Origin of the sequence: Synechococcus sp. UW140 (assembly GCF_900474295.1) — a bacterium.
Taxonomy (GTDB): domain Bacteria; phylum Cyanobacteriota; class Cyanobacteriia; order PCC-6307; family Cyanobiaceae; genus Synechococcus_C.
The window spans coordinates 56,923-111,734 of record NZ_UCOB01000034.1 but is presented as its reverse complement, the minus strand read 5'-3'; the positions used below and the strand labels follow the sequence as shown (position 1 = coordinate 111,734).

The window sequence follows — 54,812 nt, the reverse complement described above, 5'->3', positions numbered from 1 at the left end:
AGTTTGCTTCTCGAAGACAAGTTGCAACTCGATGACCAAGCGCATGTGAGGATTGACACCTGTTGCTGATTTACACAGCTTCGATAAGTTTTACCCCCATCGACCATTAGAACCTTTGCGTGACGGCCAAAGACACCCTTCTCGATGACAAGGAGGCTGAACTGCTGGAGGAGCTCAAGTTGCTGAAGAAACTCAGGAAGCTTCGTGAAGCTGGCTTGGACCTCTAAGGGTTCGTTCTACCAACGCACCTAAGGGCGAGCTGTGGGGGTCGTTTGTGGGGGTAGTTGTGAGGGTCTTCTTGGATTACGCCTCAGAAAGAACCCAGTCATAGGAAGCCTTTTGAGTCCATGCTTTTTGAGGCAGTCAACGGGCGCGATAGATCCGCTGCAAGAACCAGAGCGAGAACAGCAGACCAATCAGATGGGCAAACAACACCTGGGTGTTGCTAAGCACCGAGAGCATTTCTAGTGACGTAATCGACTCTTGCCGCCCCAGGACCTGGCCAGGAGTCTGCTGTGAAGCCTGAAAAAACAAGATGCCAGCCAGAGCCTGGTAGCCAAGAACAGCGAAAATCAGACCAATCAGATCGGCCAGCAAACCACGCTTGATTGTGCGACTCGCTTCCCCGCGACTAGGGCGAGCATTGCTTCCCAGAGCACGACCGAGACCCACCACCAACCAGCCTTGCCAGAGGCTGAACAGCAGCACAAGGAACGCCAGAGTGGTGAGAGATAGACCCGGGCTCAGGCCAAGGGCTCGATTGGTCTCACGACTAAGGCGGCCCCCGATGTTATTGAAGGTGAGCAGCCCCATGACCACGATGCCAAGGGCGGTTTGAATCCAGAAGCGAATCCAGGCCATCCGCCGCAATCCGAGGGCAAGCATCTGGAGATCAAGACGGTCAGCCATGCGAGCTGTTCGGCAGTCGTCCAAACTTGCCATCAACCCTTGCCGGATGCACGGCCGTCTTGATCCCCCTCTGCTCACCACAGCAGGCCCGCACCCCCACGGCCCTGGCTCTCGGAAGCTTTGACGGCCTCCATGCCGGTCACCGCCGTGTGATCGATGCCGTATGCAGTCAGCCCTGTGGTGGCGTGCCCACGGTGGTCAGCTTCTGGCCCCATCCCAGGGAAGTGCTCCATGGCGAAGCCCGCCTTCGCCTCGACCTGCCCGGAGAGAAATTAGAGCTGCTGGAACCTCTCGGGATCGACCAGCTGGTCCTGGTGCCATTTGATCGGGCCCTGGCCCAACTCAGCGCCGAAGACTTCGTTCGCACGATGCTGCTCGACACCCTTCAAGCCCGACACATCGCCGTGGGCGCCAATTTCCGCTTTGGACGCGGACGCCAGGGGAGCACGCAAACCCTGCAGCACATCTGCGCTAAGGCCGATGTGCGCGTCACTGTGCTGCCGATCCTGGAAGACTCCAGCGGAAGGATGAGCAGCAGCCGCATCCGCACCGCCCTGGGCGACGGTGAACTAGGCGTGGCGAGCGCACTACTCGGTCGCCCCTATCGCTTCAGCGGCAGCGTGGTGCGGGGCCGGGGACTGGGGCACAAGCTTGGCTGGCCCACCGCCAATCTGCAGGTGGATGGGCGCAAATTTCTACCTGGCCTTGGGGTGTATGCCGCCTGGGCCCGCGTGGGGGATCAGCCAGAGCGCTTGCCTGCGGTCATGAACCTCGGCCCCCAGCCCACCGTGGATCCAGACTCGCCCTCCGCGGTGGAGGTGCACCTACTCGACACCAGCCTTGAACTGGTCGGCACCACGCTCACCATTGAGCCCGTGCAACGCCTACGTGGCCAACAACGCTTTTCAGGCCTGGACGAACTCAGCAACCAGATCGGCCGTGATGCTGAGCAGGCCCGTCTCTGCCTCACTGTCCAACCTGTTCAAATGACGGAACCTGGATAGGCGTTGGTCAAGCCCCAGACAATGAAGACACCAATGCCCCCCAGCAAAAGGATCCCCCACACCAACACGTGCATCGGGCTGTCGGATCCACCGTTGTCCATGGAAACCATCGAACATGTGATCGTTCCAACCCTGCCATGAAATCGATGCCTGTGGCCCCCCGCAGCGAGCAGTGTGTGGCGAGGCTGATTGATGCCAACCTCGACCGTGCCCGCGAGGGCTTACGCGTGGTGGAGGACTGGTGCCGCTTCGGGCTGGATCGTGCCGATCTGGTGCAACCCCTCAAAGACTGGCGCCAGCAGCTGGGGCAACGCCACCGTGAGCACTACAAACAGGCCCGGTCCACCGCCGAAGACACCGCGGCGGGGATGGCTCACCCTGCCCAGCAGCAGCGACCCCAGCCAAAGCAGATTGTGGAGGCCAACTGCGCCCGGGTGCAGGAAGCGCTGAGAGTTCTTGAAGAATTTGGCCGCGACCAAGATGCGGAGCTGGCCCGCACAGCAGCCACCATTCGCTACGGCCTTTACGACCTCGAAGTCACGATCCTCCAAGCCGGCAAACGCGCCGAGCGCCGCCAACGCCTGGACCAATGCCACCTCTGCCTGATTACGGCCCCGGCAGAAGCAATGCTGGAGCGGGTGCAGGCCGCCCTCAGAGCCGGCGTCTCGCTGGTGCAGTACCGCGCAAAAGAGGGGCATGACCGCGACCGACTCGCCGAAGCCCAAGCCATTGCCGGCCTATGCCGTGAGCATGGAGCGTTGTTCATCGTCAATGACCGCATCGATCTGGCCCTGCTGGTCGATGCGGACGGTGTTCACCTTGGCCAAGACGATCTACCCACCGCAGCCGCCCGCAGCCTGATCGGCGACGGACGACTACTCGGGCGCAGCACCCACAACCTGGAGCAACTGCAGCAGGCCCAGCAGGAGGATTGCGATTACCTCGGAGTGGGGCCGATCTACGCCACCGACACCAAACCGGACAGCACCGCCCAGGGGCTCCATTGGGCAGTACAGGCCAGTGAGCAGGCAAGCCTGCCCTGGTTCGCCATTGGTGGCATCCATGCAGATCGCATCCCGGAGCTGCGGCAAGCGGGCGTTCGCAGGGTTGCGGTGGTGGGCGCGATCATGGCCGCTGACGACCCTCAGACCTCCAGCCAAGTGCTTCTGGCCGCGCTGGCCTGATCCACATCCTTCGCTCAGCACAGCTCCGATGGCAACACTCACAATTCAGGTGAACGGCGCGGAGCGCACGGTGGAGGCAAGCCCTTCCACACTGGCTTGCGTGGTGGAGCGCCTGGGGCATCACCCCAAACTGGTGGTGGTGGAATTCAACGGACTGATCCTGACCCCGGAGCGATGGGCCGAACAGATGGTTCAGAACGGCGACAAGCTCGAAATCGTCACCATCGTGGGCGGTGGTTCCTAGAGTCGTCTCATTCGCCTCGCTGTGTTGAAGCGTTCGTCGCTCTCCATCCGCTCCAGCCAGATCAGCCGGATCCTGCGGCGAGCACTGTCGGCATTGTTGGTGCCGGTGTTGGTAGCAGTCCTGCTTGTGCTCCAACCGCAGCCCAGTCACGCAGCCCGTGGAGGGCGAATCGGAGGCGGTAGCTTCCGTGCCCCATCCATGCCAAGGAGCGGCGGTTACGGCCGCAGTTATGGCGGCGGTGGCTACGGGCGCGGCTATGGCGGCGGTGGGATCGGCTTGCCCTTCTTGATCCCCATCGGCTTCGGTGGCATGGGCGGCCTGCTTGGCCTGTTCGCGATCATGGCGATTGCTGGCGTGGTGATGAACGCGTTCCGCGGCAACAGCGGCGGTGCAGCGATGGGTGGGTATGAGCGTCCGGAGTCCTTAAGCAGTGGGCCCGTCACCCTGGTGCAACTCCAGATCGGACTGCTAGCCAATGCCAAGGCACTGCAGCAAGATCTCCGCCAACTGGCCGCAAGCGCCGACACCAGCTCTTCCAGTGGGCTCCAGCGTGTTCTCCAAGAAACCACTCTGGCTCTACTGCGTCAGCCTGATCTATGGGTTTACGCCGCCGTTGATAACGGCAGCGTTCCTTTCAATGCTGCGGAATCGACCTTCAACCACCTGTCGATGACCGAGCGCAGCAAGTTGCGCGAAGAACTCACGTCCAATGTGGGTGGTCGAAGAAACAGTGATAGCGGCGATATTCAAGCCGTTGGTGATGCTGATGCCACGAATGAATACATCGCCGTCACCGTGCTGGTGGCCAGCCGCCGTCCGGTAAAGACCAAACGAATCGACACCAGTGAAGGGCTACGCGAGTCTCTACGCATCCTCGGCTCCACCTCCTCCACCGACCTGATGGCCCTTGAGGTGATCTGGCAACCGGATGGTGCTGGTGACGTGCTCAGCGCCGAAGAGCTGGTCACTGTGTATCCCAATCTCCAGCACCTCTAAACGGCCGCACTCCCCAAAATCCATTTGGAGGTCTGGTTCTGCGATCAGGCCACGCCTGGCAAGGCAAGCACCCGTGACTGACAAGCCTGAATTCTTCTGATCAAGTACAGATTTCAGCGCTTTCAATACGGTGCAAACTCTCTAAGGTCCAATGATTGTCAATTGCTCCTGACCTTGGCTCCCGCCTCCTGCCTCGACCCCCGCTCCATGCAATGGCAGGCGAATGGTGAGCTCGATCGAAACGAGTTGTTTGATCTCGTTCGTCTCCTTGGCGACATCGAAGGCCCTGAGCTCAGAAGTGAACTCCATCGGCTAAGCAGCCAAGTCGAATCAACGGATTGATTCAAGGCTTGCCCCATTGCGCCAGCTTCTGAGCTGCTTCATCCTTCGCCCAACCTGCATCGGGTCATGGCTCGGCGTTCCCCTCAGTGGATTAATTCGTCTGTGCTGATGGAAGCACTGATGCGATATCAGGAAGGCCGTTTGCCTCTCTCGATGAAACTTTGGGTCGAACAGTTGCTCGATCTCAACAGCGACGAGGCATCAACGGCGGCGCTTCTGCCAAGCCCCCATCCCATCTTCAACGACTGAGCCCTGTGCCGCCGTTGGACTGAAGAATGCGCAGGGCCGCCATCGCCGCTCCATAACCGTTGTCGATGTTGACCACAGTTAACCCCGGTGCACAGCTCGCGAGCATGCCCTCCAGGGCTGTGCGCCCGCCTGCACTAACTCCATAGCCAACGGACACCGGCACACCGATCACCGGCTGGGGCACCAAACCGGCCAGCACCGTGGGCAAGGCTCCTTCCATCCCCGCGCAGGCAATCAAAACCTGGCAAGGTTTCAGTCGTGGCAACTGCTCCAGCAGACGATGAAGCCCAGCCACCCCCACATCAAGCATCAAGCCGCATGCAACACCGTGGCACTGCAGAGCCAACTGCGCTTCTGACGCAACCGTGAGATCACTCGTGCCTGCACCAAGCACCATGACCTCTCCCAGCTCTGAACGCCGAACAGGCAACATCCCGAAGCTGAGACAGCGGGCAGACGCGTGCCAATGAAGCACTGCTGCTTCTGATTGGGCCGCAAGCAAGGTTCGCACCGTGCTTGCCTTTTCCTCACTCACACGGGTGACCAGAGCGAACTGATCCCGCTCTGCCACCTGGTTCAGGATCGCAGCAATCTGGTCAGCGCTTTTGTGTTCACCCCATATCGCCTCATGCAAGCCGATACGAGCGGGTCGTCCCCAGTCGAAGCGGACGTCATCGCGCTGCTGCTGATCGGAGGCTGGAGAGTCGCTCACTGTGGCAACAACTCACCTTCAAAGACGAGAGGGAAGGGATTACCACTGGCAAGACCAGTGCCCTCCCGGGCCAGTCGCTCAAACTGATCCTGAACCTTGTTCACATCGCCCTGGGGAATGGCCTTCCACTGCGCCCTGCTCTCCCAGCGAATCAGCAGGGTTCCTTCCTCAGTCGTGGCATCCCAGAGCAGATCACGGCCGAGAAAGCCATCCTGCTGTGCCAACCAAGGCTCCCAGCTGCCCTGCTCCGCCTCCAGCCAGATGGCTCGTGCTTCGACGGGCACTTTGATGCGCAGATGCTCCACAACTGCAGCATCAGAGGGGGCAGAAAGATGGGGAACCATAGCGGCAGAGGCGAACGAGGCAGGCACCCACCACATCAGAGCGGCCGCAAGCCAGCAGACGATACGCAGCAGCAAGGTCATGCGGTTTGCAGTAGGGCAACAGCCTGACAAGAAATGCCCTCCTCCCGCCCTTCGGGTCCAAGCTTTTCGTTGGTCGTTGCTTTCACACCCACCCGTTCGGGCTCAATGCCAATGCAGCTGGCGATCGCATGGCGCATCGCTTCGATATGAGGCTTCAACTTGGGGCGCTCAGCAATCAGCACCGAATCCACATTCACCACCTGCCAGCCCTGATCACGCACCAGCGCTACCACCTGGTTCAGTAACACCAGGCTGTCGGCTCCCTTCCACTGAGGGTCCTCGGGGGGGAAGTACTTACCGATGTCTCCAAGCGAGAGAGCACCGAGCAAGGCATCCATGATCGCGTGAACCAGAACATCGGCATCACTGTGGCCATCAAGCCCCAGGCCAGCCGGATGATCAAGCCGCTGACCCCCAAGGATCAGGGGTCGACCAGGCACAAGCCTGTGGATGTCATAACCATTGCCGATGCGCAGCTGCATGAATGCCTGGCCCAACCCTTGGCATTCTCAACGACCAGCCCAGCAGCTGCAGCCGACTACTGCTGTTTCTCCTGCCACCTTCGATGAAGATCCGGGCGTCGTTCCCTTGTGCGCTGCTCACGCTGAGCCTGGCGCCAGGCATCGATAGCGGCATGATCACCACTGCGCAAGACATCCGGAACCGTCATCCCACGGAACTCCGCCGGCCGGGTGTAGTGGGGATGCTCCAGCAACAGATCACTGTGACTCTCATCCACCAAGGACGCTGCGGTTCCCACCGTGCCGGGCAACAGGCGCACAACCCCATTAATGATGGTCATCGCCGGCAATTCGCCACCGGTGAGCACAAAATCCCCTAACGACACCTCCTCATCAGCCAATCGGCGAATGCGCTCATCAAAGCCTTCGTAGTGGCCGCAGAGAAGCACCAACTGATCAAGGTGTTCTGCCCAGCGCTGAAGATCAGCCTGCTTCAGGGGCTGACCCTGGGGGCTCATCATCAGCACACGCCGCCGCGGCAGAACGGGCAGTGCCTCAAAGGCCGCATAGACAGGCTCCGGTTTCAGCACCATGCCAGCCCCACCGCCATAGGGGATGTCATCGACCTTGTGATGGCGATCGGTGGTGTGATCGCGAGGATTGTGCAGATGCAGCTCAGCGATGCCGGCAGCGAAGGCGCGACCGATCACACCGAGCTCAAGCAGAGGAGCGAAGGCCTGGGGGGCCAGGCTGAGCACATCCAAACGAAAGGGCGCCATCAGGCCTTAGCGAGCGGGAGAGGAGACCCGACGGATCTCGGAGCAGAAGCTCGCCTGCTGAGGTGTCCCCGACCGATCCACCAGCGTGGTCGTACGCAGGCGCAGATTGGCCTTGATGAACCAAACGCGCTCAAGCACCTCGGCGTCATCATCTGCAGGAAAACGAAGCTCGAGGCAACCATCCTTCCGCAATTGCCAGCCCCCCGACTGGATGGCCTGGGCCGCACCACCCGCACGCTGAACTACACCATCAGCACTGAAAACGAGGCGACTGAGCGGCTTGCCCTCGCCGTCGCTCACCGTCAAGGCAGCGCAACCGGTCGGATCGTCGTCAGAGCGGATCTCGACCTCACCGCGCTCACTTTGATGCCACTCTTCCGACCCATCGAGGGCAAAGATGCTTCGCAGGCTCATCCAGCGACCGACACAGAGCTGCGAAAAAGCTTGCAGGGTTTCGGGCGGGAAGGGGAGGTCGGCCACCGGAGACACAGCCGTAGGGGCAGGGGCATCAGTCATCTGGCGATTCTCTCAGCCCTGCCTCACAACCTGGCGACACTGCACCGACCAAAGCAGCAATAACCACAACGAAATTCACCGCTGATCGGAACGAAAAGCGCGAGCAAACCGGCTTCCGCACTGGCCTCGTGACGGATCTCCACCGAACCTGACCAACCTCCATAGGACCTGGAAGCGGGTGTGCCGATGCCCTGAGAGGGGCGACAGCCTCAGTAACAGGAATCACCAGGCTTCAATTTGGCGGCTGCTTCCGGGAACGTTCGTTTCCAGATCCGACAGTTTTCTTCTTCGGTGAACTCGGATCGATCAGGGACCGGTGCAGGCTTGATCTCTGGCGCAGGGACAGGCGGCGTTGTCACCACAGGAGGATCATTGATGGGCTCAGCCGGAGCAGTCCCTGGCAGAACCGGATTCACTCCACCTTCAACCGGAGGCAGCGGCGTCTCGTCCAGGCTGATCGGCGGCGACGCAAAGCGCCCCAGCAGCGACACTCCGGCGATATAGCCCACAACGCCAAAGGCGACGGCCACCAAGACGTAGAAATTGCGGCTGGCCGGCAAGGTCTTCTCAAGCCAGGGGGGGAGCTGCTGAAGCCGATGACGGAGCCTTGCGCGTTTCATCACCCTTCCCCACTGATGGCAACGTAACGCCGGCAGGGCAGTGAAGAGACCACACGCTCAGCCGAAGCGATGGAACAGAGCAGTTCAACAGACTGGTAACGACTGATTTCCCTGCCTGTGTCACCAACCCCTCCCAACAGCTTGGATCAGGCCCTCACGGTGCTGCTGCGCGCCATGGTGAACCCCGCCATGGCGCAGGCCACCAAGTCCATGGAGGGCGACCCCAGGGCACGCATCGCCCATTGCATCGACCAGACGCGAATTGAAGCCTCCGAAGGCGCCTCGCTGGTGGCAGCCTGTGCACCCCATGGCCGCGCCATGCTCACCCAGGCACAACAAACGCTCGAACGACTGGAAAGCCTGCAACTGCTGGCCAATCAAACAACACGTGAGCAAGATCACAGCGATGACTGATGGTCGTCAATTCACGCGGCTACCGGCAGCGAGATGGTGAGGACATCGAACCAGTTCACCCCCATGAAACTCCTTGCTCTCACCCTGGCCGCAGTCCTTCCAGCAGCCATCGTCGCTCCAGCCCAGGCCCAGCACTACGGCATGCATCCTGACTACGGCATGCATCCGGATTACGGCATGCATCCTGACTACGGCATGGATCCTGGCTTCGCGCCGCACCCCGACTACGGAACCGACATGACCGTCGGCAACATCATCGACTCCGTGTTGGGCCCAATCGCCGGCTACCCCGAGATCAGGCCTGGTTATCCCAATGTGAGCCAGCGCCGCTGCCGCGCCTTACATGCCCGTGGTCAGTTCGCAGCCATCAATGGTGCCCGGTTCCAGATCAGCCATGCCTACTCACCGAAGGTCACCAAGACCTGGGTGGACGGCAGTCACTGTCGCTCTGCTGCGGTTGGTTATGTGGGGCAATGGCACACCATTCAGGCGGGCTGGTCTCCCGTGAGCACGCGCTTTGATCTTCGCCACGGCAACCTCGTCGAAACCCGCAACGGTCGCAAGTTGATCTATAGCCCCGTCTACCGGATGTGGTGAGTCGCAAATAGCCGATTCGCGAGCCTCCCATTTTCATGGGGGGCTTGGCTTGTCAGAGGTGCTCTTCGCTGTAGCCAAGTTCGTTTAAGCGGGCTGGGCTTGTTCGCCAATTCGGCACCACCTTCACGAACAATTCCAGGTACACGGAACCATCAATCAGGGTCTGCATCTGAAGACGTGCGCCCTGTCCAATGGTCTTGAGCATGGCGCCACCCTTGCCGATCAAGATCCCTTTCTGGCTTTTTCGCTCCACCAGCACCGTTGCCAGCACAGCGGTGCGGGGCTTGCTGCCCTTGCCTTTTGTCGGCATGTCTTCGACGCGTTCGATCTGCACCGCCACGCTGTGAGGCACTTCCTCCCTGGTGTGAGCCAGCACCTGTTCGCGAATCAGCTCCCCCATCAGGAGGCGCTCGGGTTGATCGCTCACCATGTCGGGGGGGTAGAGCTGCGGCCCTTCAGGCATCCGGGCACTGATCGCGGCGACGAGATCAGGACAGCCTTCGCCACTAAGAGCACTGCAATGCAGCAGAGGCCAGTCAGTTTCGGCCAACAGCTCGCGATACGCGGCATCGGCCTGCGGCCGTTGATCCACTGGGACCTTGTCCCATTTGTTGAGTACCACCTGCACAGGCAAGCGCTGCTGCTGCAGCAGATTGACGATAAAAGCATCGCCGCGGCCTGGCTTCTCACAGCCCTCCAGCAACAACAACACCTGGTCCACTTCGCCAATGGCTGCCCGGGCGCTCTGCACCAAACGCTCTCCCAGAAGGTGGTGGGGTTTATGGATGCCGGGGGTATCCACCAGGATCAATTGGGCCTCCGCAGTTGTGAGGATGGCCCGTAAGCGGTTGCGGGTGGTCTGGGCCACTGGCGAGGTGATCGCCACCTTGTCTCCCACCAGCTGATTCACCAGGGTGGACTTGCCCACATTGGGGCGGCCGATCAGGGCCACAAAGCCGGAACGGAACACTCCTTGCTCTTTGGGTCCCGTGTGATCCATCAAACGCCTAGTTCGCCTGTCCTCCAGCCTCTCAGCTCATCAGCCCATAGGCTGAGGCCATGGTTGGATCCCACAGATGAGCAGGCTTGAGCCCAGTTTCCAGCAGGCGATGGAGATCGCCGCCGGATGGCTGAAGCAATGGGATGACGAGGAAATCAGCGACGAGGTGATCGCCGACAGGGTGGGCGAACTGGTCGCCAGCCGTGACGGAGCGCGCGGTTTTTTCGTGGTGAGCCTGGCCGGTGACAGCGCCCTGATGGACCGCCTGCCGGAAGCCCTGCTGCTCAAACTGCGTGAAGCCGGTGACGGCGTGGTTGACCTCACGGCCCGAAACCTGGCCATGAGTGCGGCCATGGTCCATCACCATCAGGGCAATGGTGATGGCGAACAGGCTGCTGGATCGGACCGCGTGAACCGCCGCTGCATTGAACTTCTGCGCCAACTCGAATCCGCTCGCGTCAAAGTGCGTCTCGACACCCTGCTCGATGCCGCCGCCCACAACCGTGGTGAGGATGTCGGTTTTCTGGAGCGCTGGGGCTACGACGATGCCCAGAAGGCCGCCATCCATGCCGCGATTAACGCCGTTGCGGAGTAAGCCAAAAACCAGCGTCGAGGGGATCAGTTGCCAAAGCGCAGTAGGCCTGAATACAACAAAGCCCCGGCTTACGCCAGGGCCAGGGCTGCTCAAGCAACCAGCTCAGAGATCACACTCAGTCGCGACGTCCACCACCCTGCAGAGCAATGATCAGACGCAACACAAAGACGAACAGGTTGATGTAAGTCAGATACATCCCCAGGGCACCTGAGAGGTACTGATCATCGCGGTACATCCGAGGCATCGTGTAGAAGTCGACGAAAGCCATGCCCACGAACAGCACCGTGCCAAAGCCGGCGATCGCGAGATTGGTGATTTCATAGAGGCCAGGAATAAAGAAGCCGGCAATAAAGATGCCAACCATCGCGATCACAAGGCCAAACAAGCCGAGGCTGACCACCGAGGTGAGCGCCTGACCAACGCTGTCGCTCATGCGACGTCCAAACACGGATGCCACCACAAAGGTGAGGCCGGTGGCCAACGCTGCGATGCCAATCGATGCGGCGCCTGCCACATAGATCGCCTGAACGACAAGCCCAGTGAGCGTGAAGCCAGTGAGAAGACTAAAGGTGGCCATCAATGGCAACGCGGTGCCGTTGTTGGCCTTCTTCGCTGCGTTCTGGGCGACGAAAAAGAGGATGAACCACGGAATGATCGCGACCATCGAAAGGCCGTTGAAGGCCTGGTAACCAATCGAGGCCATGGTGGCCATGCCACCGAGCACACCTCCGGCGGTCAGCACCATGCCACCACCCACGTAGGGCAAGGCTTTATTGACAACGTTGGGGCCAACCAGAGCGCTCGATTGAGCCTCGCGAATGGCCTCCTGGAAATTACTGCTGGCTGGCATGGATCTCCTGATCACTGTCAATACTTTGCCAGTCCTGACAAGGTTTTGGGCAGAAAACAGGTTCGGATCTCCCCATCAATTCCTGTTGCAGTGCATTAGCGCCGCGGCCTCTGTCCGCCGGATCCAGCCGGCCCACCGTTGGCTTTGTCCCGCCGGGCATAGGCCTCCACAACCCGTTGCACCATGGGATGGCGAACCACATCGGCTGCGGTGAGCTTGCAAACGGCGACCCCCTCAACCCCCTCAAGCACCTGAGCCGCTTCGACCAAGCCACTGAGCTGCCCCTGAGGCAAATCAACCTGGGTGATGTCTCCAGTCACCACCATGCGAGAGCGCTCCCCAAGCCGGGTGAGCACCATGCGCATCTGCGCCGGCGTGGTGTTCTGAGCTTCATCGAGAATCACAAACGCTTCCGACAGAGTGCGGCCACGCATGTAGGCCAAGGGGGCCACTTCGATCACACCTTTTTCAAGCAAGGCGCTGGTTTTTTCGGGTCCCAACAGGGCATGCAAGGCGTCATAGAGCGGTCGCAGGTAAGGATCCACCTTCTGCTGCAGATCGCCCGGCAGAAAACCGAGCCGTTCTCCCGCCTCCACCGCCGGACGGGTGAGAATCAATCGCTCCACCTTGCGTTCGGTGAGCATGCGCACGGCCAGCACCGTGGCCAAAAAGGTTTTGCCGGTTCCAGCCGGACCAAGGGCCAACGTGAGGTCGTGGCGCTCCATCGCCTCGACGTAGTTTTTCTGCCGCAAGGTCCGCGGCCTGAGCAGATTGCCCCGCTGGCTACGGGCCAACACCTGCTGACCCATTGCCTCATGATCCTGATGCCGACCGGTGTCGAGCGACTGAAGCGCCGCTTGCAAATCAACCGATGACACGCTCTCCCCCTCCTGCCAGAAGGGGCGCAGCAGCTCGACAACACCAGCAGCCCTCTCCAATTGGCTGGGTCTGCCACGGATCTCAAGCTGAAGACCCCGCATCACCAGGGAAACACCGGTGAGTGCTTCGAGTTGACGCAGAGTCTGTTCGGATGCTCCGGAGAGGGCGAGAGCCGCTTCCGGAGTTGGGAGATCAAAGAGGAAACGGCCGGCAGTCGTGGCCTCGACCATGACCTCAATCAGGCTTCAGCGCCAGCCTCGGAGGCCCCTTCATCGGAAGACTCAGCAGCAGCTTCAGCGGCGGCGGCAGCCTTGGCCTCAGCAGCCTCTTTCGCGGCTTGCTTGGCAGCAGCCTCACGAGCCGCGTTCTGCTTGGCCTTTCCGACAATCTCAGCAGGGCGCACACTCTTCTCGAGCAAACCGCCCTTTTCGAGCAAGGAACGGACAGCGTCGGTTGGCTGAGCTCCCTGGCTCAACCTCGAGCGCAGACCTTCGGCATCAAGACGGGTCTCTTTGGTGCGCGGGTTGTAATAACCGAGTTCCTCAAGGGGGCGACCGTCACGACGAGACGTGCTGTTGCAGGCCACGAGGCGGAAGCTCGCTTCCCGCTTCTTACCGAACCGCTTCAGGCGGAGCTTGATCATCGTGGCGCTACTTGTTGGTGGAACTCGGCACGGATTGAAAACCGCGTGCCAAACAGTAACCATACCTTGCGGGGTGTCACAGGTCTCCAAACCCCTTTTTCTTCTTGACCGGGCGTTGTCGGCGGGGAGGACCGCCACCACGCGTGGGGCGACCACCACCGCCCATACCCGGCATTCCCATGCCTGGCATCCCTGGCATGCCACCACCCATCCCCGGCATTCCCATGCCTGGCATCCCTGGCATGCCACCACCCATCCCCGGCATGCCGCCACCGCGCGTCATCTGCTGCATAAACCCGCGCATCTTCTGGAAGTCAGCCAGCACCTTGTCCACATCCGCAGGCTGGTAACCACAACCAGAGGCAATCCGTCGTCGCCGCGACGGCTGAGCCGCCAAAAGCTCGGGCTGCGTGCGCTCGGCGGCCGTCATCGAACCGATCATCGCCTCGATCTTCTTCAACTGCTGCTCCCCCTGTTTGAGCATGCCGTCATCGAGCTTGTTCATGCCCGGGATCATCTTCATCAATCCCCCGAGCGATCCCATCCGCTTGATCAGACGCATCTGCTTCAAGAAGTCGGAGAAGTCAAACGACGCCTCCTGCAGCTTCTTCTGCATCTGCTCAACATCGGCGAGTTCGACCTCCTTCTGGGCCTTCTCCACCAAGGTGAGCACGTCCCCCATGCCGAGGATTCGGCTCGCCATCCGCTCCGGATGGAAGGGCTGAAGTGCCTCAACCTTTTCGCCGGTGCCGATGAACTTGATCGGCTGACCACTGACCTTCCGAATCGAAAGAGCAGCACCACCGCGTGAATCACCATCGAGCTTGGTGAGCACCGCCCCGGTGATTCCGACCTGTTCGTGGAATGCACGGGTGAGTTCGGCCGCCTCCTGGCCGATCATCGAATCCACCACCAGCAGCACCTCATCGGGCTGCACTGCGGTGCGGATCCGCACCATCTCCTCCATCATCGACGTGTCGATCTGAAGGCGACCAGCGGTATCGACCAGCAAGGTGTCGAAACCCTCTTCTTTGGCCTTGGCCAAACCGGCAGAAGCGATGTCCTCCGGTTTGGCCTCAGCACCAAGACTGAACACCTCAACACCGATCTGCTCGCCAAGAGTCCTGAGCTGCTCGATCGCGGCAGGGCGATACACGTCTGCACCCACCATCAGAGCCTTGCGACCCTGATCTTTGAGATGAAGGCCCAGCTTGGCTGTGGCCGTGGTTTTACCGGCACCCTGCAAACCAGCCATGAGCACGACTGTGGGTGCCTGAGCAGCCTTGGCCAGAGGGGCGTTGTCGCCACCCATCACCTCGACCAACTGTTCGTGCACCACCTGAATGAACTTCTGATCGGGGCTGACGCCACGAACCACATCGGCCCCGACCGCCTTGTCGCGCACCTCAGCCACAAAATCCTTCACCACCGGCAGACTGACGTCGGCCTCGAGCAGGGCCCGACGCACCTCCTTGAGGGCCCCCTCCACATTGGTGTCTGAGATCTTGTCCTGACCCCTCAGCCCCTTAACCGCATCTTCAAAGCGGGCTGACAGCTCATCGAACATGGAAGCGATCCGCAAACGGTGATGTGTTGATGGTAAAAGCCACCTTTCACACCGCTTGCTTCAGCCACTGCTCTGGTTGAAGATCAGCTGCCGAAATAGGCATGCAGGCGCCATTGCTGGCCATCACGGCCAAGGATGTAAGTAATCGGCAAGGATCTGGCTGGCGTGCGTTCCATCACCTGGCCGCTGGCATCGAGGCGCTCATCGCTGTAGGCCACCTTCGCCTTGATCTCAATGCGATTGGCATTGCTACTCACCACCTCCACGGAGGTGATCGTGGCTGCCACTTTCTGGTTCGCGCCGATCGCAGCATCCCGTTGGCGTTGCGACTGCACCTGAGCCAGAAGCCCATCCCGGGCCACATCCGCCAATCGAGCATCCGCCAAGGAGCCCCCGGCCAGCACCTGGGCCTTGCGATCCAACCAGGCTTGCAACAAACCCTCTAACTGGGCGGTGGTGGGCTGATCATCCCTAAGGGCATAACCCTGAGCAGGCTTCAACAGTGCTGGCGGAGCACTCGACGCGATTGGCGCGGTCTGGCTGGCCCTGTTTCGGCTGAGATCCGCCTGATTGAGATCCGTCTGAGAGGACTGGGTCTGAGGCTGAGTTTGGGAAAGGTCTTGGGAGCTGCCTGCTTGATCGGCACTGGGACTGGATTCCTGCCGGAGACCAACCACACTGAAAGCAGCCACAACAGCCACCACACCAGCAAACACCGCTGAACCGATCACCACTGGACGACTGGGAGGATTGAGAGGAGGCAGAGGGAGTGCTGGGCGAGGCAGCGTCAGCTTCGGTATCGACCACTGCGGACGGGACAGGCCGGCCAAGCGATCGCGCCAACCCGTCGAAGCCTCTTTCGTCGGGCTGCTGTGATCAGCCTCCTCAGCCAAAGCGGATGAGGCTTCACCGATAGGCAGAGGCATCAAGCCATCCGGATCGAGAGGGAAAGCAGGGAAGGGGTCTTGCTCCTGGCCCGATGAAGGGGAGGACTCCGTCACACGACTGAGCTGACGACCTTCAATCCGTTCCAGACGTTCAACAAACGCCTGTACATCACGATCCGCAAACCAGGCCTCCAGATCCACCGCTTCGGCGTCCACGTCTCGAAAACCCGGCAGCACATCCCGTCGCAACCAGGCCCTGCAGTAGTCGCAAAGAGCGGCGAGATCATCTCCAGGATGTTTCAGCAACCACTGCTGCAAATCGCTATCTGAAGACGCGAGCACTTGGGTCTGGGCACGATCCACATCACCGAGAAGGAGGTCAAGGCAACCCTGCAGCGGCCGCATGTCCAGACCGTCCAGTTTCAAGCACTGCAGACGCTGACGCGCTTCCTCCAGCCGCTCCGGCTTACGCCGTGAGAACCCAGCTGCGCTGAGGGCCATCACCTCCAGGAAGGCTGCATCGCTGGAGCCCCCCCGCTGCCAGCGCTGATAGAGATCCAACTGTTCCTGAACAGTGAGGAAGCGGCGGATCTGCTGAAAGAACAGCTCAAATTCACCTTGGCTAAGGCTGTGACTGTCGTTGGTGAGTGTTGAGCCTTCAAGCCCACCCCGCTCATTCACCAATTCATCCAGGAGTTGCAAACCCTGCTGACGCGACACCTCCTCAGCCAAATCGCGGCTGAGGAGATCAAGAATCCGATAAGGCGTGAGCTGGAGCAGATCCTGCTCGATCTCCTGACGCTGATCCGGGAGCTTGCCCACCCGTTGGAGCAGCTGCAGGCCATCGGTGAGCAGGCCCGCTGCCGATTCATAACGACGACTTTCCTGATCCTGTCGGGAAGCATCGCGACAAGCTAGAGCGGCCAGCAAGGCGAGATCAGCCTCACGGTTGCTGCCAAGGGCCGGAGCTTGAGGGGGCTGTAGAGCCTGGCGTGCGAGTTGAAAGGCTTCATGCGGTGAACTGGCTTCCCAAAGCAGCATCAGGCCAGCAACTTCTCGGGAGGAAGACAGCTCCAGACCGGCGATTTCGCCGGGATGCTCCCGACCCAGGTCAAGCAGTGCCGCTTCATACTCCGCTCGCCGTTCAGGGTCTGTGAGCAGATCCGACGAGAGGCGCAGCAGCTCCGACCGCTGCTGCAATGCCTCCTGGGTAAATCCCTGGGATGGGGGCCGATCGATACGCAACTGGAGAGTGCGCAACATCGTTTCGGCCTCGGCAGAGGGGCTGACGCCGAGAAGGCGGAAATGATCAATCGGCAGTTCCACCTTTTCTGAGCCCTTTCCATTGGCAGCAGACTGTAGGCAGAACAAGGGTTTTTGCCCATTGATCATCCGCTGACCCTTACAGTCAGACGTCAATGAGTGGCGTGTCATGGGCCAGGACATCGCGATGGAGACCGAGCGGACTGCAGTTGGCACAGGCCTAACTGGTGCCCATGCCGAGCGTCTCTCCGGTCTGGTCACGGCAAGCCGCGCCCAAGTCGACCGCGACACCGGTCTGGCCCTCTATCGCGATATGACCCTGGGTCGGCGCTTTGAAGACAAGTGCGCCGAGATGTACTACCGGGGCAAAATGTTTGGCTTCGTGCATCTCTATAACGGCCAGGAAGCGGTCAGCACCGGTGTCATTGGTGCGATGAAGCGACAGCACGACTGGTTCTGCAGCACCTATCGCGACCACGTGCATGCCCTCAGCGCCGGAGTCCCCGCCCGCGAGGTCATGAGCGAACTCTTTGGCAAGGAAACCGGCTGCAGCAAGGGCCGAGGCGGCTCCATGCACTTGTTCTCAAAAGAGCATCACTTGCTTGGTGGCTACGCCTTCATCGGCGAAGGCATCCCAGTCGCCCTCGGTGCTGCCTTCACCAGCCGATACAAGCGTGAGGCCCTGGGTGAAGCCGATAGCGACTCCGTAACCGCCGCTTTTTTTGGTGACGGAACCTGCAACATTGGTCAGTTTTATGAATGCCTGAACATGGCGCAGCTCTGGAAGCTGCCGATCATCTTCGTGGTGGAAAACAACAAGTGGGCGATCGGGATGGACCACAACCGTGCCACCAGTGATCCTGAGATTTGGCGCAAGGCAGCGTCCTTCGGCATGGCCGGAGAGGAAGTGGATGGCATGGACGTGCTGGCGGTTCGCGCCGCGGCTGAACGAGCTGTTGCCCGAGCCCGAGCAGGCGAAGGCCCCACCCTGCTCGAGTGCCTCACCTACCGCTTCCGTGGCCACTCCCTGGCCGATCCTGATGAGCTTCGGGCCGAAGAGGAGAAACAGTTCTGGGCCCAGCGAGACCCGCTCAAGGCCCTTGAGCGCGATCTCGTCTCAGCCGGCCTGGTCAGCAGCGAGGACCTGCGGGCCATCGAGAAAGAAATCGACGCAGAGGTGCAGGATTGCGTTGATTTTGCGCTCAGCGCTCCTGAACCGGATAGCTCCGAGCTCACTCGCTACATCTGGGCCGAAGACTGAAATCCTCTTGGGATCAAAACCACTACAGATCAGGGCTGAAGAAGCCCTGATCTGAACAAGGATCTAATCGGAAATTTCAGAACTGTGGAGGAACCCTGCGGGTGAGGTTGCGCAATTTGCGCAGAGCCTTCAGCTCAACCTGGCGCACCCTTTCGCGTGACACTTCCAGCAGGCGACCGATCTCAGCCAAAGTGTGCCGCTCATTGCCATTCAGACCAAAGCGAAGGTTGAGCACATGCTGCTCTTGGTCACTGAGATGGCTGAGCCAACGACCGAGCTGCTCGTGATGAATGCTCTGCTCCACTTTGGCCAGAGGCTCATCACAGGAGCTGTCTGCGATCAGATCACCAAGGAAGCTGCGCCCTTCCTCTCCGTTCACAGGAGCATCGAGGCTGCTGGTGGTCAACGCCTGACGAAGAAGGGAATCCAACTCGTCCAAAGGCATATCCATGGCCTCAGCAATTTCGATGCGCGAAGGCATGGCACCAAGCTTGTGTGCCAAATCGAGACTCACCTTGCGGATGGTGGTTAAACGCTCGCTCAGGTGAACAGGAAGACGGATCGTTCGCGACTGGCAGGCAATGGCACGGGTCATGCTCTGGCGAATCCACCAGAAGGCATACGTCGAAAACTTGTAACCACGGGTGGGGTCAAACTTCTCAACCGCTCGCTCCAAGCCAAGGGAACCCTCCTGAATCAGATCAAGAAGTTCCAAACCTTTGCCTTGATATTTCTTGGCAACACTCACCACAAGACGAAGGTTGGCCTTCATCATGCGCTGCTTGGCTCGGCGCCCAACCCGGATCATGCGCCGGTCATGGGAGCTGAACTGATCACTATCGACGGCGATGGAACCGTCTTCAGTGAGCGTCATCATCTGCTGAACTTGATTGCCAAGTTCAATCTCTTCAGCTGGTGTAAGCAGTGGGATACGACCGATCGTGGCGAGATACCAACTGATCGGATCACTACTTCGGCGGCGCTGGGTTTCAGCAAGACCGGCTGCCAGAGAGGCCATGTTGTTCTCCGACTTTGTATTCGATGCGAAGACTTTCCTATGGAAATCCAAAGAGGCGTTGTGTTTTCAGCAACCCTTCAGATTCATGAGGTGAAATCGACACAAAAGTCGCGACATGCTTGTTACAAAAACAAGTTCTGCAAGTGATTGCAGGGCTTCTCAGCCGGTCGCCGAATTGTGATGCAAAACCATTGCCGAGAGCTGGCTGGCCACAGCCCCGGCCGTGCTGGCCTGATCGCAGGAGCGTGCCGCTTCGCCATGGAGCAGCGCCGCTGCTGCAAGCATCTCGTCCAAGCTCTGGTGCGTGGTCTGATCAGAGATGGCCTGCGCACCCCAGCCAGCGGTGAATCCAGCCAGAACGTCGCCCAGGCCAGTCCTTGCGGCCCTGGGGTTCCCGCTGATCAGCTGGTGCACGCTCCCTTGCGGTGACGCCAGAAGGGTGTGCGCTCCTTTCAGCAGCACTGTGGCTCCGGAGCATGCAGCAGCAGCACGAGCGGCCTCCAGAGGCTGATCGAGACTGATCTTGGGGAACAGACGTGCGAACTCGCCGGCATGAGGCGTGATCAACGTTGGACCTAGGCGCCCTTTGAGCCACTGCCAACCACAGGGCGAGGCCGCCATCTGATTCAGACCATCAGCATCCAGCACCAACAAGCCTGGGAATGTCTTTAATGACCCTGCCTGCTGCGCCCAGTCACCACCATTCCCCCCCAGCCCAGGCCCAAGCAGCAGGGCATCGAGCCGCTGAAGATCGTGTCCGGCAAGCCAGCCTCCCCAGTCGAGACCGCATTGATCCGTAGCCGGCAATGCTGCGGCCAGCACAACCTCCGGTATCAGCTGCCAGATCTCTGCCGCAACCGATTGCGGCAGCGCGGCCTGCACGCTGCCGACTCCACTCGCCAGAACTCCCTGAAGCGCCAACAAAGCAGCGCCGCGATAGCACTCGCTACCCGCCACCACCAACACCCGACCACGCTCATATTTCATCGCTGACCGGGGCGGATGGGGCCGAGGCAACGTCTGCAGATCGTCCTCCCCAATCATCAAGACCGGACGATTGGCGAAACGGTTGGCGAAAGGCGGGAACAGTCGACGTGGCACCCCTGCCTCAATCCGATGCAGACGTCCGACATAGGCAAGCGCACAGTCCTGCACCAAACCCCGCTTGATCAGGCCCACCGTGAGCGTGGCGCTTGCCACCGCCGCTCCACCATCGAAAGGGCGACCGCTGTCACCATCCAGTCCCGCCGGCAGATCGAGGCTGACCAATCGTCCAGGTTGTTTTCTTTGACGTTGCTGCAGCAACGTGGCCAGACCCAAAGGCAGGGGGCGGGTCTGCCCCAGGCCGAACAACGCTTCGATCCAGAGGGAGGGGTCGTCTGGATCTGGCTCACCTTCAAGTTCAGGCACACCCAACCAGCGAACATGCTGAGCGTGCTGTTGTGTGAGTGGCTGACGCAGGGGTAAAGGGCAGACAATCCGCACAGCAATCCCCACCTGTGCGAGCTCCCGGGCCACCACCAAGCCATCGCCACCGTTATGGCCTGGACCGACCAGCACCAGCACACCCTGCTCCAGCAGGCCAGGCTGTTGCAGACACCAGGCCGCCATCGCCAGACCGACCTTCTCCATCAGAGCGGGAACCGGCAGACCACTGGCCAGCCACTCCTGTTCCAGCGCCACCATTTCAGCCGTACTCACCAGACAGTGATCGGCATCAATCGGGGGCCAGGACACAGAGGGACAGCCGGGATCTCACTATGGAGAGATCCAGCGGTGCCGCCAATGCCGCCCGAACCCGTCATGTCGATCCGCCAGGCCGAGTCACACACCACGGCCACTGAAGCAGGCGCAAAGGCTCTGGAGCGCCTGCGGCAATGGCCTGGAGAGCATCGCGTGGCCGTTGGACTCTCCGGCGGGGTCGACAGCTCTCTCACTGCCGCCTTGCTGGTGGAAGCCGGCTGGGAAGTCGAAGGACTGACCCTCTGGCTGATGAGTGGCAAAGGCGCCTGCTGCGCTGAAGGGCTCGTGGATGCCGCCGGCATTTGCGAACAGCTGGGTGTTCCCCACCACGTCGTTGATTTCAGAGAGCATTTCAAGGAACAGATTGTTCAGTTCCTGGTGGACGGCTATGCCGAAGGGCTGACGCCGCTGCCCTGTTCCCGCTGCAATCGAGAGGTCAAATTCGGCCCGATGATCTCCTGGGCCGAGGAGAACCGGTCAATCGGGCGAATCGCTACAGGCCATTACGCCCGCGTCCGTCCTGCAGACCAGAGTGACAACGGCCGTCATCAGCTGCTGCGAGGACTGGATCACCGCAAAGACCAGAGTTACTTCCTCTATGACCTGCCGCAGGAAGCCCTGGGCAAGTTGGTCTTTCCGCTTGGCGAACTGACCAAACCCGACACAAGACTGGAAGCGGAACGCTTCGGCTTGCGGACGGCACAGAAACCGGAAAGCCAGGACCTTTGCCTCGCTGACCATCACGGCTCGATGCGTGCCTTCCTCGACACCTATCTGCCTGCACGGGAGGGGGAGATCGTGCTCCTCAATGGCACGGTGGTCGGGAAGCACGACGGCATCGAACATTTCACCATCGGTCAACGCAAGGGGCTGGGGGTGGCCTGGAGCGAGCCGCTGCATGTCGTCCGACTGGAAGCAGCGATGAACCGCGTGGTTGTGGCCACGCGAGAGGAAGCCGGAACCGACAACTGTGTGGTCGGTGCCTTGAACTGGGTCTCCATCGCACAACCGGCCCTCGGCACACGTCAGCGGGTGGAGGTGCAAGTGCGCTATCGCAGTGAGCCTGTAAGCGCTTGGCTGGAGGTAATCAGTCCCACCAGCGACGATGCCGCCGCTGGACGCCCCCACCGCTGCCAGCTGAGCTTCGATCAGTCCCAGTTCTCAATCACACCTGGCCAGGCGGCGGTGTTTTACGACGGGGAGCGGGTCCTTGGCGGCGGCCTGATCCAACGAACCGCTCCCTGATACGGGCCAACGCCACCACCGCAACAACAAGCTGTAAGGGCCGTTCACCCCAGAACACATAGGGCGTCATGCCGATCAGGGGCTCAAGCTTGGTGATCGCAAGCCCAGGCTGCATCGGCTGGAGCAACTGCTCCACATTCGCCGTGGCCGACACCGCAGCCGTTGGGCCAGTGTTGGCGACACTCAGCAACGGACGGTTGGTTTCGATGCTGCGCAGCTGGGCCAGCGCCAGGAACTGCCGCTGCAGCAGCAAGGGGTAGGGGTCGAGATTGGCAATGGCCAACAACCACTCGGCTCCATGACCCACCGCTCTGGCTATCGCCGCCCCATCACTGAGCTCGTAGCAAATCGCCACTGCGGCCGGAGGGCCATCCCAGCGCCATAGGCGGTCTGGAACTCCCGGCGACACGCCGCCAACTGCAGACAGGCCTCCGGCGCTTCCGAGCCAGGTCGGGATCCACTCGCCGAGGGGTACAAGCCGGTGCTTGTCAAGCGCCGCCGATGGTTGCTGCGCCCCTCGTTCCACCAGCAGAAGGGCACTGCGCTGCTGGCCTTGCGTCCAGCGGAAGCCACCGCTGAGCAACGGCAATGGTGCGGGCTCCAGCAATCCTCGCTCCAGTGGCAGGGTTCCCTCCGGTGCCACGAGCCAGTCAGCTCCCTGCAGAGCTGCAGCCTGCAAAGCCCCCTGGAGACGGGCCGGCAAGAGCCGCTGTTGTTCAGAGCTGAATTTCTCGCGGGTGGGCAGCGATGGCTGCCAAAGCCCAACCCGAGCAAGGGAGGGTGAATCAGCAGGGATCGCACCGGAACCAACGCTGTGCAGAAGCCACCAACCGCAGCCATGGGCCAGCAGCAAGGCCATCAGACCAGCGACCAACCAGCGGCGCCAAAGAAGTGGACGCCTAGCCACCAGCTGCCACAACCACCAACCCGCCAGCAACTGACAAGCAGCCAGCCCACCACTGCCCAGCCAGCGAGCCAAACCCGCGAGGAGGGGATCACCAGGCAAAAGACTCGATCCGAGGCCGATCCAGAACAGCGGGCCCGATGCCAACAACACCTCGACCAGTCCCCAGAGAGAGGCCATCAGCAAAGCTGTGCTCCAGCGGCTACGCCGACACCATCGCGCCAGTAACGCCCAACTCGCGACCAAACCCGCTGCGGCTAAGCCACAGAAGCTCCAGATGGCTACAACCACCGGCAAGCTCAGAGCAGCCGGTACACCGATCCACGTGAGTGGATGCAAGGCCAGCAGCCAGCGATGGCTGACCAAGACCGCAACACAGCCCCAAAGCCCGGCAGCCGGTGGGAAGCGAGCAATCGACCAAAGCAGTGCCAAGGCCGGCAGCATCAGCAAAGGCCCTGAGGGGCACCACCCTGGGGCGCTCAGAGCAAGCCCAGCCAGAGCACCACCGGCTAAGCCCTGAAGCCAGGCCAGGGATCGGTCATTGTCCAAAAAACAGATTCACCACTCAGGGTTGGTCAACCTTGACGGGTGAAGACCCAAAACACCAGTTCACGCGCTCGTGATGGTTGGCGGTTTGATAAGCACCATCCCAGTCGTCAGGGGCATAAATGCAGAACAACTGACTGGTGGTCAGGAGAGCGGAGGGGATTTGACAAACGGCGATCACCGCAGCAGCAACAGCAACGGTGAGGCCCATTCCTCTGGTCATGAAACGCAAGTGTCATTGCCACCCCATGGTTGGGGGAGTGACCAAGCTGGTCATCCATGCAGCCAATTTCGTCACAAACGCCTGGCTCGGCGCGCAAACGAACACCCGGCCATGGCCAGGCGCCGCCCACCAGGCCATCCTGAAACCAAAAGTGTTTTGCCTGCCGCCATGGAGAGCGCTAACCCACTGCAGCAGTTGCTTCTGCGGGGCCTTGGCACCACCACCCTTGTGGCCGACCGCTTGCGCTACGTCACCCAGGAATGGGTGAGCAGCGGTCGCCTCGATTCCAGCCATGCCTCGGCCCTAGTGGACGACGTGCTCAAGGCCCTGCGAGGCGACACGCCCGAGCTGGAGCAACAGATGGGGAGGAACCTGGAACGCAACCGCGACAATCTGCTTCAGGATCTTGGACTGGCCAGTCAGCGAGAACTGGATGAATTGCGCGGCCGCATCGACCGACTGGAGCAACAGTTGCGCCAACGAGAACGGCAGGACTGAACCTGCCAGAATTGCTCCGTTTCCAACTGCTGTACGCCGTGCGCGACATCCTGATCAGTTCTGCGGTCTGTGTGGTCTGCCTTGTGGTGGCCCTGGTAAGCCAGATCGTGGCTCCCTCCACAGTTGGGGCAGCGCCACCAATCGGTGAACCCTCCGCAATGGAGGCCGTGGTCAGCAGCAGCTCCGCCCAATCGATCCAGGCCACACCTCTGGAACTCGATCCTGAGGATTCAAACCCCACTCTCTTTGCCATGGCAGCTGATTCCAACCAAGCTGACGCCTCCGCCCTCGGTGGTGCACTGCAAGCGGAAACGTCCCAACTCACAGCAAGCGGCTTGCGCATCACCGACATCGAAGTCGGCAGCGGCCCTGAAGCCAGCTCTGGTCAGACCGTGGTGGTTCACTACCGCGGCACTCTTGAAGACGGCACCCAATTCGACGCCAGCTACGACCGCGGCACGCCTTTCACCTTCCCCCTCGGAGCCGGCCGGGTCATCAAGGGCTGGGACGAAGGCGTGCAGGGCATGAAGGTGGGTGGCAAGAGGAAATTGGTGATCCCCTCAGATCTCGGCTATGGCGCCCGCGGGGCTGGTGGTGTAATTCCACCCAACGCCACTCTGATTTTCGAGGTCGAGCTCCTCGACATCAAGAAGTGAGGCGCGGTTAGTCTTGAACAACAGCAATTACGTTTTTACGCAGATGCTCCGCTCGGCCCTTTCAGCCATCGTTCGCTCGCTACCCGCAGAGGTGGTTGAAGCTCACTGTGATGGCCCCTGTGGTGTCTATGACCCCGCATCCGCTCGTGTTGCAGCTGAAGCGGTGCTGTCCATGACCAAAAAGCTAAAAGCCATGGAAGCCCCTGCTGCTGGAGACACCTCAGCACTGGCCGCTTACAACAACACCTTCTCCCGCTATGTGGCCATCAAGGAGGAAGAGGCTCAGAAGACCAAGGAAGAACTTCTGATCCTTTGGATGGACTATTTCAAGCCCGACCACCTCGCAACCTTCCCTGATCTGCACGATGTCTTCTGGAAAGCCTCCAAGCTTTGCAGCGCCTGCAAAGTGAACATCGACCAAGCCAAGGCTGAGGAGCTGATGGCGGCCGTGGAAAAAATTCACGGCATGTTCTGGACGTCCAAAGGCCGCAATGACGCCTGGGTGACCGCATCCTGAGCCGCCTTCATTAGCGCGATCACATCAGTGCAATCCGATGTTGCAGCAGCAGGTCTCCATGATCTGTTGCTGCTTTTTTGTGGCAAGCGACGCCTGATGCGAGTCGAAGGCTTGTCGATGTGGCCGACTTTGCGACCCAGTGACCGCCTGCTGGTCAAGCCCTTTCAGAGGGGAGGGCCTCTGCCATCACCGGGTCAGATCCTCGTCTGCCATCACCCTCAAAAAACAGGGGTGATCATCACCAAACGCCTGATCAGCATCGATCAAGACAGGATGATCCTTCAAGGAGACAATCCGAAGATGAGCAGCGATAGCCGACAGTTTGGTTCCGTTCCAATCCAGCTTCTCATCGGTGAAGTGATGGCCAAAGTGCCCATGCCTGGCAAGGCTGAAACCTAAAACTCAGAACACGTTCGGCGTTGTCTTTTGCAACCAAAGAGCCCCAGTGAAGATCGATAAGCCACCGGTCAAACCCACGAGCACCGGCAGTGCTCGAACACTGCTGGCTCGCGTCAGTAGAGCAATCACTGTCACCACAGCCACCATGGCAGCAATCGACCCCAACAAATAGGCCATCAGATAGAGAATCGCTCCATGCAGTGGCAAGGCAAGAGCGGGAATCACAGCCAGCAGGTGTCCAGCCCCTGCCAACCCATGCAGCAAGCCAAGACCTGAAACAGCGTGCGCATGGCGCCAGTGATTGCCTTGGCCTCGCACATGCAAATGCAGGTGCCGATGGGACGAGACCCCATCGTGATGATGCTCATGGGTATGCAGCTCGAGACCGAAGGCGGTGCGAATCGCCAGACCACCCACGATCAACAGACTCAGACCAACCAGAAATTCGGCCCAGGCCGACATGGTTTCGGCATGAATCAGATCCTTCAGGAACACACCTGAAAGACCAAGAAGGACAACACCAATCGAATGTCCTGCCCCCCAGACCAAGCCCGCACGCAACGCCTCGACGGGCTTACGCAGCGAAAAGGGAGCCATGGCGACCAAATGGTCGGCTCCACTGACAACATGCATCGCCCCAGCAGCCAGTCCAGTCAGAACACTGATCAGCAAGAGACAGATTCCGAATCATTGATTCTGCAACAGAGGCTGCCTCTGACGCGTGCAAGAGAACGCGCGAAAAGCCAACCCACAGGAACGCTGCGCGAGAGGATCGATTCCGATTTCGGCAGCGATCACGCCTTCAAGCACCAGTGCGGCAGCGGCTGGGTTTGGCTTGTCGATGACAACGGAAGCTTGAACGTCAAGAAGACCCTCCAACGCGGATCTGCCCCTGACCCACGGACAAACGGCATTGCGCACCATGGATGCCTGGGAGCACGCTGACGACCTCGACGATCAGAACCGTCGCCCCGCCCCCATCACCACCAACCTGGACAAGCTAGTGAACTGGGATTGCGTGGCAGCCAACCTGACCGCCTTCGGTTTGAGAGTGCCTAGATCGCTTGAAAAGCCTCTGCACACGCAGCCAGAAGGGGCCTTCCAGTCAGCCTGAAATCAGGTTTTTCAGTGCCGCTTCGACATCCTGCTGGCGCATCAGAGCCTCACCGACCAACACCGCCCCAGCACCTGCAGTCTGAACACGGTCGAGATCAGCGCGCGAGAATAGGCCTGATTCACTCACCAACAGCGCATCCTGCTGCTTCAGTCGGTCACCGAACTGAGCTGAGAGGGTTTCAGTGGTGCTCAGATCGGTCTCGAACGTTGTGAGATCGCGGTTGTTAATGCCAATCAAAGGGAAGCCTCCCAGGCTGAGCACACGGTCCAATTCCTCTGAATTGTGCACCTCAACCAACACCGTGAGGCCAAGTGCAGCTGCCACTTTGGAGAGGTAATGAAGATCCTGGTCCGAAAGGATCGCGGCAATCAAAAGGGCTGCATCAGCGCCGGCGGCTCGAGCCTGATAGAGCTGATAGGGGCTGAGGATGAAGTCCTTGCAGAGCAGTGGCAAGTCAACGGCATCCCTGACATCCACCAACACCTCAAAACCACCCTGGAAGAAGGTCTTGTCGGTCAGCACTGAGAGGCAGCTTGCACCCCCAGCGGCATAGGCCTTAGCGATGGCCAAGGGATCGAAATCTTCCCGGATCACCCCCTTGCTCGGGCTCGCTTTCTTCACCTCAGCGATCACCGCCGGCTTTACGCTGGGCTGTCGCAGTGCAGCCAGGAAATCTCTCGCCGGCGGCAGCTTCACAACCTTGGCCTTGAGCTGGTCGAGCGGCATCCGCTCACGGGCCACTGCCACTTCACGGTCCTTTTCCCAAACGATCTTCTCAAGGATGTGACGAGGCTCAGCGTCCTTGTGGGGAATGCCGTATTCGAGATGCGCCACCTGCACCGAAGGGTTAGGTGGTCTGCGGCGGATGTCCATGAAAGCGTCCTCAGGCTGCGAGAGCGTGAGCAGCCTGCTTGTAGGCCACTTCCACCACTTCGCTCAGTGTTGGGTGTGTGTGCACTTCGGTCGCCAGCTCACGCACGCTCTGACGACGGGCAACAGCGTTCGCCACCTCCTGAATGAGGTCGGCAGCATGCAAACCATAAATATGGGCCCCCAGAACTTCACCGCTGGTTTTATTGAACAGCAGCTTCATCAGGCCATCACTCTCAAGCTCAGCCAGGGCCTTGGAATTGGCTTTGAAGTAGCTGCGCACAGCACCCAACTCAAAGCCCTGATCGGTGGCGAGCTGCTTGGCGTCAGCCTCGCTCAAGCCCACGGAACTGATCTCCGGATGGGTGAAGGTGGCCGCAGGGATGCTGCGGTAATCGATCTGGCGGTGATGCCCAAGGATGTTGTCCACGGCCACCGTGCCCTGGGCGGCAGCGGTATGGGCCAGCATCAACTTGCCGGTGACATCACCGACGGCCCACAAATGGGGGATGGGCTGACCATCCACCAACACGTGCATGCTGTCGTCAATCGGCAGGAAACCACGGTTGGTTTCAATGCCCAGGGCCTCCAGATTGAGATTCTTGCTGCTGGGTACACGCCCCGTGGCCACGAGCACAGCATCCACTTCCAGGGTTTCCACGGGCTCGCGGGTTTGCATATCAACCAGCTCGATTTGAACTGGCGCACCAGGCTTGATCGACTGGGCCAACACACCGGAGCGGGCATCGATATCACGGCCGTCGATCAGTTTGCGGGCGGCCAGCTTGGCGATATCGGGGTCAAAGGTGGGCATCACCCGATCCAAGGCCTCGATCATCGTCACTTCACAGCCCAACGCCGTATAGACATCAGCAAATTCCAGGCCGATGTAACCACTGCCGATGATGGCAATCCAACGGGGCAACCACTCCAAGTTCACCGCCTCATCGCTGGTGAACACGCTGCGGCCATCGATCTCGATACCAGGAGGCACGAAGGGATCGGAACCGGTGGCAATAATCACGTCGCGTGCACTGAGCACGCGATCGACGCCATTGATTTCCCGCACACCGACTTTCTGGGTCCCTTCCAGGCGCCCCGTTCCACGAATGATGGTCACCCCAGCCCGCTGCAAGCTCTTGGTGAGATTGGTGCGGATCGAAGCCACCAGTTGATTGGCATGGTCAGCGATCTTTTGGCGTTCGAAACGCACCGGGGCTGAATGAATGCCGAAACCCTTCAGATGGTCAGCATCGGCGAGCTCCCGCACCCTGCCACTGGCCGCCAGCAAAGCCTTCGAGGGCACGCAGCCGCGATTCACACAGGTGCCGCCCATGTCGCGGGATTCAATGATCGCCACTTTGAGGCCATGCTCTGCCGCATGCTTGGCTGCATCGAAGCCGCCATAGCCGGCACCGATCACGATCACATCGAAGTCGAAACTGGCGTCGCTCACCCGGACTGCTGCGAGGGAGCGGTCATTGTCGCCCTTCGCCGTTCCAGAAGCAGCGGAACAGCCGCAGATGCCACATTCAGCGACTCCACAGCCGTGCTGTGGGGGAGGGTGACGGCGTGGGTGCAGCATCCCTGCAGATCGGGATGGAGACCACTGCCTTCATTGCCGAGCACAAGCGCTGTGGGTCGGGTCCAGTCAAGCTCCCAGTACGGGCAAAGGGGCAGCGCCGGACCTATCCCTGGCACCAAAGTCGCCACCACCTGAAGGCCACGGTCCTGCCCATCCATCAGGGCCTGCTGCAAGCCCTCCACACCCATCGCTTCAGAGGGACCAAAACGCTGATGCGGCAGCCGCAGGATCGCCCCAGCCGAACTACGCACCACCTTGGGGCTGAGCGGATCTGCACCGGACCCCTGCCAGACCATTTGCACATCCGCAGCTAGGGCAGTGCGCAACAGAGTGCCGAGATTGCCTGGATCCTGAACGCGATCCAACGCGAGCACGAACGTGGGTGGCACCGGGCACTGGGGCAAGAGGGCCAAAGGCATTAGGGCAGCCACGCCATCGGGATGCACGGTTGACAAGGCCGCCTGTAGCACCTCTTCGCTCACCAACTGCAGCCGGGGCATTGGTTTGAACAGAGCCAGCAGCGGCTGATGTCCCTCGATCCAGGCGGGCGTGGCCACCAGCTCAAGCTGGAGATCCTTGTGCTCGAGCAAGGGTGCCAGCTCTTGGAGAAGATGGGTCCCTTCCAACAAGACCAATCCTTCCTGCTCCCGGCCTTTGCGCCCTGCCAGGGCGCGGAGACGGCGCACCAAAGGATTACGACGACTGGTGATCAACGGCTGCATCACCCTTCACCCTGCACAGACGTCGGAGACGATCAGAACGACTCGTGCTTTCGCACCTTCATCCCATCGCGAAGACTGAGTTCCTGACCGTCCAGGTCAATCCCCTTGACGGCTGCGATCTCGCCCTTGATCCCTTCGGCCGCAAGATTCTCCACAAGCTTCTTGATCACCTGGTCTTCAACGGTGGTGTGATCAATCGAGTCTGGAGTCAAAAACTCAAGGAACTTGCCAACCTTCGCAGCGACAACCTCCGAGGAATTGGAGATCTTCAACACGATCATGGTGGAGCTCAGGGCTTGATTGACCCCTTCAAAATAGTGCGGACGGGGAGATTTGAACGCTCAGCGATCATCGATTCTCTAATCCAGATCCAGATGCAGATCTAGATGTAAATGCAGATGCGACATTGGGCCCCTTGCTGCAGTCGGTGGCGTGGTGCTGTTGCCTGGGTGCAGGGCGCTGGCCCCACGGGTCCTAGTGCAGCAGAAGGTTCTGGACTTGGTTTGCGCCAACAGCCCAGACAGGAATCGAATGTGTCCTGGGATTGGCAACAGGGCCAAGCGCGGTTCCTCCCACGACGTCGAAGACGGGAACGTCAAGGGAGGATGGGTGGCTGAATGCACTGACGCAGAGTGCAAGTGCACCGACGTAGGACGCAAAGCCTCTACCCCTGAGATGCAGAGCTTTGCTGATCGCAGCTGCGAAGCGGGCTCCCTGAAGGCAATCAATAACAACGCCTGGCACCAAATCTTTGATTCCTGGGCCAGTGGTGGCGAGAACGGCGACGTCAAATCACAGGCGGATTGAGACCTCCATCACCCTCTATCCAGGCAACGAGTGACCAGCCTCCCAACGGAGGCAGATCACCTAGTTCACACGGCCTCAGAGCTGGCCGACCCACTGGCAAAACTTCAGGTAGGCAGGGGTTCCGATAACAACGACTGCGGCGAGTGTGAGAAGGGGCATTTCGTCATCACCTGAACTTCTTTCACCATCGCTCCAGCACCCCGCCTTTTGCATCCCCCAAATGGGTGAGATTCAGCTTAGAGAATACTGAGTCAGCCGAACTTCAGGGGAACACCCCAGGCCTTACCATCGTTTCAAAGCACTCGAAGAAAGCTTTCATCAGCGCCCTCTAATGTGAGATTTCTGAGAATTCCCTAGGATTAAGGTGAAACACCTGGACGCATCAAGAATGCGGTCCGTAGTTTGCATTTAGCCACCAAATCATCAATGCGACTTCTGGCAGTCCTTACCGCAGCCTGCCTGTCGGCTGCGCCAGCAATGGCTCATACCTCTTACTTTCGCTGCCCGAAAGATGGAAAGCTCTACCCCAAGCAGCACACACATCGAGTTGACAGACAGAGTCGGCAGGCCGTTAATCGCAGCAAGCCTGCAGGCCGTTCGTCCTTCCCGCGAAGCACTGCAGATCGTCGATGAATAGGTTGCACAGCCCGATGGCATCCAGTTCAACGTCATCAAACTCTTCATCGACGTCAATGGTTTTAATCAGCTCCGAGACTTCAGCTTGATAGAGCTCAAGCTTTGTCTCCATCGGCATGGCGTCTGAAAGCTGCTTAAACCGTTCCAGCTTGTCCATCAGGCGTTCCTCCCGAACAACCACTTACGCATCGGCCGCATGCCAGGGCAACGGCCCCAAGGTTCGTCATGAGCCTCCTCTTGGCAGCCGCAACCGCGACTACCAGCCCTATAACCACCAGCAATGGCAGTCAGGGCGATGGCATCAAGCTCGATGTCGTCAAATTCTTCCTCTTCATCCATTTGCGCCAGGAACCCTTTGACTTCCTCAACGCTGGTGGTCATGCCCTTCTCTGCCGCAAGCTCCACAATCCGCTCAAACATCAACTGAGGGTTTTGGCTCATGAGCGTGATCAGCTCACTTTGAGTTTCAAGAGGCACACCAGCCCGCAACTGACGGAAGTCCTCAAGCGTTGGCATGGTGTCCTCTTCCCTTCGCTCTAGCTGCAGCGTACCCAGAGAAAAATGACGAAAATGCCTAAAAGGGCATTCGGTATGCCGACAGCGCCTCACCCCCCATGGGCACCCCTCTACCTCATGAAGAGCAAGACCTCTTTTTGCGGGAGTTGCACAGATCCTTTACGAATTCGCGCCTTCTTTGCATGCTCTGCCTGTCTCTCTTTTTCTAGTTGCTAGTGGCTATTTGCACACTTTCACGAGCGATCCCACACTACCAATTCTCAACAACACATCACAAACTCATAGCGCTTAGCGAACACCAAACCCCCTGCATCGATCAGGGTTCTTAATGAATATCGATGCGGATGGGGAGACTTGAACTCCCACGACATTGCTGCCACTAGTACCTGAAACTAGCGCGTCTACCAATTCCGCCACATCCGCTGGCGTGCCGCAAAAGCGACGAGATAGACCATACGCCATCGCCAACCCTGGATCGACGGGGCTGAAACAAGGCTCGATCCAGTTTGAGCGCCGGCCGTCTAGACGGTCTCAACAACCCTTGCCAGGATGGTGCGGAAATTCAATCTTCAATTGCCATGCCGGCTGCGGCGCCAGCGTCTCAAGAGATTCTCAAGCCGCATCTGGACATCACAGGCGGGCATGGGCTGAGTGGAGAGCTGCGCGTCAGTGGTGCCAAGAATTCTGCTCTCGTCTTGATGACAGCGGCTCTGCTCAGCGACGAGCCAGTAACCCTGACCAACGTGCCAGAGCTCACCGACATCCAAGGCATGGCTGAGATCCTCACCGCCCTCGGCGTTGCGGTGACGCGCAGTCATGAGACGGTTCATATCAACGCCAAGGAACTCAGCCATGGCGAGCCCCCCTATGAATTGGTCAATGGGCTCAGGGCCAGCTTTTTCGCCATTGGCCCCCTTCTTGGTCGTCTTGGTCAGGCCAAGGTGCCTCTGCCAGGCGGTTGCAGGATTGGCGCCCGCCCCGTAGTGGAACACATCCGCGGCCTTAAGGCCCTGGGCGCGATCGTCAGCGTTGAGCACGGTGTGGTGAGCGCGTCCTTACCGGGTCGTCGTCGTCGCCTCACCGGTGCGTCGATCGTGCTCGACTGCCCGAGCGTTGGTGCCACCGAAACGATCCTGATGGCAGCAGTGCTGGCCGAAGGGACGAGCGTGATTGAGAACGCTGCCCAGGAGCCAGAAGTGCAGGATCTGGCCAATCTGCTTAACACCATGGGGGCCCAGATCAGAGGCGCTGGGGGGCCAACAATCACGATTGAAGGCGTCGACAAACTGCGCAGTTGTGATTATTCGGTCATTCCAGACCGGATCGAAGCCGGAACATTTCTGCTCGCAGCCGCCATCACCCGGTCACGCATGCGCGTGGCACCAGTCATACCGGAGCACCTCAGCGCTGTTCTGCAGAAACTGCGCGACTGCGGTTGCACTCTCGAGATCGAAGATGGAGGAATCACGATCACCCCTGGCGAGATCAAAGGGGTCGATATCACCACCCAGCCATTTCCAGGCTTTCCCACCGACCTTCAAGCCCCATTCATGGCCCTGCTCGCTACTGCGAGTGGCACGAGTGTGATCACCGAGAAGATTTACGAAAACCGCATGCAGCACGTGGCAGAGCTGCAACGCATGGGGGCATCCATCCGGCTTCAAGGCAATACTGCCGTGGTCGAAGGCGTCTCTCAGCTCAGTGCCGCGCCCGTCACCGGAAGCGACCTACGAGCTGCTGCAGCCATGGTGCTGGCGTCTCTGACTGCCAAGGGCACCAGCAAGGTGGCGGGGCTCAACCACCTCGACCGGGGCTACGACGCCATCGAAGCCAAGCTCACAGCCAGCGGCGCCCAACTGCATCGACGTCAGTCATAAGCGTTTCAAGCCTGCAGGGCAGGGTGTCGCATAACATTTGAGTCCGCGGGAGCCTGGCGGAATTGGTAGACGCAGCTGACTCAAAATCAGCCGGCCACTGGTCTTGGGGGTTCAAGTCCCCCGGCTCCCATCTCTCCGCTGTTATGGGGACCTATGGACGGTTCCCACTCACCCTGACGCGAGGCAACGGCTGTTGGGTGAAAGACGACTGCGGCAACCGCTATCTGGATGCCGTCGCCGGAATTGCAACCTGCACCCTCGGCCATAGCGACCGGGCGATGCGCCATGCCCTCACAAGGCAGCTGCGTCGCCTTCAGCACGTGTCGAACCTCTATGTGATCCCTGAGCAGATCGAACTCGCCAGCTGGCTTGTCCACCACAGCTGCGCCGACAGCGTGTTCTTCTGCAATTCAGGCGCAGAAGCGAATGAGGCCGCCATCAAGCTGGCCCGCAAGCACGGCCACACGGTGCGCAAGATCGAGCGGCCGGTGATCCTCACCGCCAGGGCAAGCTTTCATGGACGGACCCTCGCTGCCGTCAGTGCAACTGGCCAGCCCAATTACCACAAGGGATTCGAGCCAATGGTGGAGGGTTTTGAGACCTTCGCCTACAACGATCTCGCCTCTTTTGAGAGCCTGCTCAACCGCATGGAGGCTTACGGCCCAAGGGTCGCGGCTGTCTTGATCGAACCGCTGCAAGGCGAAGGAGGAGTGCATCCTGGCGACCCAGCGGTCTTTAAGGCCATCCGTGAGCACTGCACCGCCCGCAACATCCTGCTGATCTTCGATGAAGTCCAGGTGGGGATGGGGCGCTGCGGCACCCTCTGGGGCTACGAACGTCTTGGCGTGGAGCCCGACGCCTTCACCCTTGCGAAGGGATTGGGAGGCGGCCATGCCATCGGGGCCTTGCTGGTCAAAAAGGATGCCGACCATTTCGTTCCGGGTGATCACGCCAGCACTTTTGGAGGCAACCCATTCGCTTGCCGCGCCGGACTCACCGTGGCCCGAGAACTCCAACGACGCAATTTGATTCACAACGTTCAACAACGCAGTGAACAACTTGATCGCGGCCTCAACAGCTTGGTGCAGCGCTACCCCAAGCTGTTGCAAGGCGTCCGTGGCTGGGGACTACTGCAGGGCTTAGTGCTTCGTGATGACGTTGATCTCGCCGCAATTGATGTGGTGAAACGCGCGATTGAGCAGCGCCTTTTACTGGTACCGGCGGGGCCCAAGGTGGTCCGGATGGTTCCTGCCCTTGTGATCTCCAAACGCGAGGTCAACACCTTGCTGGCGCGACTTGGAGCAACACTGGCGACGCTGAGCGCGTGACCTTCAGCGATCTGCTGCCCCCGTTTGATCAGCGAGGCATGGATCTTTGCCTGGATCGCATGGTCCGGGCTCTCAAAATTCTGAACCAGCCCTGTGGCTCCATCCCAGCGGTGCAGGTGATCGGAACCAACGGCAAGGGTTCCATTGCCACCTTCGTGCACAGCGGTCTTGTGACCGCAGGGATCCGAACCGGTCTAACCACATCCCCCCATCTGGTGGATTGGACGGAGCGGATCCGAGTCGATCACCAGCAGATCAGCCACAGCCGCCTCAGGGAGGTGTTGGTGGCTCTGCAGCCGCTAGCGAAGGCAGAGGCACTTACCCCTTTTGAACTGCTGATCACCGCAGCACTCATGCACTTCGCGGCCGAGAAAGTGAACTGGCTGGTGCTGGAGGCGGGCTTGGGGGGACGTCTCGATGCCACCACCGCCCATCCGCATCGCCCATTGCTGGCGGTGGCCTCCATCGGCCTCGACCACTGTGAACATCTCGGAGGCACCCTTACGGCGGTCGCGGAGGAGAAAGCCGCTGCAATCCAAACGGGCGCCATCGTGATCAGTGCAGACCAACCTCCAGAGGTCGCCGCCGTCCTCCAACAACGATGCACCCAGATCGGAGCGGAACTGTCCTGGGTAGCCCCCCTCAGCAGTGACTGGCGCCTTGGCCTCAATGGCCACGTACAGCGCAGTAATGCGGCCGTCGCCAAAGCTGTGCTGGAGCAGATCCAGGCCATGGGCTGGAAACTGGATCACGCCAGTATTCGCAGGGGATTCGCCACGGCCCACTGGCCAGGACGACTGCAAGCCATGACCTGGCGCCACCACGCAGTTCTGATCGATGGAGCCCATAACCCCGCTGCGGCGGAAGCGCTCAGCCAAGAACGCCACCACTGGCCCCATGCTCAGGAAGGCATCATTTGGATCCTGGCCATCCAAGCGCATAAGCAGGCGCCGGCCATGCTGAAAGCGTTACTGCATTCCAAGGACGAGGCATGGATTCTGCCGGTACCAGGGCATCGCAGCTGGACCCGGGCAATGCTGATCAAGGCTGCTCCAGCCTGGTCCGGTCAACTACAGGAGCTTCCGGAACAACCAAACAACCCCGACTCGACTGAGGCAGTTGTCAAAGTGCTTGAACGACTGGACCAGAAAGGATGGCCGAAGGCTGATCCCGTCATCGCAGGATCGCTTTATTTGCTGGGTGCGCTGATGAGCGAAGGCCGCCTGGCTCCAGGCTCGACATCAATCAATTGATAACCCGATGTAAAAGCCACACCAAACTTTGGCAAAACGAGCTAGCACTGTGGTGGATCAACTCTCCTCACACGAAGTTGGTCTCCTCACACCACCCAGGGGGCCGTCAGGCCCCTTTTTTGTGGCTTGATCGAACAAAGGATCAAAAGGCAACAAAAAAGCCCCGCCGAAGGCAGGGCTTTTTGTGAACTCAAGTGGGCGTGTTGCCTTGTTTCCACTCCACGGAAGAGCTCAACTCCTCACCTTTTAAGAGTAATCAGCGATGTTGAATCTGCAAGCCACCCCATAGGCCAGTTATCGAGGCGATCCATCCCAGAGACGCCTCGGCACACGCCGCAGAGCAAAGAAGCGATGCAAAGTGATCTCACCAGCACATCCGATGTCATGGCAGCTAATCGCCTGGAAAGCCCTTCCGCGAAGCGCAGATTCACCAGTTTGTTCTGCAGCCTCTTAGTTCTGATCGGAAGCTGGCTTGGTGCCAACCCTGCAGCCGCCTTGGACACCTCAGCAGGCGTTGGCATGCAGGACAAAGCTCTGTTCCAAGAACGAGTTGACTACACACTCACCAATCAGAGCGAGGTGGATTTCCACGGACAGGCATTGACCAACACCTCGTTCGCTGGTGCGACGGCTCGGGGAGCCAACTTCTCCGGCGCAGATCTACACGGGGCGATTTTCACGCAAGGTTCATTCTCAGATGCCGATTTCAGCGATGCTGACCTCTCCGATGTGCTGATGGATCGTGCCGACTTCACCGGCACAAACCTCACCAATGCCCTGCTCAATGGTGTGATCGCCTCCGGCAGCAGTTTTGCAGGAGCAAGCATTGAAGGCGCTGATTTCAGCGATGCTCTGCTCGATCGCGATGATCTGGTGCGCCTTTGCCGAGACGCCGATGGGGTGAACCCCACCACTGGGATGGCCACACGCGACAGCCTGGGATGCTGATGCCCAGGCTCAGCCAATCCATCCCTTGAGCTTGCCAGGGTTGAGCAGGCCGCTGGGATCATGACGACCTTTGGCCGCCACCTGATCACCATCGACAATCCCCAAGCCGCCCTCTTCAACCGTGATCACATGGGGATTGAAGACCACAGCCCCAAGATCCCGGCAGGCGTTGATCAAACGCTCCAAGGCCTCCTCTCCACGCCAACGGACCAGGGGTAGGCCCGCCAACCGAGCCGTACCGGCATGACGAACCCCCTCCAGATGCCAGAGCAGGTCATCGCCCCAACGGGCCGACAAGGCATCCATCGCCACTGATTCTGGCTGGGGCAGCAACATCTGCAGATAGGTCCAATTCGGGTCCTGCTGACGCATGTGCAGGGTGGTGTGGTTCCAACTCAGCTCCCGTAGGCCATTGCCGCGATGGGCGTCCTCCTGACCAAGGCAACAAAAGCGAGCCCCGGAGGCCTGCGCCAGACACTGCAACGTGCTCACCCCATCAGGGCTCACCAGCATCAGCAGACGATGCGCCCCCTGGGGCGCACCACTCCAAGGGGGCAGACCAGCCACAATCGCCTGATCCAGCACCGTGCACAGGTGCAAATCAACAGCCGCCTGCTGACAGCGCTGAGCCAACGCCACAGCGTCACCCCAGTCGTCAACATCAATGCACACCTCCTGCCAAGCCACCCGCGGCGCTGTCGTCAGGGTTAGTGCCGTGATGATGCCATTGGTGCCATAGGCATGGTTGAGCGCCTCAGCATCGGCGGCATTGAGATGGAGGATGCGAGGCTCTGCCTCCATCGTCACCACTTCAAGGCCCAGCAGGTGGCCTGGATCGCGCAGAAATCCCCAGCGCACAGAGCCGATCCCCCCAGAACCGCCGGCGATGAAACCGCCGATGCTGGCACTGCGCCAAGTACTGGGCATCAGCCTCAGTTCACGACCATGGGCTGCTAGTTCACGGTCGAGATCTTTGAGCAAACAACCGCTCTCCACCTCCACCACACCCGAGTGGTCGTCGATCTTGCGCAGCTGCCGCAGCTCAGCCATCAGCATCACAACGCCTCCATCGAGTGGCACGCACTGTCCGTAATTGCCTGTTCCCGATCCGCGCAGAGTCAGCGGCACTTTGGCCTGGAAACAGGCTCCGGCCACAGCCGCGACAGCGGCGACCGTATGGGGGCGAACCACCAGCTGGGCACGGCAACCGCGGAAACGCTTCACCAGCACAGGCGAATAGTCGTGAGCATCACGGGAATAACGCTCTAGATCCGACGGCAAGGTGAGCAGCTCCAGCTCTTCCACCACCGTCAATGCCTCCCGGACCGCCAGCAGCGCCTGAGAGGAGCAATCCATGATCCAAACGTTTAGGGACGTTCAGTGTGGAGGATTTGATCACTGCCGGAGGAAGGCAGCTGCACACCAGCCACGACCAGTTCACGCGCGGGCGGCTGCGCCAGAGCCTCAACCCAGGAAGCCGCCTTGAGCATAAGCAGATCCGCAGGGGCTCCCACACGCAAAGTGCCATCCCAGGGCAACGCAAGCACCCGAGCCGCTTCCGTGGTGAGGGGCATCAACCCCAACCTCTCCCACGGCGCCAGCTGAGCGAGCGGCAACGCCTGCGCCATCAAAGCCAACGGGTCGAAATTGCCGCCTGGAAACCAAGGATCTTGCACATTGTCTGCGCCCACAGCCACCCTCACACCGCCGCGCTGCAGCTGGCGAATCGGCGCTTGTGGACGCACAAGCGGCGACCGCCCCGCATGACGCCCCAACAGCCAGGCATTGGTGATAGGCAGCGCGATCACCTGCAGTCGGTGATCCGCCATCCGTGCGATCAGGCGCTGCAGCCGGCGCTCAGGCAGTAAAGACAGGCTGCTGGCATGGCTGCAGGTGATCGGCACCTGGACGGGGGTCTGATCAAGCGCCCGCAACAACTGAATCAGACCTTCTGCAGGGCCCGTCTGGGATTCGTCGATGTGCAGATCGATTCCACAGCCCAATTGATCGGCCAGCCGCAGCAACTGAACCAACGCCTCACGCATGGCACCACCGGAACAGGGAGGGACGAGCACACCACCCAGCAGCCCCCCGGCAGCAGACACCCGCCGCGCCAGGGCCTGTCCATCCGCTGTGGACCAATGCTCAATCGACCCCAAAGCCACCAGCTGCAAGCTGATCCGCTCTCGCCAACAGCACTGGGCATCCAGCAAGGCCTCCCAGCTGCAAACAGCACCCGGGCCGATACTGTCCACATGGCTACGGATCGCCCGCAGGCCCTGTCGAAAGGCCATGGAGAGGGCACGCTCCGCCCGCTCCCGCACCTGCAACTGAGTGCGTGCGTGATGCTCGTGCAAATTCGCTTCTAGGGCACCGGTGTAGGTACCGCCTGGGTTGGGCGCCTGATTCCAGCTAAAAGCCTTGTCGAGATGGGTGTGGGGCTCAACCAACCTGGGCAGAAGGAGGCGGTGCGGAACAGGGTGGTTCCTCTCCACCGGGCTGATGCGGTGGAGTGCACCATTGCGCCAGCTGAGCGCAACTGCCACGAGACCATCTACACCGGCAGGGGGAAGCGGAGCCTGTCCCTGTGGGAGTTCAATCAACCCACGAGGGGCCCAGCCCAGCACCTGGCCCGCAGCAATAGTGCTCACTTCAAATCAGCCTGGTCCGATCGTGAGTTCACTGTGAGGAAATGGCCCGCCACCCCCACTGTGGTGACCTGGTAACGCGGAAGCCGCAAGGCAGGCAGCAAGCTCTGCCCGCCCACCTCAGTGGTGAACACGCTCAACAAACCGAGGTTAAGGCGCGTGGTGAATTGGCCTGCAAGGGCCGCCAGCGTTGACTGCTGGCCAGCAATCAACCCCGGACAATCCTTCACCCACAACTGCATCAGCATGGGCATGCCGTTCTGGCCGCAGATCTCTTCTGTGGCCAACTCCACCAGCTCCTCGCCGGCATGGACCTGATAGTCGTCCATGGTCGGGTTCGTCACCAACAGAGCAACGCCCGATCCAAGCAAGGCCAAGCCCAGGGTCAAACGACCGGCCAACCATTGGCCTGAGCTGGAGAAGGCCGGACGCAGGGGACTGGAGGCGAGTTGGTAGATTCTGGTCGACGCGGCGGGCGTCGCCAAGTGGTTAAGGCAGCGGCTTGTGGCGCCGCTATTCGGGGGTTCGAATCCCCTCGCTCGCCCTTTTCATTCGAGATCCTTCTTCAAACCTGGATTCTCAATGCGTTCAGCAGTCGTTCTGCACCATCACGAAGCGGATCCACGCAGGGAAGATTCAATTCATTTTCCGTTGCGGTTAACCACCTGTGGGCCTCGTCATCGTCGAGATGCGCGGTGTTCAGAGCCACGGCCCGCACCTTGACGGCAGGGCTCGCTCCAAGGGGCCGTCCGATCGCAGCCAAAGCTTCGTAGAGCTGAACCAGCTCCGAGAGCGGCGGCAACGGCACCTGCGGCAGTCGAGAAATCGTGGCCTGTGCAGCTCGATGCACCAACAGCAATCCGGTGGGCTGACTGCCCCGCAGCAGCGGCAGGGTGGCGGTCGATCCGGGATGACAGAGAGATCCCTGCCCTTCCACCAGCAACATGTCGTTGGAGGTCAGCCCCTCAGCTTCTGCCATCACAGCCGACTCAACCGCACCGGCGGCGTAATCCACCCGCACAGCATCGAGGGCCACACCCCGACCACTGATCAGGATGCCGGCTTGACCGGTGCCGACAAACCGACAACTGACGCCCTGATGCTGGGCCGCATCACGAACGGCGAGGCAAGCGCTCATCTTGCCCACTGCCATGTCGGTGCCTACAGCCAAGATCCTCTGACAGGGCAGAGCCGCAGCCCGAGCCTGGGCCACCGTCAGATCGACAGGTTCCTGACGCAGATCCCAGATCCATCGTCCGCCCTGACAAGCAGCGGTAAAAACAGGATCATCGCCAAGGCGCGTGTGCAGACCACTGGCCAACGAAAGACCAGACTGCAGCGCCGCCAAAGCATCCCGACGTAATGGCTCTGGCAGTTGCCCGCCCGAGGGAGCAAGCCCCACCACGGCAACCTCGGGGCCATAGGCCATAGCCGCGGCAAGATCGGCCACCACAGGCACAACCCTCGCAATGCCCGTGATCGCTTCAAGATCTGCGCCGGCGTGGTCGGGATCGATCACTGCAACGATCGGGCCATGCCGATGGCGCAGCATCGCCAAACCAGTTTTGCCAGTGAGAGAGCCCAGCCCTCCATGCTGAAGCAGCACGACACGATCATCAGGACGCAGCATCAGCCCTCCCCCTGGAGACCGATCCCGAGTCCAGCACCCTCAGGCGCCCATTGCTCGTCACCGTCCATTGGCAATCCCCAGAAGGGGTCATCAACAAGATTGAGGTGACTATCGAGATCAGGCCAGCGGATCAGCGGCAGCAACTGGGCGGCAGCACCATTCAGCAGACAGCTATCGGAATAGCAGCCCACCATCAGATCAAGATCGAGCCGACGAGCCAACTGCGCCATCAACAGTGCTTCACTCAGACCACCGGTCTTCAGCAATTTCAGATTGACCCCATCGACATGGGGGGCCAAACGCAGCAGATCGATCAGAGTCCAGCAGCTCTCATCCGCCACCAGGGGCAAGGGGCAATCGGGCTTGAGGGCCGCGAAAGAAGCTGTATCCAGGTCTGGATCACTCGCCGCGGCCAACGGCTGCTCCAGCAAGACCACCCCCAGCCGCGTCAGCTCTGGGAGCATCTGTCTGGCCTGATCCAGGGTCCAACCTCCATTGGCGTCCACCTGCAGCTCAAGCGAAAGCTGTTGTTGTTGCTCTTGGCTATTGAGAGCCTGGGCCACGGCCTCAAGCAGCTGACGGTCATGGTCGAGCCCATCCGGACTGCCCAGCTTGAGCTTGATACGCCTTGCCGGAAGCTGTCCCCACCAGCGATCAAGGCGGGCAAGCACCTGGTCGACGCTGCCCAGCCCAAGGGTGACGCTGGTGGCCACGCGCCGAGAGCCATCCAAACCCCATAACCGCCACAGCGGTTCGCCCAAGCGCTGACCCCGCCAATCCCAAAGGGCCAGATCAACAGCGCAACGTGCCGGGGGGGACAGACCTGCGAGCAGGCCATCGAACCTCAGCCGATTCAAAGGATCAAGCCCATCAAGAGATGGCAAGAGCTGCTGCAGCTCAGCCTCAATCGCATCCGTTCCGTAGCTGCGATGCCCCGTGTCCAGCCCACCGGCCTCACCCCTGCCGGTGACACCTTCAGCGCTGAGGGACACCTCGAGATGATTCACCACAGAGGTGGTGCCTCGACTGATGGCCAGGGGCACCGCCTTGGTTAAAGGAAACCGCCGCAGGCTCCAGCCCATACCGCTACCGCACCGATTCTCAAACTGACACAGACCCGTCGTGACCGACACTGATCTGAGCTCTCCATCACCGGTCTCCCGCACCGCTGACAGCCTTGGTCGTTTCCGCTTCACCCACCACCGCAACGCCTGCATCTCGCCACGAACGCGGCAGCTACTGGATCACCACCTTTGGCTGCCAGATGAACAAGGCGGATTCCGAGCGGATGGCGGGGATCCTGCAAACCATGGGCTACAGCGAGGCCCAAGCCGAGCTCGATGCCGACCTCGTGCTCTACAACACCTGCACGATCCGCGACAACGCTGAACAAAAGGTCTACAGCTATCTCGGCCGCCAGGCCCAGCGCAAACGAGAGAATCCCAACCTCACATTGATTGTGGCCGGTTGCGTCGCCCAGCAGGAAGGCGAATCCTTGCTGCGCCGAGTACCCGAACTCGACCTGGTAATGGGTCCGCAACATGCCAACCGCTTGGAAACGTTGCTCACCCAGGTGGAAACGGGCCAACAGGTGGTCGCCACCGAAGCGCATCACATCCTCGAAGATCTCACCACCGCCCGTCGCGACAGTGACATCTGTGCCTGGGTGAATGTGATCTACGGCTGCAACGAACGCTGTACGTATTGCGTGGTGCCCTCTGTACGAGGCAAAGAGCAATCCCGGCATCCAGAGGCCATCAAGCTAGAGATGGAAGGTCTTGCAGCGCAGGGCTTTAAAGAGATCACCCTGCTAGGCCAGAACATCGATGCCTATGGGCGGGATCTACCTGGCATCACCGCGGAGGGCCGGCGCCAGCACACGCTCACCGATCTGCTCCATCACGTCCATGACGTCAGGGGGATCGAACGCATCCGCTTCGCCACCAGCCACCCGCGCTACTTCACCGAACGACTGATTGATGCTTGCGCCGATCTTCCCAAGCTTTGCGAGCACTTCCATATCCCCTTCCAGAGCGGCGATAACGATGTCTTGAGAGCCATGGCCCGGGGCTACACGATTGAGCGCTACCGGCGGATCATCGATCGGATCAAGGCGCGCATGCCCGATGCAGCACTGAGCGCCGACGTCATCGTGGCGTTCCCTGGTGAAACCGAGGTTCAGTTTCGCCGCACCCTCCACTTGATTGAAGAGATCGGATTCGACCAGGTGAACACCGCGGCGTATTCCCCGCGGCCAAACACCCCAGCAGCCAACTGGGACAACCAGCTGCCGGAGGAGGTGAAAGTGGAACGACTCAGAGAAATCAATGCCCTGGTCGAGCGATGCGCACGCGAGCGCAACGCTCGGTATGCAGGTCGCTGCGAAGAAGTACTTGCCGAAGGGATCAACCCAAAGGACCCGTCCCAACTGATGGGCCGCACGCGGACCAACCGACTCACCTTCTTCAGCGCCGAAGCCACCAATGGTCACCGCTTCAAGCCCGGTGATCTCGTGACGGTGCGGATCGATGCAGTGCGCTCGTTCTCCCTGAGTGGCATCCCGGTGAACGACTGATACCTTTGGCGCTCATGCCTGGCCGCCGGCCTGCCCTTGATGACCACTCCCCCCGTTCACATCGGCCTTGTGTTCGGCGGTGCGTCCGGAGAGCATGCCGTTTCGATCCGTTCTGCCGCCACGGTGATCGCCGCACTCGAACAGGGGCAGAACAAAGAGCGATTCAGCGTCACAGCCTTCTACATCGACAGGAATGGCCGCTGGTGGCCTGAAGACATTGCCCGTACCGTGCTGGCCAAAGGTCTGCCAGCTGAAGCAGACCAACTGCCCACGCCCCTGCCCGCCCCTGGACTGAACAAGCTTCCGGGAGGAGCCGATGCTGTGGATGTCTGGTACCCGGTGCTGCATGGACCCAATGGTGAAGACGGCACCGTGCAGGGATTGTTCACGCTGATGGGGAAACCATTTGTGGGAGCAGGGGTCCTCGGCTCTGCCGTCGCGATGGACAAACTGGCCATGAAGGCCGCCTTTGCCGCCGCCGGACTCAAGCAAGTGCCCTACGTGGGGCTCAATGCCTCCGATCTTCACCAGAGCGATCGACGCGAGGCCTTGGTGCAACGAATCGAACAGGAGCTCGGCTACCCCTGCTTCGTCAAACCGGCGAATCTTGGCTCCTCCGTTGGCATCAGCAAGGCAAGAGACCGTGACCAACTCCTCAAGGGTCTTGAACAGGCGGCAAAGCTTGATCCCCGCATCGTTGTGGAGCAAGGGGTGAACGCCAGGGAACTGGAATGTGCGGTTTTAGGAAAACGCCAGCTCAAAGCCTCTGTTGTGGGCGAGATCCGTTTCGAAGCCGATTGGTATGACTACACAACCAAATACAGCGATGGGCTCAGCCACACCCTGATCCCGGCTCCGATTGAGCCAACTCTTCAAGAGCAAGTGCAGACGATGGCCCTTGATGCCTGTCGGGCGTTATGCGTTGAGGGGATGGCACGGGTTGATTTCTTCTACGACGACAGCAACGACTGCCTCTGGCTCAACGAGATCAATACTCTGCCTGGATTCACCTCCCTGAGCATGTATCCAATGCTCTGGGAAGCCAGTGGCATCAAGCTGGAGCAACTCGTGGCACAGTTAGTCGACAGCGCGCGACAATGAGGAGCCCAACAGCAGGCTTGCTCCGACACGATTCATGCTTCACGGTCTGCTCTGGTTCCCACTCCTGCTGGTGTTTGTTCTGCTGGCATCTCTGGGATGGCTTGAACGTCGGCGTCAGAACCTCTTCCTGGCCTGGTCAGAAGGATCCGAATTAGCAAAACTGGATGGGTGCTGTGCGGCCTGCGTGAAGGATGGCCAACTCACCTGGAGCCGCTTTTCCGCAGGCAAATTCGAACAGCAGGGGCGGTTCGAGATCAAAAGCCTTGAAGTCGTCGAACTGATGGCGCTTGCATCCGGAGAAGCGCCGCTAGCCAATGAATCCCAAGGACGCTGTCGGCTGCGACTGATCGGCGGAGGAGCCCAGATGGATGTTCCCTTCTCCGATGCCGATCGAGCCCGTCGTTGGATTGACCAGTTGATGAGCACTGCTCGCTGCGATCTGTGAGCGGCGATAGCCCCACAAACTCCCCCCTGCCACCTGGCGTTGAGAGGCGCCGCAGGCTGCGTCAGGAGCGAAGGCGGGAACGATGGATTCAATGCTGGCGTCTCTCGATCCTGGCCTCAACGGCCACCGGTTTGGGCTGGGTCCTGCTCACCCATGGCTGGACCCTCCGTCATCAAGAGCAAGTGCAGGTGAGCGGCAGCCACCGCCTAGGCCGTGAGGCCGTGATCGAAGCGGCCGCCCTGACCTTTCCCTTGCCTCTGCTGAGCCTGCGTCCTGATCAGGTGGAGGCTCAGCTGCTCAAGAAACTGCCGGTCCAGGCCGCTGCGGTGGAACGACGCCTGCTACCACCTGGGTTGACGGTTCAACTCGAGGATCGTCGTCCGCTGGCAGCAGCCACCCGTCAAGGCGAGAAAGGCTTGCTCCGCGGCATGGTCGATCGCCGAGGACAGTGGATGGCGCGCACCACGTCAGACCACGGCGAAGAGCCCGCAACCACCATTGAAGTGAGGGGCTGGACGCCAGCGCAACGAGGCTCGGTGGCCCGATTACTGGAGCAGAGAGATCAGCTCGGCAGCCCCCTGGAAAGCATCGAGATCGGAGCAGACGGCTCCCTCAGCCTGCGCACAGCAGCTCTTGGCCTGGTGCAACTGGGCAACGATCCGCACCTGCTTGAGCAGCAGTTGATCACGCTGAGCCAGCTGAGCCGCAGCCTGCCGCCGGAGCTCCGTCGTCAGGTCGGGAGCACGATCGACTTGAGTGACCCGCGCAAACCAGAACTGCAGCTAGCTGAGCCCGCAAAGCCCGCCCAGGTAAAAACAAGCGAACCCTGACGCTCTGTTGCGGATTGAGCTCGAATCCACAAGGCTGACCAGATTTAAAGGCGGATGTCGTCCGCAACGACATAATGCATCCACAGCTCAACGGCCAAGCCTCAACGATGGAGATGATGCCCCACCACCAATCAGAGGGTCCTGAGACCAGTGGCATCCTTCCCAGTCAATCAGCGCGTATCGAGGTGATCGGCGTCGGAGGGGGTGGTAGCAATGCTGTCAACCGAATGATCCAAAGCGATCTCGAAGGAGTCGGATACAGCGTTCTCAACACCGACGCCCAAGCGTTGCTTCAATCGGCCTCGCAAAACCGCGTCCAACTCGGTCAAACCCTCACCCGCGGCCTTGGCGCCGGTGGCAATCCCAGCATCGGCCAGAAAGCCGCTGAGGAATCACGTGCTGACCTTCAGCAAGCGCTACAGGGAACCGATTTGGTGTTCATCGCCGCCGGCATGGGCGGCGGCACCGGAACCGGTGCCGCACCAGTTGTGGCAGAAGTGGCCAAGGAGAGTGGAGCGCTCACCGTGGGCATCGTCACCAAACCCTTCAGCTTTGAGGGTCGCCGCCGCATGCGTCAGGCCGATGAGGGCATTGCCAGGCTGGCTGAGCATGTCGACACCCTGATTGTGATCCCCAACGATCGACTGCGCGACGCCATCGGCAGTGCCCCGCTTCAGGAAGCCTTCCGCAGCGCCGATGATGTGTTGCGCATGGGCGTGAAGGGCATCAGCGACATCATTACCTGCCCCGGCCTTGTGAATGTGGACTTCGCCGATGTGCGCTCCGTGATGACAGAAGCCGGCACGGCTCTGCTCGGCATCGGTGTGGGATCCGGCCGTTCCCGCGCCATCGAAGCGGCCCAAAGCGCGATCAACAGCCCCCTGCTCGAGGCGGCCCAAATCGATGGAGCCAAGGGCTGTGTGATCAATATCAGCGGCGGCAGGGACATGACCCTCGAGGACATGACCTCTGCGTCCGAAGTCATTTACGACGTTGTGGACCCCGAAGCCAACATCATTGTCGGAGCGGTGGTGGATGAACGTCTCGAGGGCGAAATCCACGTCACAGTGATCGCCACAGGCTTCGAAAACGGCCAGCCCTATCGCAATGAGCGCGCCACAAGTCGGCCAAGCCCCATGTCGTTCGCCGCACCAGACACAACCGAATCCGGTGCCCGCATTCCCGAATTTCTGCGTCAGCGTCAGATGCGTTCCGATTCAGGCGAAGGCTGATCCTTCTACTGAGCAAGCATCAAAAAAGCCCTGTGATTCACAGGGCTTTTTTGATGCCCTGATGAGACAACCGGGTCCAGACAAGATGGTGACCCGGAGTCCACGCCTGCCCAGAGCATCCCGTGTGGCTGCTCCCTTCCGGTCCTGACCAGGTTTGGGCGTCTGGACCGCATGGGTCCGAGTCCTCGTAATGCTAGCAATGGACCTCCGCAGGCCTGGAGAGGCGGATGCGCCCTGGTGATCTCAGCCGCTTCAAGCAGTCCGGTCGTGCCATCACCGTGCTCACCGCCTGGGACAGCCTCTCCGCGTCTCTAGTGCAAGAAGCTGGAGCTGATGTGGTGCTGGTGGGAGATTCGCTTGCCATGGTCGTTCTAGGCCATGCCACCACCCTTCCAGTGACCCTGGAGCAGATGTTGCTGCATAGCCAAGCGGTGTGCCGCGGCTTGATGGGCCCAATCAGTGAACAGCCTCTGGTGGTCGTCGATCTACCGTTCCTCAGCTACCAGTGCGGCGCCGATCGAGCCGTGGCGGCCGCTGGCACGTTGCTGAAACAGTCAGGAGCCGCAGCCGTGAAGCTGGAAGGTGCCGAGCCAGAGGTCCTCACCGTGATCGACCGGCTCGTGCGAATGGGCATTCCCGTGATGGGGCATCTAGGCCTCACTCCACAGGCCGTGCATCGTCTCGGCTATCGCCGCCAGGCCCAGGACCCCAGCAGCCAGGACAAACTCAAACGACAGGCCCTTGCCCTGGAAGCGGCTGGCTGCTGCTCCTTGGTCTTGGAGCACATCCCCACAGACCTTGCCGCTGAACTGCAACAGCTGCTCTCCATTGCCGTGATCGGCATCGGCGCCGGCGACGGCTGTGATGGCCAGGTTCGGGTCACAGCTGATCTTCTGGGTCTCACCGCCAAGCAGCCCCCGTTCAGCCCGGCCCTAATCCCAGGCCGACAGCTGTGCTTAGAGGCTCTCAGGGGCTGGGTGTGCGAACAACGTCAGCAGGCAGCGACTCCCACCAGCACATCAGCTCCACAAGCACCTGGTTGCTGAGGGCCATCCCCTCCGGGTCGCTCAGACGCCAGCGCCCCCCCTCCTGCAACAGCAAGCGCTGCTGCAGGGCCTTGGTCCAGCGACGCTCGAGAGCCGGGAGATGTCGATTGCAACTGCGCTCATCCCAGCCACAGGCTCGGGCCTGATCGAACAGGTGAACCCCCTCATGACGACGGAGACCCACCAGCAGACGGTCATCCAGGGGCAGTGCTGCGGCTGACTGCCGCTGCAGGGAGCGATGCACAGCTTGATGCTGATCCGTCAGCCAAACGCCGTAAGCCTCCCGAGTCCTGGGGCGAGCAAGCCGCTCTCCCCAGGGGGCACTCGTGGCACCGAGACCAAACCCCCACCAACCGGCACCGCTCCAGTAGACGCGGTTGTGCCTGGACGCATGGCCAGGCCTGGCGTAGTTCGAAATTTCGTAGCGACAGAAGCCAGCACGGCGGAGCCGCTGACTGGTGCTGGCCATCAGATCAGCCGCCAGATCGTCATCGGGCAGTGGCAGCTCACCGCGTTGTTGCCGCCAGGCAAACACCGTGCCTGGCTCAACCTGCAGGTCGTAAATCGACAGGTGGGGAGCCTCAACTGCCAGGGCCTGCTCAAGTTGTTCGCACCACCCCTCAAGAGTTTGATTTGGCAAGTTACGGATCAAATCCAAACTCCAGCTGCGCAGCTCACCTTCGTGACAAGCCTGCGCGATCCAGCGACAGCACTGCATCAAGGCATCGGAGCGGTGACGACGGCCGAGGGATTCGAGAACACCATCATCAAAACTCTGGCCACCGAGACTGACCCGATTGATACCGGCAGCGATCAAAGCCTGGAGATCGTGCTGATCAAAGCTGGCTGGATCCATCTCCAGGGTGATCTCCGCTCCGGCCTGAACGCCAAACTGCCGACACAACCGCTTGAGCAAGGCATGGATCTGCTCAGACGTCAGCAGGGACGGAGTGCCCCCGCCGATATAAACCGTGGCCAGCGGAGGTCCTTGTGGGGAAAGGGCGATCTCAGCATGCAACTGTTCCAGGTAGGAATCGATTGAGGCACTGCCGGGACCTCCCCCCCCTCCTGCCTGATCCCCCAGGGGCACCACAGCGAAATCGCAATAAAAACAGCGCCGATGGCAGAAAGGGATATGCACGTAGGCGCTGCGCGGTGCGGACATCTGCCCAGGCCATCCGTCGGAAGATGGTGCATGCTGCCTGCAGCTGGACTGAGCCGCCACTAACCGAACCATGGTTGAACTGCTCATCCTGATTCTGTTCGTGATCTCCGGTGCCGCTACCGGCTGGATGGGAGTTCATCTCCTGCCGCAGGAGCTCTTGGCAGCCGGCACCGATGTGGAGCTGGTGCGATGGGGCCTCACCTCTGGTAGTGCCCTGATCGGTCTGGTCGCCGGACTGGTGTTCCGTCGCTTGCGGCAACAGCTCATGCGCCAGGTGCGCACGATGCCGACCGACCTGCTGGTGAGTCGTGCCGTTGGCCTAATCCTTGGCCTGCTTGTGGCCAACCTGCTGCTGGCACCAGTGCTCTTGCTGCCGTTGGCGGGCAGCTCCGCCCTTGTGAAGCCTTTGGCGGCTGTGGTCAGCAACGTTTTCTTTGGGGTTCTGGGGTACAACCTTGCCGAGGTGCATGGCCGCACGCTGCTGCGCTTGTTCAATCCCACCTCCGCCGAAGCACTCCTAGTGGCCGACGGCGTCCTAACGCCGGCAACCGCCAAAATTCTCGACACGAGCGTGATCATCGACGGCCGCATTCGCGGCATGCTCGCCTGTGGCCTGCTGGAGGGGCAGGTGATTGTGGCGCAGACCGTGATCGATGAAATGCAGAAGCTGGCCGACTCCACGAACCTGGAGAAACGGGCGAAGGGACGCCGCGGCCTCAAGCTGCTTACAGAACTGCGCGAGAGCTATGGCAGACGGCTGGTGATTAACACCACCCGTTACGACGGAGCTGGCACCGACGACCGGTTGCTACAGCTCACCGAAGACACCGGCGGCACTCTTGTGACAGCGGACTTCAACCTGTCCCAGGTGGCCCAGGTGAAGGCCTTGAAGGTGATGAATCTGAGTGAACTGGTGATCGCTCTGCGACCGGAGGTGCAGCCCGGTGATGAGCTGAAGCTCAAAATAGTGCGCGAAGGCAAAGAAGAAAGCCAAGGGGTGGGCTATTTGGAAGACGGAACGATGGTGGTGGTCGACGAGGCTCGAACACTGATTGGCAGCCGCCACCCCGTGGTGGTCACAGGAGCCCTGCAAACCCCGACCGGCCGCATGGTTTTTGCCCGTCTGGATGAGGGCACGTCTGCGAAAACAGCAAAATCGGGCAAATCCTCCCGCAGCGGGAAGGGCAAAGCGTCCAAACCGAACAATCCGAACGAGCGCGACACCGCAGGCCCCCGCTAGGCTCCCACCACGCCAGGGGACGCGCCACGAATGACCACCTCAGCTCCTTACTACGGAGACTCCACGGTGTTGCGGACGCCACCTCCGGACTTGCCGTCGCTGATGCTCAAGGAACGGATCGTCTACCTCGGTCTGCCCCTGTTCTCTGATGACAACACCAAGCGTCAGCTCGGCCTCGATGTCACCGAACTGATCATCGCCCAGCTTCTCTATCTCGAGTTCGACAACGCCGAGAAGCCGATCTACTTCTATATCAACTCCACGGGCACCAGCTGGTACTCCGGCGACGCGATCGGCTTTGAAACCGAAGCCTTCGCCATCTGCGACACCCTCCGCTACGTCAAGCCCCCGGTGCACACCATCTGCATTGGCCAAGCCATGGGCACCGCCGCGGTAATTCTCTCTGCCGGCACCAAAGGCCAACGGGCTGCGCTGCCCCATTCCTCGATCGTGCTGCACCAGCCCAGGAGCGGTGCGCGCGGCCAGGCCACAGACATCCAGATCCGTGCCAAGGAAGTGCTTCAGAACAAGCGTTCCATGCTGGAAATCCTGTCGAACAACACGGGGCGAAGCATTGAACAGCTGGCCCAGGATTCCGATCGGATGAGCTATCTCACTCCCGAACAAGCCGTTGAATTCGGCCTGATCGATCGAGTGCTCAGCAGCCGCAAGGAGTTGCCTAGCCCAACGGTCTGAACCGCCGCCCGCCCCCTCAGCAGCCACAACCTCTCCGCTCCCTTTCATCCCACCCAACGGACCCATGCCGATCGGTACCCCCAGCGTCCCCTACCGCCTTCCCGGCAGCCAGATGGAGCGCTGGGTTGACATCTACACCCGCCTCGGCGTCGAACGCATCCTCTTCCTTGGCCAGGAGGTGAATGACGGCATCGCCAACAGCCTGGTGGCCCAGATGCTCTACCTCGACTCCGAAGACAGCAGCAAGCCGATTTATCTCTACATCAACTCTCCAGGCGGATCGGTGACCGCCGGCCTGGCGATTTACGACACCATGCAATACGTCAAAAGTGACGTGGTGACGATCTGCGTTGGCCTCGCGGCCTCCATGGGCGCATTCCTGCTGGGTGCGGGCACCAAAGGCAAACGTCTGGCGCTGCCCCACAGCCGGATCATGATCCACCAACCCCTGGGAGGAACAGCCCAGCGCCAGGCCAGCGACATCGAGATCGAAGCCCGCGAAATCCTTCGAATGAAGGAAATGCTGAATCGCTCGATGGCCGACATGACGGGCCAGAGCTTCGAGAAGATCGAAAAGGACACCGATCGCGACTACTTCCTCAGCGCGGAAGAAGCGAAAAACTACGGCCTGATCGATCGCGTCATCGCCCATCCCAACGACGCCTGATCCCTAACCACAACAGGCGTCGTTGGAGGCACAATTCGGGCGATTTGTCCAAGTGGTCCACAGCCTTCGCTGCAGAACAACAATCCTGACGAGGCCCCTCCTCACAATGGAGACCGCCCTGATCACAAGTTCAGGCTGAGGCCAGCGCCGCCGTTTGCGTAAGCTCGAGCGTTACCCCGCTCAACGATCCAGCCCGGATGGCCCAGCTCTTCTACGACTCCGACGCCGATCTCGGTCTGCTCAACGGCAAGACCGTGGCGATCATCGGCTATGGCTCCCAGGGCCATGCCCACGCCCTGAACCTGAAAGACAGCGGCGTCAACGTCGTGGTGGGCCTCTACGAAGGCAGCCGCTCAGCCGACAAGGCCAAGGCTGATGGCCTCGAAGTGTTGAGCGTGGCCGATGCCTGCGCCAAAGCCGACTGGATCATGGTGCTGCTGCCCGATGAATTCCAGAAGGACGTCTACGACAAAGAGATCGCCCCACATCTCAGCGCAGGCAAGGTGCTCAGCTTTGCCCACGGCTTCAACATCCGCTTCGAGCTGATCAAGCCTCCTGCTGATGTCGACGTGGTGATGATCGCCCCCAAGGGCCCCGGTCACACCGTGCGTTGGGAATACCAAAATGGCCAGGGTGTGCCCGCCCTGTTTGCGATCGAGCAGGACGCCTCCGGCAACGCCCGTGGTCTTGCCATGGCCTACGCCAAGGGGATCGGCGGCACCCGCGCTGGCATCCTGGAAACCAACTTTAAGGAAGAGACCGAGACCGACCTCTTCGGCGAGCAGGCCGTGCTTTGCGGAGGGCTCTCCGAACTGGTGAAGGCCGGCTTCGAGACCCTGGTGGAAGCCGGTTATCAGCCCGAGCTGGCCTACTTCGAGTGCATGCACGAAGTGAAGCTGATCGTGGACCTGATGGTGAAGGGTGGCCTCACCGCCATGCGCGACTCCATCTCCAACACCGCTGAATACGGTGACTACGTCAGTGGCCCCCGTCTGATCACGGCCGACACCAAAGAGGAGATGAAGCGCGTTCTGGCCGATATCCAGAACGGCACCTTTGCCCGCAACTTCGTTGCCGAGTGCGCTGCAGGCAAGCCTGAGATGAAGAAGATCCGGGATCGCGATGCCCAACATCCGATCGAGAAGGTGGGTAAAGGCCTGCGTTCGATGTTCAGCTGGCTCAAAGCGGACTGATTGAACCAGTGATCTCTCCAGGGGTGGAGCCTGAGGCCCCACCCCTGCATCTGTCGAGGCAGCGCGCGTCCGATCAGATCCTTTGCATCCCAAGCACCAGGGATCGAGAACAGGCAAGGTGAAAGAGCAAGCAATCACACCACACTCCCTGCGGCGATGGCAGATCGATTGCGTCCAACGCCCATGCTGCTCCAGGCCTCAGCCCAGGCCGGAGTCAATCTCACGCTGGCGGCAACGGTCTGGATGGTGAGCGGCCTGACCGCCTCGCCTCTCCTCAACAGCCTGCTGCCTGCCCTCGGAGCCCTGCCTCTGCTGCTGCAGCTCAAGCGTCATTCCCGCGGCTATGGCCTTCAGCTTCTGGCGGTGTTGGCCTTGATCGGGATCAGCCTGGCCATGAAACCAATGGCCAACCAGCCCTCCCTGCTGCTGCTGGGCAGCTATCTAGCAGTGCTGCTGTTTGCTCTTGGCCAAGAAATCTCGATCCTGCCGCTGCAGCGGCACTTAATCAGCCACGCCGGTGGCTCGATGCAACGGTTGCG

Annotated in this window: 61 protein-coding genes, 3 tRNA genes, 1 other RNA gene and 1 pseudogene (1 of these 66 running past the window's edge); 33 read left to right on the top strand and 33 right to left on the bottom strand. The window is 60.5% G+C overall.

What is annotated here, in order from left to right; genetic code table 11:
• Window positions 1-363: 363 nt before the first annotated feature.
• Window positions 364-909 (bottom strand): DUF3611 family protein, encoded by a 546-nt coding sequence (locus DXY10_RS14115; RefSeq protein ID WP_115020094.1) that lies wholly within the window; start codon window positions 907-909, stop codon window positions 364-366.
• Between the two features lie 59 nt (window positions 910-968).
• Here DXY10_RS14115 and DXY10_RS14110 point away from each other — a divergent pair, with 59 nt between their 5' ends.
• From DXY10_RS14110 to DXY10_RS14095, 4 genes are all read left to right on the top strand, one after another.
• Complete coding sequence (locus DXY10_RS14110; protein WP_115020072.1) at window positions 969-1,913, top strand: bifunctional riboflavin kinase/FAD synthetase; 945 nt, start codon at window positions 969-971, stop codon at window positions 1,911-1,913.
• Window positions 1,914-2,050: 137 nt separating this feature from the next.
• A complete protein-coding gene (locus DXY10_RS14105) occupies window positions 2,051-3,097 on the top strand; it encodes a thiamine phosphate synthase (RefSeq protein ID WP_115020071.1) in 1,047 nt (348 codons plus the stop codon).
• A 28-nt stretch (window positions 3,098-3,125) separates the two neighbouring features.
• Window positions 3,126-3,341: a sulfur carrier protein ThiS gene (thiS, locus tag DXY10_RS14100; RefSeq protein WP_115020070.1), complete on the top strand. Its 216-nt coding sequence runs from the start codon at window positions 3,126-3,128 to the stop codon at window positions 3,339-3,341.
• A 24-nt stretch (window positions 3,342-3,365) separates the two neighbouring features.
• Window positions 3,366-4,337 carry a DUF1517 domain-containing protein gene (locus DXY10_RS14095; RefSeq protein WP_115020093.1) on the top strand — a complete coding sequence of 324 codons (972 nt, stop codon included), beginning with the start codon at window positions 3,366-3,368 and terminating at the stop codon, window positions 4,335-4,337.
• A gap of 141 nt (window positions 4,338-4,478) precedes the next feature.
• On the opposite strand, the gene DXY10_RS14710 is transcribed toward DXY10_RS14095, so the two are convergent.
• Window positions 4,479-4,646, bottom strand: a complete 168-nt coding sequence (locus DXY10_RS14710; RefSeq protein ID WP_170955867.1) for a hypothetical protein — start codon at window positions 4,644-4,646, stop codon at window positions 4,479-4,481.
• Between the two features lie 99 nt (window positions 4,647-4,745).
• Between DXY10_RS14710 and DXY10_RS14085 the strand changes: the two genes are divergently transcribed.
• On the top strand, window positions 4,746-4,928 hold the full coding sequence (locus DXY10_RS14085) for a hypothetical protein (RefSeq protein ID WP_115020068.1): 183 nt from the start codon (window positions 4,746-4,748) through the stop codon (window positions 4,926-4,928).
• Here DXY10_RS14085 and larB read toward each other — a convergent pair.
• The 6 genes from larB to DXY10_RS14055 all read right to left on the bottom strand — a co-directional run bounded on the left by larB (window position 4,918) and on the right by DXY10_RS14055 (window position 8,441).
• On the bottom strand, window positions 4,918-5,640 hold the full coding sequence (gene larB / locus DXY10_RS14080; protein ID WP_115020067.1) for a nickel pincer cofactor biosynthesis protein LarB: 723 nt from the start codon (window positions 5,638-5,640) through the stop codon (window positions 4,918-4,920). The genes DXY10_RS14085 and larB overlap by 11 nt on opposite strands.
• A complete protein-coding gene (locus tag DXY10_RS14075) occupies window positions 5,637-5,984 on the bottom strand; it encodes a TIGR03792 family protein (RefSeq protein WP_244282461.1) in 348 nt (115 codons plus the stop codon). The genes larB and DXY10_RS14075 overlap by 4 nt, the downstream gene beginning before the upstream one ends.
• A 77-nt stretch (window positions 5,985-6,061) precedes the next feature.
• Window positions 6,062-6,547 (bottom strand): 2-C-methyl-D-erythritol 2,4-cyclodiphosphate synthase, encoded by a 486-nt coding sequence (gene ispF, locus DXY10_RS14070; RefSeq protein WP_115020065.1) that lies wholly within the window; start codon window positions 6,545-6,547, stop codon window positions 6,062-6,064.
• 56 nt (window positions 6,548-6,603) lie between these two features.
• Window positions 6,604-7,305 (bottom strand): tRNA (guanosine(37)-N1)-methyltransferase TrmD, encoded by a 702-nt coding sequence (trmD, locus tag DXY10_RS14065; RefSeq protein ID WP_115020064.1) that lies wholly within the window; start codon window positions 7,303-7,305, stop codon window positions 6,604-6,606.
• Window positions 7,306-7,311: 6 nt separating this feature from the next.
• Window positions 7,312-7,821: a phycobiliprotein lyase gene (locus tag DXY10_RS14060; RefSeq protein ID WP_115020063.1), complete on the bottom strand. Its 510-nt coding sequence runs from the start codon at window positions 7,819-7,821 to the stop codon at window positions 7,312-7,314.
• Between the two features lie 209 nt (window positions 7,822-8,030).
• Window positions 8,031-8,441: a hypothetical protein gene (locus DXY10_RS14055; RefSeq protein WP_115020062.1), complete on the bottom strand. Its 411-nt coding sequence runs from the start codon at window positions 8,439-8,441 to the stop codon at window positions 8,031-8,033.
• A gap of 141 nt (window positions 8,442-8,582) precedes the next feature.
• Between DXY10_RS14055 and DXY10_RS14050 the strand changes: the two genes are divergently transcribed.
• Both DXY10_RS14050 and DXY10_RS14045 read left to right on the top strand, forming a co-directional pair.
• Window positions 8,583-8,855, top strand: a complete 273-nt coding sequence (locus tag DXY10_RS14050) for a hypothetical protein (protein ID WP_179949424.1) — start codon at window positions 8,583-8,585, stop codon at window positions 8,853-8,855.
• A 63-nt stretch (window positions 8,856-8,918) separates the two neighbouring features.
• Window positions 8,919-9,452, top strand: a complete 534-nt coding sequence (locus tag DXY10_RS14045) for a hypothetical protein (RefSeq protein WP_115020061.1) — start codon at window positions 8,919-8,921, stop codon at window positions 9,450-9,452.
• A gap of 52 nt (window positions 9,453-9,504) precedes the next feature.
• Here DXY10_RS14045 and era read toward each other — a convergent pair whose 3' ends face one another.
• Window positions 9,505-10,452 (bottom strand): GTPase Era, encoded by a 948-nt coding sequence (era, locus tag DXY10_RS14040; protein WP_115020060.1) that lies wholly within the window; start codon window positions 10,450-10,452, stop codon window positions 9,505-9,507.
• 76 nt (window positions 10,453-10,528) lie between these two features.
• Between era and DXY10_RS14035 the strand changes: the two genes are divergently transcribed.
• Window positions 10,529-11,047, top strand: a complete 519-nt coding sequence (locus DXY10_RS14035) for a hypothetical protein (RefSeq protein WP_115020059.1) — start codon at window positions 10,529-10,531, stop codon at window positions 11,045-11,047.
• 115 nt (window positions 11,048-11,162) lie between these two features.
• Here DXY10_RS14035 and DXY10_RS14030 read toward each other — a convergent pair whose 3' ends face one another.
• The 5 genes from DXY10_RS14030 to DXY10_RS14010 all read right to left on the bottom strand — a co-directional run bounded on the left by DXY10_RS14030 (window position 11,163) and on the right by DXY10_RS14010 (window position 17,265).
• Window positions 11,163-11,897 (bottom strand): Bax inhibitor-1 family protein, encoded by a 735-nt coding sequence (locus DXY10_RS14030; RefSeq protein ID WP_115020058.1) that lies wholly within the window; start codon window positions 11,895-11,897, stop codon window positions 11,163-11,165.
• 95 nt (window positions 11,898-11,992) lie between these two features.
• A complete protein-coding gene (locus tag DXY10_RS14025; protein WP_115020057.1) occupies window positions 11,993-13,006 on the bottom strand; it encodes a PhoH family protein in 1,014 nt (337 codons plus the stop codon).
• Window positions 13,007-13,014: 8 nt separating this feature from the next.
• Complete coding sequence (rpsP, locus tag DXY10_RS14020; RefSeq protein WP_115020056.1) at window positions 13,015-13,419, bottom strand: 30S ribosomal protein S16; 405 nt, start codon at window positions 13,417-13,419, stop codon at window positions 13,015-13,017.
• A gap of 76 nt (window positions 13,420-13,495) precedes the next feature.
• Window positions 13,496-14,986, bottom strand: coding sequence for a signal recognition particle protein (ffh, locus tag DXY10_RS14015; protein WP_115020055.1), 1,491 nt, complete (start codon window positions 14,984-14,986; stop codon window positions 13,496-13,498).
• An 83-nt stretch (window positions 14,987-15,069) separates the two neighbouring features.
• Window positions 15,070-17,265 (bottom strand): ARC6/PARC6 family protein, encoded by a 2,196-nt coding sequence (locus DXY10_RS14010; protein WP_244282450.1) that lies wholly within the window; start codon window positions 17,263-17,265, stop codon window positions 15,070-15,072.
• Window positions 17,266-17,305: 40 nt separating this feature from the next.
• Here DXY10_RS14010 and pdhA point away from each other — a divergent pair, with 40 nt between their 5' ends.
• Entirely contained in the window at window positions 17,306-18,397 is a 1,092-nt protein-coding gene (gene pdhA / locus DXY10_RS14005; protein ID WP_115020054.1) for a pyruvate dehydrogenase (acetyl-transferring) E1 component subunit alpha, read from the top strand.
• Between the two features lie 76 nt (window positions 18,398-18,473).
• On the opposite strand, the gene DXY10_RS14000 is transcribed toward pdhA, so the two are convergent.
• Window positions 18,474-19,415, bottom strand: a complete 942-nt coding sequence (locus DXY10_RS14000) for an RpoD/SigA family RNA polymerase sigma factor (protein ID WP_115020053.1) — start codon at window positions 19,413-19,415, stop codon at window positions 18,474-18,476.
• 159 nt (window positions 19,416-19,574) lie between these two features.
• Complete coding sequence (locus tag DXY10_RS13995; protein WP_115020052.1) at window positions 19,575-21,152, bottom strand: NAD(P)H-hydrate dehydratase; 1,578 nt, start codon at window positions 21,150-21,152, stop codon at window positions 19,575-19,577.
• Window positions 21,153-21,200: 48 nt separating this feature from the next.
• On the opposite strand from DXY10_RS13995, the gene mnmA reads away from it, so the two are divergent.
• Window positions 21,201-22,403, top strand: coding sequence for a tRNA 2-thiouridine(34) synthase MnmA (gene mnmA, locus DXY10_RS13990; RefSeq protein WP_371411165.1), 1,203 nt, complete (start codon window positions 21,201-21,203; stop codon window positions 22,401-22,403).
• Here mnmA and DXY10_RS13985 read toward each other — a convergent pair.
• The gene (locus tag DXY10_RS13985; protein ID WP_115020050.1) at window positions 22,324-23,856 is read right to left on the bottom strand and encodes an apolipoprotein N-acyltransferase; all 1,533 of its coding nucleotides are present in this window, start codon (window positions 23,854-23,856) and stop codon (window positions 22,324-22,326) included. The genes mnmA and DXY10_RS13985 overlap by 80 nt on opposite strands.
• 16 nt (window positions 23,857-23,872) lie before the next feature.
• On the bottom strand, window positions 23,873-24,076 hold the full coding sequence (locus DXY10_RS13980; RefSeq protein ID WP_136989239.1) for a hypothetical protein: 204 nt from the start codon (window positions 24,074-24,076) through the stop codon (window positions 23,873-23,875).
• A 168-nt stretch (window positions 24,077-24,244) separates the two neighbouring features.
• Between DXY10_RS13980 and DXY10_RS13975 the strand changes: the two genes are divergently transcribed.
• The 4 genes from DXY10_RS13975 to sodX are packed head-to-tail and all read left to right on the top strand — an operon-like array spanning window position 24,245 to window position 26,146.
• A complete protein-coding gene (locus DXY10_RS13975) occupies window positions 24,245-24,574 on the top strand; it encodes a phasin family protein (RefSeq protein ID WP_115020091.1) in 330 nt (109 codons plus the stop codon).
• Between the two features lie 38 nt (window positions 24,575-24,612).
• The gene (locus DXY10_RS13970; RefSeq protein ID WP_115020090.1) at window positions 24,613-25,230 is read left to right on the top strand and encodes an FKBP-type peptidyl-prolyl cis-trans isomerase; all 618 of its coding nucleotides are present in this window, start codon (window positions 24,613-24,615) and stop codon (window positions 25,228-25,230) included.
• Between the two features lie 43 nt (window positions 25,231-25,273).
• A complete protein-coding gene (gene sodN, locus DXY10_RS13965) occupies window positions 25,274-25,747 on the top strand; it encodes a superoxide dismutase, Ni (RefSeq protein WP_115020048.1) in 474 nt (157 codons plus the stop codon).
• Between the two features lie 27 nt (window positions 25,748-25,774).
• Window positions 25,775-26,146 carry a nickel-type superoxide dismutase maturation protease gene (sodX, locus tag DXY10_RS13960; RefSeq protein ID WP_244282441.1) on the top strand — a complete coding sequence of 124 codons (372 nt, stop codon included), beginning with the start codon at window positions 25,775-25,777 and terminating at the stop codon, window positions 26,144-26,146.
• Between the two features lie 3 nt (window positions 26,147-26,149).
• Here the strand turns inward: sodX and DXY10_RS13955 are convergent, their stop codons facing one another.
• A complete protein-coding gene (locus tag DXY10_RS13955; RefSeq protein ID WP_115020047.1) occupies window positions 26,150-26,818 on the bottom strand; it encodes a hydantoin utilization protein A in 669 nt (222 codons plus the stop codon).
• A gap of 75 nt (window positions 26,819-26,893) precedes the next feature.
• On the opposite strand from DXY10_RS13955, the pseudogene DXY10_RS14970 reads away from it, so the two are divergent.
• Window positions 26,894-27,185, top strand: a pseudogene (locus DXY10_RS14970) (superoxide dismutase); the annotation flags it as partial.
• Between the two features lie 66 nt (window positions 27,186-27,251).
• On the opposite strand, the gene trpC reads toward DXY10_RS14970, so the two are convergent.
• The 4 genes from trpC to DXY10_RS13930 are packed head-to-tail and all read right to left on the bottom strand — an operon-like array spanning window position 27,252 to window position 30,721.
• Window positions 27,252-28,136, bottom strand: coding sequence for an indole-3-glycerol phosphate synthase TrpC (gene trpC / locus DXY10_RS13945; RefSeq protein WP_115020046.1), 885 nt, complete (start codon window positions 28,134-28,136; stop codon window positions 27,252-27,254).
• Window positions 28,137-28,146: 10 nt separating this feature from the next.
• Window positions 28,147-29,589: a dihydrolipoyl dehydrogenase gene (gene lpdA, locus DXY10_RS13940; RefSeq protein ID WP_115020045.1), complete on the bottom strand. Its 1,443-nt coding sequence runs from the start codon at window positions 29,587-29,589 to the stop codon at window positions 28,147-28,149.
• Window positions 29,586-30,440 (bottom strand): RNA methyltransferase, encoded by an 855-nt coding sequence (locus DXY10_RS13935; RefSeq protein ID WP_115020044.1) that lies wholly within the window; start codon window positions 30,438-30,440, stop codon window positions 29,586-29,588. Before DXY10_RS13935 ends, lpdA begins: the two co-directional genes overlap by 4 nt.
• A 32-nt stretch (window positions 30,441-30,472) precedes the next feature.
• On the bottom strand, window positions 30,473-30,721 hold the full coding sequence (locus DXY10_RS13930; RefSeq protein ID WP_115020043.1) for a hypothetical protein: 249 nt from the start codon (window positions 30,719-30,721) through the stop codon (window positions 30,473-30,475).
• Between the two features lie 250 nt (window positions 30,722-30,971).
• Between DXY10_RS13930 and DXY10_RS13925 the strand changes: the two genes are divergently transcribed.
• Entirely contained in the window at window positions 30,972-31,247 is a 276-nt protein-coding gene (locus tag DXY10_RS13925) for a hypothetical protein (protein ID WP_115020042.1), read from the top strand.
• A gap of 571 nt (window positions 31,248-31,818) precedes the next feature.
• On the opposite strand, the gene DXY10_RS13920 is transcribed toward DXY10_RS13925, so the two are convergent.
• From DXY10_RS13920 to DXY10_RS13910, 3 genes are all read right to left on the bottom strand, one after another.
• Window positions 31,819-32,064, bottom strand: coding sequence for a hypothetical protein (locus DXY10_RS13920; protein ID WP_206749703.1), 246 nt, complete (start codon window positions 32,062-32,064; stop codon window positions 31,819-31,821).
• Window positions 32,040-32,399, bottom strand: coding sequence for a hypothetical protein (locus DXY10_RS13915; RefSeq protein WP_115020040.1), 360 nt, complete (start codon window positions 32,397-32,399; stop codon window positions 32,040-32,042). The genes DXY10_RS13920 and DXY10_RS13915 overlap by 25 nt, the downstream gene beginning before the upstream one ends.
• A 339-nt stretch (window positions 32,400-32,738) precedes the next feature.
• Window positions 32,739-32,822: transfer RNA gene (locus tag DXY10_RS13910), tRNA-Leu, on the bottom strand.
• Window positions 32,823-32,977: 155 nt separating this feature from the next.
• Between DXY10_RS13910 and murA the strand changes: the two genes are divergently transcribed.
• From murA to DXY10_RS13885, 5 genes are all read left to right on the top strand, one after another.
• Window positions 32,978-34,276 (top strand): UDP-N-acetylglucosamine 1-carboxyvinyltransferase, encoded by a 1,299-nt coding sequence (gene murA / locus DXY10_RS13905; RefSeq protein WP_115020088.1) that lies wholly within the window; start codon window positions 32,978-32,980, stop codon window positions 34,274-34,276.
• Window positions 34,277-34,323: 47 nt separating this feature from the next.
• Window positions 34,324-34,406: transfer RNA gene (locus DXY10_RS13900), tRNA-Leu, on the top strand.
• Between the two features lie 13 nt (window positions 34,407-34,419).
• Complete coding sequence (locus DXY10_RS13895) at window positions 34,420-35,604, top strand: aspartate aminotransferase family protein (protein WP_115020039.1); 1,185 nt, start codon at window positions 34,420-34,422, stop codon at window positions 35,602-35,604.
• Window positions 35,601-36,857, top strand: a complete 1,257-nt coding sequence (locus tag DXY10_RS13890; RefSeq protein ID WP_244282431.1) for a folylpolyglutamate synthase/dihydrofolate synthase family protein — start codon at window positions 35,601-35,603, stop codon at window positions 36,855-36,857. Before DXY10_RS13895 ends, DXY10_RS13890 begins: the two co-directional genes overlap by 4 nt.
• Before the next feature lie 384 nt (window positions 36,858-37,241).
• Window positions 37,242-37,805: a pentapeptide repeat-containing protein gene (locus DXY10_RS13885; RefSeq protein ID WP_115020086.1), complete on the top strand. Its 564-nt coding sequence runs from the start codon at window positions 37,242-37,244 to the stop codon at window positions 37,803-37,805.
• Window positions 37,806-37,814: 9 nt separating this feature from the next.
• Here the strand turns inward: DXY10_RS13885 and DXY10_RS13880 are convergent, their stop codons facing one another.
• From DXY10_RS13880 to DXY10_RS13870, 3 genes are read right to left on the bottom strand one after another with little or no spacing between them, the layout of a single operon-like run.
• Window positions 37,815-39,161: an FAD-binding oxidoreductase gene (locus DXY10_RS13880; RefSeq protein WP_115020038.1), complete on the bottom strand. Its 1,347-nt coding sequence runs from the start codon at window positions 39,159-39,161 to the stop codon at window positions 37,815-37,817.
• Window positions 39,162-39,172: 11 nt separating this feature from the next.
• The gene (locus DXY10_RS13875) at window positions 39,173-40,456 is read right to left on the bottom strand and encodes an amidohydrolase family protein (protein ID WP_115020037.1); all 1,284 of its coding nucleotides are present in this window, start codon (window positions 40,454-40,456) and stop codon (window positions 39,173-39,175) included.
• Window positions 40,453-40,938 (bottom strand): DUF4359 domain-containing protein, encoded by a 486-nt coding sequence (locus DXY10_RS13870; protein ID WP_115020036.1) that lies wholly within the window; start codon window positions 40,936-40,938, stop codon window positions 40,453-40,455. The genes DXY10_RS13875 and DXY10_RS13870 overlap by 4 nt, the downstream gene beginning before the upstream one ends.
• Here DXY10_RS13870 and DXY10_RS13865 point away from each other — a divergent pair.
• A tRNA-His gene (locus DXY10_RS13865) sits at window positions 40,925-40,997 on the top strand. The genes DXY10_RS13870 and DXY10_RS13865 overlap by 14 nt on opposite strands.
• A 21-nt stretch (window positions 40,998-41,018) precedes the next feature.
• Here the strand turns inward: DXY10_RS13865 and DXY10_RS13860 are convergent.
• The gene (locus tag DXY10_RS13860) at window positions 41,019-42,083 is read right to left on the bottom strand and encodes a DUF1611 domain-containing protein (RefSeq protein WP_115020035.1); all 1,065 of its coding nucleotides are present in this window, start codon (window positions 42,081-42,083) and stop codon (window positions 41,019-41,021) included.
• Window positions 42,083-43,165: a dipeptide epimerase gene (locus DXY10_RS13855; RefSeq protein WP_115020034.1), complete on the bottom strand. Its 1,083-nt coding sequence runs from the start codon at window positions 43,163-43,165 to the stop codon at window positions 42,083-42,085. The genes DXY10_RS13860 and DXY10_RS13855 overlap by 1 nt, the downstream gene beginning before the upstream one ends.
• Before the next feature lie 182 nt (window positions 43,166-43,347).
• Between DXY10_RS13855 and miaB the strand changes: the two genes are divergently transcribed.
• The 5 genes from miaB to ftsZ all read left to right on the top strand — a co-directional run bounded on the left by miaB (window position 43,348) and on the right by ftsZ (window position 48,266).
• Entirely contained in the window at window positions 43,348-44,658 is a 1,311-nt protein-coding gene (miaB, locus tag DXY10_RS13850) for a tRNA (N6-isopentenyl adenosine(37)-C2)-methylthiotransferase MiaB (protein ID WP_244282459.1), read from the top strand.
• A 39-nt stretch (window positions 44,659-44,697) separates the two neighbouring features.
• Window positions 44,698-45,759 carry a D-alanine--D-alanine ligase family protein gene (locus tag DXY10_RS13845; RefSeq protein ID WP_115020032.1) on the top strand — a complete coding sequence of 354 codons (1,062 nt, stop codon included), beginning with the start codon at window positions 44,698-44,700 and terminating at the stop codon, window positions 45,757-45,759.
• Window positions 45,760-45,793: 34 nt separating this feature from the next.
• A complete protein-coding gene (locus tag DXY10_RS13840; RefSeq protein WP_115020031.1) occupies window positions 45,794-46,204 on the top strand; it encodes a hypothetical protein in 411 nt (136 codons plus the stop codon).
• On the top strand, window positions 46,201-47,034 hold the full coding sequence (locus tag DXY10_RS13835) for a cell division protein FtsQ/DivIB (RefSeq protein ID WP_244282429.1): 834 nt from the start codon (window positions 46,201-46,203) through the stop codon (window positions 47,032-47,034). The genes DXY10_RS13840 and DXY10_RS13835 overlap by 4 nt, the downstream gene beginning before the upstream one ends.
• Before the next feature lie 74 nt (window positions 47,035-47,108).
• The gene (gene ftsZ / locus DXY10_RS13830; protein WP_115020029.1) at window positions 47,109-48,266 is read left to right on the top strand and encodes a cell division protein FtsZ; all 1,158 of its coding nucleotides are present in this window, start codon (window positions 47,109-47,111) and stop codon (window positions 48,264-48,266) included.
• Window positions 48,267-48,353: 87 nt separating this feature from the next.
• Here the strand turns inward: ftsZ and ffs are convergent.
• An RNA gene (ffs, locus tag DXY10_RS13825) (signal recognition particle sRNA small type) lies at window positions 48,354-48,450 on the bottom strand.
• Window positions 48,451-48,493: 43 nt separating this feature from the next.
• Here ffs and panB point away from each other — a divergent pair.
• A complete protein-coding gene (gene panB, locus DXY10_RS13820) occupies window positions 48,494-49,312 on the top strand; it encodes a 3-methyl-2-oxobutanoate hydroxymethyltransferase (protein WP_115020028.1) in 819 nt (272 codons plus the stop codon).
• Here the strand turns inward: panB and hemW are convergent.
• Window positions 49,233-50,477 carry a radical SAM family heme chaperone HemW gene (gene hemW / locus DXY10_RS13815; protein ID WP_115020085.1) on the bottom strand — a complete coding sequence of 415 codons (1,245 nt, stop codon included), beginning with the start codon at window positions 50,475-50,477 and terminating at the stop codon, window positions 49,233-49,235. The two genes, panB and hemW, sit on opposite strands and share 80 nt — an antisense overlap.
• 70 nt (window positions 50,478-50,547) lie before the next feature.
• On the opposite strand from hemW, the gene DXY10_RS13810 reads away from it, so the two are divergent.
• From DXY10_RS13810 to DXY10_RS13790, 5 genes are all read left to right on the top strand, one after another.
• On the top strand, window positions 50,548-51,717 hold the full coding sequence (locus DXY10_RS13810; protein ID WP_115020027.1) for a PIN/TRAM domain-containing protein: 1,170 nt from the start codon (window positions 50,548-50,550) through the stop codon (window positions 51,715-51,717).
• A 30-nt stretch (window positions 51,718-51,747) separates the two neighbouring features.
• Entirely contained in the window at window positions 51,748-52,413 is a 666-nt protein-coding gene (locus tag DXY10_RS13805) for an ATP-dependent Clp protease proteolytic subunit (protein ID WP_115020026.1), read from the top strand.
• A gap of 64 nt (window positions 52,414-52,477) precedes the next feature.
• On the top strand, window positions 52,478-53,080 hold the full coding sequence (locus DXY10_RS13800) for an ATP-dependent Clp protease proteolytic subunit (protein WP_115020025.1): 603 nt from the start codon (window positions 52,478-52,480) through the stop codon (window positions 53,078-53,080).
• Between the two features lie 197 nt (window positions 53,081-53,277).
• On the top strand, window positions 53,278-54,273 hold the full coding sequence (gene ilvC, locus DXY10_RS13795) for a ketol-acid reductoisomerase (protein ID WP_115020024.1): 996 nt from the start codon (window positions 53,278-53,280) through the stop codon (window positions 54,271-54,273).
• Between the two features lie 183 nt (window positions 54,274-54,456).
• A protein-coding gene (locus tag DXY10_RS13790) for a hypothetical protein (protein WP_115020084.1) crosses the window boundary here: on the top strand, window positions 54,457-54,812 show its beginning. It continues 676 nt past the right edge of the window; 356 of the gene's 1,032 nt are visible here — the first part of the coding sequence; its start codon is at window positions 54,457-54,459; its stop codon lies off the right edge, out of view.

Coding starts and splice junctions, on each gene's coding strand:
- DXY10_RS14000 (WP_115020053.1), bottom strand. CDS start 19,415: ATGGCCTCTCTGGCAGCCGGTCTTGCTGAAACCCAGCGCCGCCGAAGT.
- miaB (WP_244282459.1), top strand. CDS start 43,348: ATGAACAAGGCGGATTCCGAGCGGATGGCGGGGATCCTGCAAACCATG.
- sodN (WP_115020048.1), top strand. CDS start 25,274: ATGCTCCGCTCGGCCCTTTCAGCCATCGTTCGCTCGCTACCCGCAGAG.
- DXY10_RS13855 (WP_115020034.1), bottom strand. CDS start 43,165: ATGGGCTGGAGCCTGCGGCGGTTTCCTTTAACCAAGGCGGTGCCCCTG.
- rpsP (WP_115020056.1), bottom strand. CDS start 13,419: ATGATCAAGCTCCGCCTGAAGCGGTTCGGTAAGAAGCGGGAAGCGAGC.
- DXY10_RS13860 (WP_115020035.1), bottom strand. CDS start 42,083: ATGCTGCGTCCTGATGATCGTGTCGTGCTGCTTCAGCATGGAGGGCTG.
- ftsZ (WP_115020029.1), top strand. CDS start 47,109: ATGCATCCACAGCTCAACGGCCAAGCCTCAACGATGGAGATGATGCCC.
- DXY10_RS13895 (WP_115020039.1), top strand. CDS start 34,420: ATGGGGACCTATGGACGGTTCCCACTCACCCTGACGCGAGGCAACGGC.
- DXY10_RS14055 (WP_115020062.1), bottom strand. CDS start 8,441: ATGAAACGCGCAAGGCTCCGTCATCGGCTTCAGCAGCTCCCCCCCTGG.
- DXY10_RS14010 (WP_244282450.1), bottom strand. CDS start 17,265: ATGATCAATGGGCAAAAACCCTTGTTCTGCCTACAGTCTGCTGCCAAT.
- DXY10_RS14075 (WP_244282461.1), bottom strand. CDS start 5,984: ATGGTTCCCCATCTTTCTGCCCCCTCTGATGCTGCAGTTGTGGAGCAT.
- DXY10_RS13800 (WP_115020025.1), top strand. CDS start 52,478: ATGCCGATCGGTACCCCCAGCGTCCCCTACCGCCTTCCCGGCAGCCAG.
- DXY10_RS14030 (WP_115020058.1), bottom strand. CDS start 11,897: ATGCCAGCCAGCAGTAATTTCCAGGAGGCCATTCGCGAGGCTCAATCG.
- DXY10_RS14085 (WP_115020068.1), top strand. CDS start 4,746: ATGGCTCGGCGTTCCCCTCAGTGGATTAATTCGTCTGTGCTGATGGAA.
- DXY10_RS14035 (WP_115020059.1), top strand. CDS start 10,529: ATGAGCAGGCTTGAGCCCAGTTTCCAGCAGGCGATGGAGATCGCCGCC.
- thiS (WP_115020070.1), top strand. CDS start 3,126: ATGGCAACACTCACAATTCAGGTGAACGGCGCGGAGCGCACGGTGGAG.
- era (WP_115020060.1), bottom strand. CDS start 10,452: ATGGATCACACGGGACCCAAAGAGCAAGGAGTGTTCCGTTCCGGCTTT.
- ispF (WP_115020065.1), bottom strand. CDS start 6,547: ATGCAGCTGCGCATCGGCAATGGTTATGACATCCACAGGCTTGTGCCT.
- DXY10_RS13935 (WP_115020044.1), bottom strand. CDS start 30,440: ATGCAGCCGTTGATCACCAGTCGTCGTAATCCTTTGGTGCGCCGTCTC.
- hemW (WP_115020085.1), bottom strand. CDS start 50,477: ATGTCCGCACCGCGCAGCGCCTACGTGCATATCCCTTTCTGCCATCGG.
- DXY10_RS14060 (WP_115020063.1), bottom strand. CDS start 7,821: ATGACTGATGCCCCTGCCCCTACGGCTGTGTCTCCGGTGGCCGACCTC.
- DXY10_RS13885 (WP_115020086.1), top strand. CDS start 37,242: ATGGCAGCTAATCGCCTGGAAAGCCCTTCCGCGAAGCGCAGATTCACC.
- DXY10_RS14115 (WP_115020094.1), bottom strand. CDS start 909: ATGGCTGACCGTCTTGATCTCCAGATGCTTGCCCTCGGATTGCGGCGG.
- DXY10_RS13810 (WP_115020027.1), top strand. CDS start 50,548: ATGGTTGAACTGCTCATCCTGATTCTGTTCGTGATCTCCGGTGCCGCT.
- trmD (WP_115020064.1), bottom strand. CDS start 7,305: ATGGCGCCCTTTCGTTTGGATGTGCTCAGCCTGGCCCCCCAGGCCTTC.
- DXY10_RS13925 (WP_115020042.1), top strand. CDS start 30,972: ATGTGTCCTGGGATTGGCAACAGGGCCAAGCGCGGTTCCTCCCACGAC.
- DXY10_RS13980 (WP_136989239.1), bottom strand. CDS start 24,076: ATGACCAGAGGAATGGGCCTCACCGTTGCTGTTGCTGCTGCGGTGATC.
- mnmA (WP_371411165.1), top strand. CDS start 21,201: ATGCCGCCCGAACCCGTCATGTCGATCCGCCAGGCCGAGTCACACACC.
- DXY10_RS13930 (WP_115020043.1), bottom strand. CDS start 30,721: ATGATCGTGTTGAAGATCTCCAATTCCTCGGAGGTTGTCGCTGCGAAG.
- DXY10_RS14105 (WP_115020071.1), top strand. CDS start 2,051: ATGAAATCGATGCCTGTGGCCCCCCGCAGCGAGCAGTGTGTGGCGAGG.
- murA (WP_115020088.1), top strand. CDS start 32,978: ATGCCGGCTGCGGCGCCAGCGTCTCAAGAGATTCTCAAGCCGCATCTG.
- ffh (WP_115020055.1), bottom strand. CDS start 14,986: ATGTTCGATGAGCTGTCAGCCCGCTTTGAAGATGCGGTTAAGGGGCTG.
- DXY10_RS13840 (WP_115020031.1), top strand. CDS start 45,794: ATGCTTCACGGTCTGCTCTGGTTCCCACTCCTGCTGGTGTTTGTTCTG.
- pdhA (WP_115020054.1), top strand. CDS start 17,306: ATGGGCCAGGACATCGCGATGGAGACCGAGCGGACTGCAGTTGGCACA.
- trpC (WP_115020046.1), bottom strand. CDS start 28,136: ATGGACATCCGCCGCAGACCACCTAACCCTTCGGTGCAGGTGGCGCAT.
- DXY10_RS13805 (WP_115020026.1), top strand. CDS start 51,748: ATGACCACCTCAGCTCCTTACTACGGAGACTCCACGGTGTTGCGGACG.
- DXY10_RS13915 (WP_115020040.1), bottom strand. CDS start 32,399: ATGCCAACGCTTGAGGACTTCCGTCAGTTGCGGGCTGGTGTGCCTCTT.
- DXY10_RS13880 (WP_115020038.1), bottom strand. CDS start 39,161: ATGGATTGCTCCTCTCAGGCGCTGCTGGCGGTCCGGGAGGCATTGACG.
- DXY10_RS13975 (WP_115020091.1), top strand. CDS start 24,245: ATGGAGAGCGCTAACCCACTGCAGCAGTTGCTTCTGCGGGGCCTTGGC.
- DXY10_RS14025 (WP_115020057.1), bottom strand. CDS start 13,006: ATGGTCGAGGCCACGACTGCCGGCCGTTTCCTCTTTGATCTCCCAACT.
- DXY10_RS14045 (WP_115020061.1), top strand. CDS start 8,919: ATGAAACTCCTTGCTCTCACCCTGGCCGCAGTCCTTCCAGCAGCCATC.
- DXY10_RS14710 (WP_170955867.1), bottom strand. CDS start 4,646: ATGGAGTTCACTTCTGAGCTCAGGGCCTTCGATGTCGCCAAGGAGACG.
- panB (WP_115020028.1), top strand. CDS start 48,494: ATGCGCCCTGGTGATCTCAGCCGCTTCAAGCAGTCCGGTCGTGCCATC.
- ilvC (WP_115020024.1), top strand. CDS start 53,278: ATGGCCCAGCTCTTCTACGACTCCGACGCCGATCTCGGTCTGCTCAAC.
- DXY10_RS13845 (WP_115020032.1), top strand. CDS start 44,698: ATGACCACTCCCCCCGTTCACATCGGCCTTGTGTTCGGCGGTGCGTCC.